We start from the raw sequence: 55,800 nt of genomic DNA on the forward strand, positions 1-55,800 counted from the left end.
CGCACCTTCTCGACCGCGGCGGGGTCGATGTCGAACACCCGCAGCTCCTCGATCCCGAGCACTCCGCGGAACGCGAGGGCCTGGAACTCGGACTGCGAGCCGGCACCGATCAGAGCGAGCACCCGCGCGTCCCGCCGTGCCAGCGCGCGGGCGGCGAGGGCGGAGGCGGCGGCGGTGCGCAGCGCGGTCAGCAGCGTCATCTCCGCGAGGAAGACCGGGTAGCCGTTGTCGACGTCGGCGAGCACGCCGAAGGCGGTGACCGTCTGGAAGCCGCGGGCGGGGTTCGAGGGGTGCCCGTTGACGTACTTGAAGGAGTAGAGCTCCCCGTCCGAGGTGGGCATCAGCTCGATGACGCCCAGCGGGGTGTGGCTCGCGATGCGCGGGGTCTTCTCGAAGCGCTCCCAGCGCCGGAAGTCCTCGTCGAGGACCTCCGTCATGCGCACCAGGATCCGCTCCGCGCCGTCGCGCCGGATCCACCGGGCCATGTTCTCCACATCGAGCAGCTGTGTCATCGTCCCGCCTCCTGTCTCCGTGCCGGTCACGGGCGCGCCGGCTCTCGTGCTGTTCAGCGTAGATTTCGCAGATGGCAGGCGGTAGAGCCAGAGAGCTGAAGTTCTGCGCATCTGATGAGCAGTCTGGGCGGGTGCATCTATCATCATGCGCATGGAGCGACTGACGGACCTGGACGAGCGGCTGCTGGCCGCGCTGCGCAAGGACGGCCGCGCCCCGATCGCGGCGCTCGCCGCGCGGCTGGGGGTCTCGCGCGCGACGGTCTCGAACCGCCTCGACCGTCTCACCGCCGCCGGGGTGATCGTCGGTTTCACGGTGCGGGTGAAGGACTACGCGGAGACCTCGACCGTGCGCGCCACCTCGTTCATCGAGGTCGAGGGGCGCAGCACCGACCGCGTGATCGTGCACCTTCGCGGCTTCCCGGAGATCCAGGCGCTGCACACCACCAACGGCGGCTGGGACCTGGTCGCGGAGATCGCCTGCCCGGACCTGCCCGCCTTCGACGACGTGCTGCGGCGGATCCGCTCGATCGACGGCGTGGTCAACAGCGAGACCAGCCTCCTGCTGAGCTCCGTTCTGCGCTGAGCGCGATGCCCTGCCCGGGGGCGTGCTGCGCTGAGCGCGATGCCCTGCCGGGGGGCCGTGCTGTGGGATGAGCGCGATGCCCTGCCTGGCGCGGTGCTGTGCGCTGAGCACCGCGGTGCCGCTGCAGGGCACGCCGCGAGCCCCGGGGGGCGACGGCATGGCGGGGCGGCACGCCGCCGCGTTCCCCCGAAATCACCCATGGGTGAACGGGATCGGGGGAACGGGCGCGCCGGGTCGGTGTGTCTCAGCCCTGACGGCGGGCCCGGGCCGTGAGGGCGATGCCGAGCCCGAGCGCGACGGCCACCGCGACCGCCCAGGGCAGAAGGTCCACGCCCGTCCTGGCCAGGGGGCCGGCCGCGCCGTCCGCGGCAGGGCTGGGGACGGCGGGCGCCGGACCGTCCGACGGCGCGGAGGATGTCGCCGGTCCGGAGTCGGAGTCGGAGCCGGTGCCCTCGCCGGGCTGCTGACCGCCGATTCCGGGCTCCTCGCCGCCGTGCCCATCCCCGGCTCCTTCACCGTCGCCCGGCCCGTCGTCGCCTCCGGGCTCCTCGCCTCCGGGCTCCTCGCCTCCGGGCTCCTCAACTCCGGGCTCCCCGCCGCCTCCGACCTGTGGGGCTACGAACACCGCGACGGTGTGGGCGGGGACGGTCACGGTGCCGGTCTCGGCCTCCCACGTCGCGCCCTTGACCACCTCGTCGGCGCCGTTCACCTGCACCTCGTGGAGCTCGTACCCGACCCCGGCCATGCCCTCGACCTGCTCGGTGATCGGTTCGGGCGAGGCGTTGAACACCGTCACGAGGCCGTCGAGCGCCGGGTCCGCGTCGGGGCCGACGGTGTCATCGATCCGCATCACCAGCAGGCCCGCCGTGGCCTCAGGTCCGGCGTTGGGGAAGGAGACCTTCTGACGGATCAGCTCGGCGTCGCCGAGGGTGATCAGCGGGGTCGAGGAGCGCAGTCGCAGCAGGTCCAGGGTCACCTCGCTGCTGAGCCCGATGTCCTCGGACGTCGGCGTCTTCTCGGGGTCCTCGAGCATCGGGGTCATCAGCTCCCAGGCCTCGGCGTTCTTCTCCGCCGGCGGCAGGCCGCCTCCGAACCCGCTGCTCTGCTGCGTCCAGTCGATCACGTTGAAGTGGTCGCCGGAGTTGTAGCTGTCGCGGTCCAGGGACTTCGACCGCATCAGGTCGGTGCCGCCCGCCCAGAACGAGGGCGACTGCCCCAGCGTCACGGTGGCCAGGGACAGCGTGTTCATCCGCACCCGCACGTCCATCGGGGCGTCCTGCGGCAGCTTCCACACGTTCATGTCGTACAGCGCCTCGTTGTCGTGCGCGTCGACGTAGTTCACGGTCTCCTCGGGGCGGGTGGCGTACCCGGCTGGGACCCCGTTGTAGTCGAGCTCGTCGCCGCGCACCACCTCGCCCGAGGATCCGAGCAGCTCGTAGTCGGAGAGGTTGCCGGCCATGCCGATCCGGATCAGGTCGGTGCGATGGCGCAGATCGGTCAGCTGCTCCTCCTCGCCCACCTCCGCGAAGCCGTTGGGCATGGTGGCCAGGCCGTTGCCGAAGCCCTGGGCGGTGCGTTTGTCGGTGTCGAAAGGGCTGCCTCCGTGGACCGCGTCCCGCAGTCGGTCGTTGAAGGTGCCGATGGAGGTCCCGCCCAGCTGCCCCTGCGTGGCCTGGGTGAAGCGGGCGTTGCCGGCGATCTCGCCGAAGTCCCAGCCCTCGCCGTAGAGGTAGATGCGCTTCCCGTCGACGCCGTCGTCCTCGAGGGTCAGCGCGTCCAGCGCCTCGCGCACCGCGAGCATGTTCTCGGCGCTGTGGTGGCCCATGAGGTCGAAGCGGAAGCCGTCGACCCCGTACTCGCGGGCCCACAGCACGGTGGAGTCCACCATGATCCTCTCGCCCATCGCGTGCTCGGTGGCGATGTTCGAGCAGCAGGTGGAGGTCTCCACCGCGCCCTCGAGGCTCAGCCGGTGGTAGTAGCCGGGCACGATCCGGTCCAGCACGGAGGTCGAGGCCTGACCGTGCGCGGCGGTGTGGTTGTACACCTGGTCGAGCACCACCTGCAGTCCCATCGCGTGCAGCTCGCCCACCATGGAGCGGAACTCGGCGGTGCGATCGCCGCCGACCTGGTGGCCGTCGGTCGCGTAGGAGCCCTCGGGGCTCAGGTAGTGCATCGGGTCGTAGCCCCAGTTGTAGGCGTCCTGGTCCGCGATCGCGGTGACCGCTTCCTGCTGCTCGGTCGAGGCGGGCCCGGCGTCCTCGGGGATCTGGGGATGCTGCTGCGCGGCGCGGTCCTCCTCGATCGTGGCGATGTCGAAGGTGGGCAGCAGATGCACCGTGGTCATGCCCGCCCCGGCGAGTTCCGCGAGGCGGTCCGTGCCGCGCGAGTCGGGATGGCCGACGGCGGCGTAGCTGCCCCGCACCTCTTCGGGCAGTGCCTCGTCCCCGGCGGAGAAGTCCCGCAGGTGCAGCTCGTAGATGGTCTGTTCTGCGAACTGGTCGACCACGGGGGCGGCCGTGTCGGTCCACACCTCCGGCGCCCAGCGCGGATCGGCCAGGTCCAGCATCACGGAGTGCTGCGAGTTCAGGGTGAGCCCCACCGAGTAGGGATCGGTGACGGTGTTGGTCAGCACTTCCCCGGCGGAGGGCACGAACACGTCCACGGCATATGTGTACGCCTGATCGGCCCAGTCCTCCTCGCCGGCGGCGGTCCACACGCCGCCCGGCCCGCGCTCCATGGCGACCTCGGCGACCGCGGCAGGGGCGGCACCAGCGCTGATCGGGTCGCCGCCCGCGCCGGTGCCGACCTCCTTCGCCGGGCCGTGCAGCTGCACCGTCACCGACCGCGCCGTGGGCGCCCACAGCGACAGGGTCGGCGTCCCGTCCTGCCAGCTGACTCCGAGCTGCTGCTCCGCGGCGTCCTCCGCGTACAGGTCGTCGAGCACGCCCGGGATCTGCAGCCCTGTGAAGACCTCGAGACCGTCCGGACCGCGCTGTGCGAGCGCCAGCTCACCGCGCAGCGCCTCCTCGAGGGCCGTGCGGTCGAGCTCCGGCAGATCCAGGGCCAGGAAGTCCGCCAGGTGGCGTCGCCCGTCGAGCTCGCCCTCCTCCAAGCCGCCCTCGCGCAGAGCGAGCTCGCCGAGGCTCTCGCCCCCGGTGACCTCGCCGTCCTCGATCCCGAGCCCGCCGCCCGGTGCCGTGAACAGCTCCCAGCGGCTCTGCGAGGCGTCCTCGACCAGCTCGGCGGGCCAGGCGACCGTGCCCGCGTCCACGAGGTGGCCCAGCTGCTTGCCCGAGCCCGCGGTCAGCGGGTCGGAGGCCTCGATGGTCAGCACGTGCGTCGCCAGGTCATAGCTGAAGTTCACGATCTCGCCCTCCTGGGTGGAGAAGGTGTAGTTCTCGCCGCCACGCTCTCCGCCGACGCCGTAGTTCTCGTCCCACGATCCCCCATGGGCAGGCTTGACCTCGTAGGACCCGCCGGGGAGGGAGTCGGTGGAGAAGGTGAGGACCCCGTCGCCGTCGGGATCCTGCATCCAGGTGCGCATGCACGGAGGCATCCAGTCCTCGGAGCAGCCCAGCGCCGCGTTGAACGACCCCGGCAGGGTGACGAAGGGTCCCTCGGCGCTGTTGCTCACCACGTGCGTTGACGGGTCGTACCAGAAGGTCAGCGGGCCGCCTTCGTGGGTGTAGGCGATGTCGTCGCCGCCGGGCACGCCGCCGACGCCGTAGTTCTCCTCCCAGCTGCCGCCGATCGCGACCTTGTAGGAGTGGTCCCCGGCCGGCACGTCGAAGGTGCCGGTGAACAGGCCCGACTCGGGGTCCTCGACCAGCTGGGCCTCGGCGCAGTCCGGCTGCCAGTCGCCGGGGCAGCCCATCGCCGCGTTGTGGGAGCCGGGCACGGTCACCGACTGCTCGTCGATGCCGCCTGCCCCCTCGCCGGGCCCCTCGGCGGAGAGGTCCGCGCCGACGACGGCGGTGGCCGAGGCCGCGACCCGCTCTCCGGCCGTGTCGGTGGAGACGGCGCGGTACTCGATCAGGGTGCCGGCGGGCAGGCCGGCGACATCGTGGAATACACGCGGGCTGTCGTCCTCCGCGGTGCCGAGGGCGGTCCAGGCCACCTCGCCCGCGAGCCGGTAGGCGAAGGAGGTCTCGGCCCAGCGGTCCGCGGCGACGTCGGCGATGATCGGGGCGAGACCCTCGACCTTCTCGCCGTCGGCGGAGGAGAGGCCGATCGTCTGTGCGTCCCCGGCCGGGGCCACCGGGGCGTCGGCCCGCAGCACCAGCGCGCCGAGCGAGGGCACCGTGACCTCGAGCGTCCCGTCGGCCGCGGCGGTCAGCGGGGCGTGGTCGCCGTACAGCGGGGTGAAGGTCGCGCCCGGGGTGAGGGCGGTGAGGGTGACCGTGCGCTCCTCGCTCGCGTTGTTGAGCGCCACCAGGTGCTCGATCCTTTCCTCGCGGTCCACCCGGGAGAAGGCGTAGACCCCGGCCCCCTCCTCGGCGTACCGCTCGATTTGGGCACCAGTGGCGAGCGCCGGCGTGCTGCTGCGCAGCCGCGCGAGCTCGCTGATCAGCAGGTACAGCGGCGCGTCGGTCGAGAAGTGCTCGCCGTCACCGTAGGGGGTGCCGTCGATCAGCGCATCGTCGAGGTAGGAGGGCACCTGGCTGGGGAACATCGACTGGCGGGCATCCTTGTCCGCGCCGTCGCCCACGAAGCCCTGTTCGTCGCCGTAGTAGATCACCGGCTGGCCCCGGGAGAGCAGCATCGTCTCGTGCGCGAGGCCGGCGCGCTCGGGCAGGCGGTCGGAGCCCTCCAGCAGGTGTCCGATGCGGCCCATGTCGTGGTTGCCCACGAAGGTGGGCAGGTCCGCGGAAGAGGAGTGCGACGTCGTGTAATGGTCATCCGTCGCGAACAGCCCGGCCATGCCCTGGGCGGTGCGGCCACGGGCCCAGTCGGTCGCTGCGGACTGGAAGGCGAAGTCGAGCACGGAGTCCATGTCGGTGTCGCGCACGTAGGGGGCGAGCAGGCGGGCGTCGGCGTCGTACACCTCGCCGAAGGTGAAGAACCCCTCGCCCGCCGGGGTCGCTGCCTGGTGCCCGACCAGAGTCGCGGTGAAGGACTGCCAGAAGGCGAGGTCCACGTGCTTGGCGGTGTCGATGCGGAAGCCGTCGATCCCGAAGTCCATCCAGGCGGTGTAGACCTCCTCCATCGCCGCCAGCACCCGCGGGTCCTCGGTCATGAGGTCGTCCAGCCCGTCGAAGTCGCCGAAGGTGACGGATTCGCCCTCCCACGTCGAGTTGCCGCGGTTGTGGTACATCGTCACGTCGTTCAGCACGTCCGGCACCATCTGCGGCCGGTCCTCGTCGCGCACAGGGGTGTACGGGAAGGAGGTCTCCGGATCGAAGGTCGGGAACTGCTCGGACTGGGCGAGCTTGGTGACGTCCACCGGGTCCCCGTCGGCGTCGAGATAGGGAGCGCTCGCCTGGTCGACGTAGTCGTACTCGCCCTCCTCGTAGTCGATGAGGTCCGCGGTGTGGTTGGTGATGATGTCGAAGTAGACCGTGATGCCGCGCGAGTGCGCGTCCTCGATCAGGGCCTTCAGCTCCTCGTTGGTGCCCAGGTGCGGGTCGATGGTGGTGAAGTCCGTGACCCAGTAGCCGTGGTACCCGGCGCTCGCGTCCTCCCCCTCGCCCTGGACGGGGTTGTTCGTGAAGGACGGCGTCAGCCAGATCGAGGTCATCCCCAGGTCCTCGACGTAGTCGAGCCGCTCGTGCAGGCCGGCGATGTCCCCGCCCTGGTAGAAGCCCTTGTCGGTGGGGTCGAAGCCGTGGTCGATCCGGTCGCCCTCGATCCCGCCGGTGTCATTGGAGGCGTCGCCGTTCTCGAAGCGGTCGGTGAGCACGAAGTAGAAGATCTCGCCGCCGCCGGGGTGGCGGTAGGGGACCGATGCGAGGGTGCCGTCGTCGGCGGAGTAGTCCCCGCCCTGGTCGGTGAGCACCACGGAGAGCCTCGAGGTGGCCTGGTCGAAGCGGAAGGTCACGCGCGCCGGGGCGGCGACGGCGAGCGGGATGTTCTCCTCCCCGCCGTCCAGCCCGTACGCCTCGTCCCAGGAGCCGCCGATCGCGGTCCTAGCCTCCCACTGCCCGGCGGGCAGCTCGAAGGTCGACTCCCAGACACCGGCCGTCGCGGTGGGGGCCAGCGCCGTCGCCGCGCAGGCAGGGTCCCAGTCCTCCGCGCAGCCCAGCTCTTCCTGGAAGGAGCCTGTCAGCACCGGCTGGTCCGGGCCGACGGCGTGCACGAGCGGGGCGGTGCCGAGCACCGTCGCGGTGGCGACCAGCAGCGCGGTGAGCGCTGCGAGCAGGCGTGGCGAGGTGCGGGGGATCGGGCGGCGGGCCGAGCGGGTGACCGTCATGCGGGGACTCCTCTGTCCGAGCACAGGGCGCCGGCCGGGGCCGACGGGGGAGGGACACGGAGGTCTGCAAGAACGTGGCGATTCTGCAAGAAGCTCTCCGGACGCCGACCGCAGCATCGCGGCCCGCGCGCGCCGTCGACCCTACGGCCTGCACTGGAAGGTCTCAATGGATTCGCGGGAACCTGCAAGAACTTTCAGATCAGCGGTCAACTCGCACGGCGTCCCGGGTCCCCGCCCCGGCCTGTACCGTCGAGTGCGTGATGAGCGCACCGACCTCCCTGTCCCTGTACCTCGACCGGCTCACCACCGCTCTGTCCACGGCGACGGCATCCACCGAACCGGACGCCGTGCTCCCGGACCGCGGGATCATCGGCGGCGCCGAGGCCGATGGCGAGGTCCCCTCCCTCTCCTTCCTCTCCGGCGCCCGGGAGGACCACCTCGGCGTGGCGGTCTGCACCGTCGACGGCGAGATCACCACGGCCGGCACCGACCACGCCTTCCCCGTGCAGTCCATCTCGAAGGCCTTCGCCTACGGCGCCGCGATCGACCTGCACGGCCTGGACTACGTGGTCTCGCTGGTGGACGAGGAGCCGACGGGGGAGCAGTTCAACGCCCTCAGCATCGACAGGGACACCAAGAAGCCGAAGAACCCCCTGGTGAACATCGGCGCGATCCGCACCCACGCGATGCTCGGCACCACGAAGCAGGAGCGCGTCCAGCGCCTGCGCACCGCGATGGACGACGCCGCCGGTCGTCGCCTCGAGCAGCACCGCGAGACCTGCGAGGAGGAGCTGACGACCGCTGATCGCAACCTGGCGCTGGCCTACATGCTGCGGGCCGCCGGCTCCATGGAGGAGGGGGCCGACGAGGTGGTGAGCGGGTACATCGAGGGCTGCGCCGTGCTCACCACCGTCACCGACCTCGCGGTGATGGCGGCGACCCTCGCCTCCGGCGGCCGCAATCCGCTCACCGGCAAGCGGGTGTTCTCCCGGGTCGCGGCCCGCCAGGTGCTCTCGGTGATGCTCACGTGCGGCATGTACGACAACGCGGGCGACTGGGTCAGCGACGTGGGACTGCCCGCGAAGTCCGGCGTGGGCGGCGGCATCATCGCGGCCCTGCCCTCCCGCTTCGGGGTCGCCAGCTACGCCCCGCAGCTTGACCTGCACGGCAACTCGGTGCGCGGCACCCTGTTCTTCGAACGGCTCAGCGAGGACTTCGCCCTGCACATGCTCGACGGCGCGGCGCCCCGCGACCTCGAGCGGGCCGCGCTCGAGCTGATGGACGTGGGAACGCACCCGTGAGCGGCGCGGGCGAGGTCGCGGAGCGGACCGTCGTGCGCCGCCTGGACCCCGAGGACTGGCGGGTCTGGCGCGGGCTGCGCCTGCGCGCCCTGGAGGAGTCGCCCGAGGCCTTCTCCAGCACGCTGGACGAGGTGCTCGCACGCGACACCGAGCAGTACTGGCGCGCGGGGGTCAGCGCGCCGATGGTCCCCTTCGTCGCCGAGGTCGACGGTGCGCCGGCCGGCATGGGACGACTGCTGCTCCCCGCACCGCCCGAGGAGCGGGCCGAGCTGCTCTCCGTCTGGGTCGCGCCCGAGGCGCGCGGGAGAGGCGCCGGACGCCTCCTGATCTCGACCGCCGTCGACCACCTCGCCGCCCACCACCTCGGCACCCGGCTGCTGCTCGCGGTCCTCGAGTCCAATGCCCCCGCCCGCCGTCTCTACGCGCGCTGCGGCTTCGGCGTCATCGGCCGCAATCCCGACGACGACGCCGAGCTGCTCATGGAGCACGGCGCGGATCGGTAGACTCCCGGCCATGAGTTCCCCTTCGAGCAACGAGCTGGTCCTCCGCCCCTTCGAGGGTCTGCCCAACGAGCAGGACCTGGTGGCGATGCGCCAGCTGATCCCGGCGGCGACGATGAGCGCGCGGACCACCGAGGAGTACGGCGGCCTCGAGGTCGAGCTGGCCACGATCCTGCCCATGGCCTGGCCCGCCGTGCGTCGCACCGACGGCTCCGTCACGGTCGGCATCCAGGCCGGCTACCCCGGCGGAGACCTCTCCCGCGGCATCGGCCAGGCGATCCGGCTGGCCGCCGCCCTCGAGCCCGGCAACCCGATCACCACCGTCACCCTCGACGAGGACGCCCCGCGCCTGCAGGACGTGCTCGACCTCTCCGGTGACTTCGCGATCCAGGTCCAGGACACCTTCGAGTTCTGGCTCGACCCCAGCGCCGAGCGCACCGGGGAGATCGAGCGCGCGATCTCGCAGGCGAACGACTCGATCATGCTCACCCGTCCCGTGCAGGGACTGCCCCACGCCTACTGGGTCGACGCCGGCGCCAAGGAGCACCTGCGCTGGGTGCTCGACGCCGACGAGGAGAAGGTGATCGACGCGGTCACCCGCCTCCACGCCCGCCGCGAGTCCGCGATCGGTGAGGGCACCAAGTACGTCGGCTCCTTCCGCGCCGAGGGCCTGACCATCCCCGTGTGGGACCTGCCCACGGGGTACGGCGCCGAGGGCGTCGAGGCCGAGGCGGAGGCGTTCCGCGCCCGCTTCGAGGAGGCGCTCGCCGCCGAGGAGCCGCTCACCGCGCTCGAACGGCGGGCGCGCGGCGGCATCGTGGCCCGCCAGGTGACCCTGCGATGAGCGCCGCGGGGCCGCTGACGGCGAATCGCCCCGAGCGGGTCGCCGTCGTGATCCCCGCCAAGAACGAGGCGGAGCGGATCGAGGCGACCATCGAGTCCGCGCACCGGATCGCGGGCGTGGACCTGGTGGTGGTCGTCGACGACGGCTCCACCGACGCCACCTCCGCCGTCGCGATGGGCGCCGACGCCCTGGTGGTGCGGCACAAGACCAACCGCGGCAAGGCCGCGGCGATGGCCACGGGCGCCCAGATGGTCGCGATCCGCGAGGACGCCGAACGGGCCGACGGCGGAGAGAGCTTCTCCGAGGAGCTGCACGCCGAGCCGCGTTCGCCCGGGCACACCGGCCCGCTGCCCGTCATCGACGCCGACGCCCCCGTGCCTCGGGCCCTGCTCTTCCTCGACGCCGACATGAGCGACTCCGCGCAGGCCGCGCAGCCGCTGGTCGACGCGGTGCTCGAGGAGGGCGTGGACATGGCGATCGCCCTGCTGCCGCCGCAGGACGGCGCGGCCGGGATGGGCGTCGTGGTGCGCACCGCCCGCCGGGGCATCCAGCGCGCCACCGGTTGGGAGCCCACCCAGCCGCTCTCCGGCACCCGCTGCATCACCCGCGAGACCTGGGAGGCGTGCCTCCCGCTCGCCCCGGGCTGGGGCGTGGAGACCTCGCTGACGATCGACGCCCTCACCTCCGGGTTCTGGGTGAAGGAGATCTCCGCCGACCTCCATCACCGCGCCACCGGCAAGGACCTGCGCGGGCAGCTGCATCGCGCCGCCCAGCTGCGGGACGTGGTGCGGGCGCTCGCCCGCAAGCGGCACCTGGCCTCGGACCTCGTCGACGGCTCCCTCGAGGACGGCTCGTCCGGGGATGTCTCGCTCCACGACGACGCCCCGGCCTCGGTCCCGGCCCCAGCCTCGACCTCGACCCCGGCCCCAGCCCCGACCTCGGCCCCGGCGGCCCCGGGCGCGACCCCGCTGCCCGCCGGGAACGGCGACCACGACGAGGCGAAGACCTGGACCGTCGTGCCCGAGCCCGACGAGTCCGCCGCCGAGGGCCGTGCCGAGGAGCGTCGGCTCTCCCTCGCGGACCTGCCGGTCTCCGGGGCGTTCTCCGACGACGACACCCGCGCCCTCGGCGACGTGGACGTGCAGGAGCTCGACATCCTGCTGCGGAACCTGCCGGTGGAGGGCGATTTCGCGCCCGACGACATCGTCTATCTCGCGGACACGGATCTCGAGGCGCTCGCGGTCCGGCTGAAGGGCGCTCCCGTCGAGGGCCTGTTCTCCCCGGACCACGCGGTGATCATCGCCTCCCACCTCGGTGCCGGTGAGCCCGAGATCCCGGACTCGCTGTCCTCCCCGCTGCGCCCCGACGAGTACACCTCGCTCGTGGTGCACTCGGCGGTCGACGAGGAGAACGCCTGATCAGCTCGCCCGCGGCTCGTGCTCCGGCGGCGCGGGCAGCAGCGCCGGCAGCAGACACAGCCAGACCCCGAGGATCGCGGCGACCAGCACCGGCCCGGTGTCGTTGACGGCGTAGCCCACCCAGGTGCCCACCACCAGCGCGACGCGCACGGCGTAGGACGCGGGATGCTCGGCGTCCAGGGCCTCGAGCCGCCGCCACCGCAGCCGCCCCGGGATCAGCAGGGCGACCGACGCCGCCACCGCGACCAGCATGACCACCGCGAGCGAGGGATATCCCGTGGTCATCGCGACGTTCTGGGCGAGCTTGCGGAGGATCACCGAGAACAGCTCGCCGCTGAGCAGCTCGTCGATGAAGCGTCCCAGGTGGGTGCGGTCCTCCGGTGGTCGCAGCCAGTCCAGGAACGACACGCCGAGCACCGCGACCGCTCCGCCGGCGCCGAGGGCGAGCAGGTGCCACAGCCGCGGCCGGATCCCGGAGACCAGCAGCGCGAGCAGCCCGAAGGCGGGGATGGTGGCGAGCATCGAGCCGAAGTCCGCACCCATCGACGGGCTCACGCACACGACGGCCACCAGGCCGCCGATCACCAGCGTCCACACCACCCGCGCCCGGGGGGTGCGCACCACGGCGAACAGGCACAGCAGAGCCATCAGCGAGGCGGCCAGCACCAGCCCGAACAGGTGGTTCGAGAGTCCGTAGAAGCGACCGCCCGAGATCGGCTGCGCCCCCAGCGGGGAGGAGAGCTGGAAGCGTGACCCGGTCGCGGACTCCCCGAGGATCAGCAGTGCGATCAGGCCCGCGGAGACCCCGGCGGGCCCGAGGCGGTGATGCCGCCAGGGGCCGCCCAGCACCACGAGCGAGAGCAGCGCGCCCCCGCCCCAGATCACCCCGGCCAGGGCGAGGGTCGGGTGCTCGGCCCGCCACCACGGCACCAGCGAGGCGAACATCCCGACCGGCAGCGCGAGCGGGGCGATCACCGCGAGGGCGCGGCCGACGGCGGCGAGCCGGGGGCGCCGGGCGAGTGGCGAGACCAGCAGGATCACGATCCCGATCACACCGAGCGCGAACCAGGAGCCGAGGGCGGGGACGGTCGCGCCGTCCACCAGGCGCGCCGCGTCGGAGCGGTCCAGGGCGAGCTGCTGCGGCTCCGCGTGCTCGGTGGCGCGGAACGGCTGGCCGGGGATCAGCCCGTCGGCCGTGGCGTCGTAGGAGTCCAGCACGGTGGCCAGCACGTCCGTCAGCATCACCACCCCGGACTGCTTCGTCGCTCCGCTGGTCAGCGCCTGCTCGGGGAAGGCGGTGTCGAGGGCGACCTGCAGTCCCACGGTGCGGGAGGCGACCGCGCCCTCGTCCTCCACCGTCCCGGGATCCTCGGGATCGGTGGCGGCGACCGAGACCAGCAGGGTGCGGGGCAGCTCCGCGGACCCGCAGCCGCCGGCGGCATCGAGCACCTCGCCGACCGCGGCGTCGAGCTCTCCGAGGGACTGCTGCCGGCTCGTGTCGTCGTGGTCGCGCACCGATCCGGCGTCGACCAGCACGATCTCGTCCCCGGCGAGGGCGTCGGCGACGGCGGCCGGGGCATCCGCCGGGCCATCCGCCGGGCCATCCGCCGGGACCGCGGACAGGTCGTCGATCTCCACCGTCCCCACCGGCAGCCGCTCCCACTGGTCCGTCGGCGGGGACGGGATGCCGGCGGTGCGCGGCGCCTCCTCGGCGAGCCCGCGGTAGCCCGTGCGCAGGGTCTCCATGCCCTGACGCTGCGTGGAGACGACGGTGGTGGAGGTCGTGTTCATGGCGCCGGCCCCGGCGCGGTCGGCGAGGCACTGCAGGGCCGGGGTGGTCTCCGGGTCGATGTCCTCCCAGCTCAGCCCTGCGGTCGCGATCACGAGGCGCACCGGATCGTCGTGACCGTCGGCCGAGGCGGCCGGTGCCCCCACCGCCGCACCCACGGCGGCCCCGAGGGAGACCAGCATGCCCAGCAGCACGGTGAGCAGCGCGCGACGAGCACGGGGGAGCAGTTCGAGGAGCACAGCCCGATGCTACGGGGCGAGCGTGCCCGGCACCCTCGCCTGCGCAGGCCCTCCACCCTTCCCTCACGCTCTATCGTGGTCCCCATGCCCTCTCCCCAGCCTCCGTACGAACAGGTCCGTCGCGAGATCGTCGAGCAGGTCCGCACCGGCGAGCTGAAGCCCGGCGACCGCCTCCCCGCGATCCGCGCCCATGCCGCGGACCTCGGCCTCTCCGCCGGCACCGTGGCCCGCGCCTACAGGCTCCTGGAGGAGGCGCGGATCATCGTCACCCGGCGCGGCGCCGGCACCACGATCGCGCCCGGCGCGGCGGCCGAGGCCCGGACGGCGGCCGCGGCCGTCGAGCGGGAGTCCGGCGGACCCGCCGAGGCGGCTCTCGTGGACCTGTTCTCGGTCCCGATCGCCCAGGCCCGCGCCCGCGGCGCCCGGGACGTCGAGATCCTCGCCTCGGTGCGGGCGGCGCTCGCGCGCATCGGCTCCGGGGGCACGTCGTGAGCGACGGACCGACGGTCGGCGAGAGCACGGCCGGCGCACGCATGGCCGGCGCACGCATGGCCGGCGCACGCTCGGACAGCGAGGCAGGGGTCGGTGACGTCCGCATCGGTCGCCATTCCGCCCCGGCCGCCGGAGCCTTCCGCGATCAGGTCCTCGCGCTGTGGCCGGAGGTCTTCGGGCCGGTGGCCGACGAGGGCGACTGGCGCGACAGGTTCTGGGAGCAGCATCGCTCTCGGGACGACTTCCGGCTGGTCACGGCGGTCTCCGCAGGTGAGCTGCTCGGCTTCGGCTGGGGGTACACGGGACAGCGGGGCCAGTGGTGGTCCGATGTGGTCGCCGAGGCCCTGGGGGCCGGGGACGCCGACTGGGTGGGCGGGCACTTCGAGCTCGTGGAGCTCGCGGTCCGCCCCGCTCAGCAGGGCCGGGGCCTGGGCGGCGCGCTCCACGACGCCCTGCTCGACGACCTCCCGCACTCCCGGACCCTGCTGCAGACGGACGCCGACGCGCGCGGGGCCGGGCACCGCCTCTACCGCAGGCGGGGCTGGAGCGTGCTCGGCGACCTCGCCCCGCAGAAGGTCGTGATGGGGAAGCACCTGAGGGCGTGATCCTCCTGGAGCGGCTCGGCCCGCGGCATGCCGCGGGGATCCTCGCCGGGCAGGACGAGGCGCTCGCCGCCGAGATCGTCGGGAAGCGCTGGACGGCGGAGGCGCTCGACGCCTTCCTGGCCCGCGCCGCTCGCTGGCGGGCCGACGGGCCGATCCGGGAGTACGCGGCGGTCGAGGAGGGGCCGACGGCACGCATCGACCAGGAGTCCGCCGAGCCCGAGCTGATCGGCGGCGGGGGACTGGCGCTCCTCGGTCCCGGCCTGGGGTGCGGGCAGGCCGCGCTGACCTACTGGATCCTCGCCCCGCATCGCCGCCGGGGCCACGGGCTCACGGTCGCCGAGGCGCTGGTCGGTGCCGCCCGGGCCGAGGTGCGCATCTCGCAGCTCGTGCTCCGCATCGCGCCGACCAACCTCGGCTCCCAGGCCGTGGCGGCGGGCCTCGGCGCCGTGCCGAGCGGGGAGGGCGAGCGCCATCCCGCCGACGCGAACCGCACCGTCGAACGCTGGGTGCTGGACCTGCGCGAGCACTGAGCGGCGCCGGCGGCGCATGACGAGGGACGCTCCCGACGTGCGTGCGGCCCTCCGTGTCAACCCCGCCCCGACATCGTGGAAGAAATGTGCACCGAGCGGTGGAAAAGAATGACGGTTCCTCCCCACCCGAAGTTTTCCACAGATTCATCCCCATGTGCGCGGAGGTCTTGTGGCACGTCGGGCCCCGTCGTAAAATGGAAGAATCAGAAGAGGGTGTGAAAAGAATGTTGCGACGGAGCGTTGCCGTGCTTTCGGCGCCGCTCACGAGCACCCCGTCGTGGGCGCCCGGGGCGTGAGTCGAGGCGGAGGGCCTCGAGGAGGAGGTGACGGACGGTGACCGCGACGCAGTCCCGCAGTGCCCGCGCTGCCGGCGACGCTCGTGGCGCCCACGGTGCCGGCACTGCCCGAGGCGCTGCGGACGGCGGGGGCCGCTCCCGCGACGTCGCACCGCCGCGCAGCGTGGTCCGGGCGCGCTCCGCACTGACCGAGGAGTCGCTGATCGTGCGCGGCCGGCTCGCGCCCGGCGCCGCGGAGACCGCGACGGTCACCCGTCTCATGGAGGCCGAGCGCGCCGAGTCGGTCCGCTACGGGCGGCGCCTGCTCGACCTCGCCCCGTTCTGGATCGACGACGAGGACCCTGATCTCGACCTCGACCGGGAGGAGCGGAGCCTCGCGATAGCCATCGCGCTGCGCACCACCACCACCGTCGCCTTCCGGATGATCCGGGACGCGAACATCGCCCTCGAGGAGATGCCGCGCACTCTCGAGCGCCTCCTCGCCGGAGAAATGCCCAAGGAATGGCATCAGCGCCTCCTGAGAGCCGTGCAGGACCTCACCCCTTTCCAGCGCTCGCAGGCGGACGAATACGTCGCCTCCTGGGATCTCGCGTCGATTCCCGCAGACCGATTCCGCGACGAGCTCCGCCAGCTGGTCTCCTGGTTCGAGGCCGAGCTGCCCCGACCCCGCCCGGAGGACTCCCGCGACGTCGCTCTCGAGAGCACCGCGCGCGACGACGGCACCGCCTGCCTGCGCATCACCGGGCCCGTCCCCGAGATCCTCGACCTGGCCCGTCGGATCGACGCCGCCGCGCGAGGCGTCCAGTCCCAGCAGCGCCATGCCCTCGAGGAGGGCATCCCGATTCCCTTCGATCTCGACGGCGACGTGCTCCGCGACGGCTCCGCGATGACCCTCGCCGCGCTGCGCTATGCGATCCTCCTGCGCACCCAGCTCGACACCGCGGGAGTGGAGATCCCGGCACCGCGCCATCGCGTGAACGTCGTCGTCCCCGTCCTCACCCTGATGGGCCTCGACGACACCCCCGCCACGTACGACGGCGTGACCCCGCTGCCCGCCGCGATGGCACGGCGGCTCGCCGAGACTGAGCCCGTCTGGCACCGCGTCTTCACCGACCCGATCTGCGGGCAGTTCCTGCCGCTGCCCGCCCAGAGGTACCGGCCCACTCCCGAGATGGTCGAGCACCTCCGACTGCAGGACCCCCGCTGCGCCGTCCCCGGCTGCAGTCGCAGCACCACGGACGACGCCGAGAACGACCACATCGAGGAGTTCGACCACGTCCACCCCGCCCGGGGAGGACCCACCAGCATCGACAACCTTCACCGTCTCCACTGGGGCCATCACGATCTCAAGACCGCCCGGCGGGTGGATCCGGTGCGAGAACCCGACGGGTCCACCACATGGACCGTCGGCTCCCCACCCCTGGTCAGCACGCGGGTGCCTCCGCGCACCGACCTGGCCACGCCTCGACTCGCCGCCGCCCTGATGGACTCATGGGAGCACCACGGATGGCTCGTGCAGATGGAGGAGATGGAGCGCTGCGGCGAGATCGATCGGATCCTGCAGGAGTGGGGGCCCGCCGACACCGCGATCGAGGGCGTGCTCGACCCCGATCAGCGTCCCGGGGACGTGCCCCGCGGATCGTGGTGGGACGAGGAGCCCTCGTTCTGACGTGTCTGTCGTCGCGTCGCCCCGATCGCCCTCATCGCCGAGCTCACCGAGGAGCGGCCCGGACGGCGGTGATCCGCTCCACGACGTCCGCGCCCGCCGGTGCGCCACCGGCGGCACGGATCTCGGCGCTCATCGCCGCCAGGCGGTGCGCGACCTCCGGGTCGCGGGCGAGACGATCGAGGGCGTTCCAGAGCATCGTGGGCGTGACGGCCCCGGGGTCGAGCACGTCACCGAGTCCGAGTTCGCGGAGCCGGTCGGCATTCGCCCGCTGCTCGGCCATCTGCGGCACGGCGACCATCGGCACCTCGAGTGCGAGCGCCTCGAGGATGCTGCCCATGCCGGCATGGGTCACGAAAGCCTGCGCCCGCTCGAGCACCTCGACCTGCGGCACACGCGAGTGCACCTCCACGTTCGGCGGGAGCGTCCCCAGCTCCTCGGCGCGCACCTGGCCTCCCACCGCCATCACCACGTGCCATGAGCGTCCCCGCGCGGACTCGGCGATCATGCGGAAGAAGTCAGGTCTGGCGTTGTAGGCGGTCCCGAGCGAGACCAGGAGCACCGGAACGTCCTCCGAAGGAGCCTCCCACTGTCCCTGGAAGGAGCGGTCCGCGATGATCGGACCGATGAAGTCGTGGTCCGGGAAGGTCTCACCCCGTGGCTGGAGGGAGCGCGGCAGCGTCACCACCCGGGCGGACGCGAGCCCACCTCGCATGAAGGCCCCGACATCCCTGATGCCCTCGGACCGCAGGTAGCGACCGATGCGCAGCATGGTCAGGAGGAAGCGTGGGCTGAACGGACTGATCCGCACGTACCGTCCCATGTTCCAGTGCTTGTTCCCGACGAGGTTCGGCCAGGTCTCGACCGAGGGCACTCCCCAGCGATGGGCCAGGATCCGACCCCACCAGGCGAGGGTGCCGTCGTGCACGACGACATCGGGACGCGGACAATCCGCGAGCTGCTCGACCATCGACGTCGTCTCCTCGAGCAGCAGTCCCATGGCGCGGACCATCTCGCGGCCGTGCATCTGAGGGATCGCGCCGGGGTCCATCGACTCCCACGTGGAGCGGACACGGAAGAAGGTCGCCCCACTCGCCGTGATGCCCTCCTCGTACTCACCCGGCGCCGCGAAGAGCACGTCATGACCACGGGAGACGAGCTCTGCGGCGATCCCGAGCATCGGTGTGACATGGCCGTGCCCGTGCGGACCCATGACGACGATGCGGCTCATGCACCCGCCGCCTTCCGGACATGCTCTGCGAGGGGCGTGGCATCACCCAGGAGCTCCATCAGCCGATCCGCGCTCATGAGAGCGATCCCCTCCGGGCTCCCGAGCGCGAGCAGCTTGTCGCCCGAGGAGATGCCGTGGTCGCGTCTGGCCTGTGCAGGAATCACCACCTGGCCGCGTTCGCCCACGGTCACCGCGCCGTAGAACATGCGCCCCTCCGGGCCGGCGAGCGGCGGAGCGGTCGTGGGGTCGTCGGGGTCCGAGGTGTGCTGCGACATGAAATACATGTTATGCATGCTTCGCGCGGGGCAACAGTCGCGCAGGGGCAACAGCCGGACGGGGGCAGCAGTCGCGCGTGCGGCGTGCGGCCCGAGGAGGCGCGCGTCGGGCGTCGGGCGTCGGTGGGGGGCGAGCCGGTCCGGCACCGGGCCCTCGCCGTCCTGCCGCTTCTGCCGCTCCCGCCGTCCTGCCCGTCCCGAGGTTCTGCGGCATCCTGGTCCGATGCACCCTGCGTTCCGTCTCGTGGCGCCCTCCGTCCACCGGTACCCCGCCTTCGTCGACTGCATCGCGGACTTCGCGGGCACACCGATGGACGGATCCGGCATCACCGACCCGGGCCGCGCCCCGCTGGCCGACGGCGACTTCATCGACTACGTGACCGAGCGCCTGGCCGAGGAGGACCCGACCACCGAGCTCGAGCCAGGGCGGGTGCACTGCAGCAGCCGATGGATCCTCGAGGAGGGCACCGAGGAGCTGCTCGGCTTCCTCGCCATCCGCCACCGCCTCACCCCTCACCTGCTGGACCAGGGCGGGCACATCGGCTTCTCGGTGCGCCCCTCGGCTCGTCGGCGCGGCGTCGCCTCGAGGGCCCTCGCCCTCGGGCTCGAGCAGGCGCGCGAGCGAGGCATCCACCCCGTGCTCATCACCTGCGACGACGAGAACCTCGGCTCGCAGCGCACCATCGAGCGCAACGGCGGCGCGCTCGAGGACGTCCGCGAGGGCACGCGCCGCTACTGGATCGACGGCGCGCCGCGACCCACGGCCTCAGCCTGACCCGGACCGCCGCCTGACCCGGACTGCCGCCTGACCCGGACCGCCGCCCGACCTGGACCGCCACACGACCTGGACCACCACCGCGTCGGCACCCTCCCGCCGAGTACCCTTCCCTGCATGCGGTACGGATTCCTCGGTCCCGAGACCACCTTCACCCATCAGGCCCTCCTGCAGGCCCTCGCGGAGATCCCCGAGGAGTTCGCCGCGGCGGACCCGGTGCTGGTGCCCTTCGCGTCGGTCGCGACCGCCGCCACCGACCTGCAGGCCGGGGACATCGACGCGCTGATGGCGCCGATCGAGAACTCCGTGGAGGGCGGCGTCTCCGGCACCCTCGACGTGCTCGCCGCGACCGACTCCATCACCATCGTCGCCGAGCAGACCGTCCGGATCGGCTTCGTCCTCGCCGCCCGCGAGGCCACCCCCCTCGACCAGCTCACCACCGTCGCCTCGCACCCTCACGCCCAGGCGCAGGTCCAGGACTGGCTGCGCAGCACGGTGCCCGGCGCGCACGTCGCCGCCGCGTCCTCGACCGCCGCCGCGGCGCGGGACCTCGCCTTCCTCACCGAGGACGAGGCCCGGGGGCGCGCCGCCGTCTGCTCGCCGCTGGCCGCCCAGCACTTCGGGCTCGAGGTCCTGGCCGAGGGCATCGAGGACCACGAGGGCGCGATCACCCGCTTCGTGCTCGTCACCCGGGAGGGCCGGATCCCCGCCCGCACCGGCGCGGACAAGACCACCCTGGTCCTCCAGCTGCCCCACAACCGCTCGGGCGCGCTGCTCGAGGCGCTCGAGGTCCTCAGCTCCAACGGCGTGAACATGTCCCGCATCGAGTCCCGTCCCCTCGGCGACTTCCTGGGCCGGTACTCCTTCTCGATCGACATCGAGGGACACCTCGAGGACCGGCGGGTCGCCGCCGCCCTGCGGTCCCTGCATCGACTGTGCCCGGTCGTCCACTACCTCGGCTCCTACCCCCGCGTGGACGGTCGGAGCGTCGAGGTGCGCGAGGACTACGCCGACGAGGCCTACGACGAGGCCCGCGAGTGGATCGAGCGGCTGAGCGCGATGACCACCCCTGCCCCGCACACCCCGGCGGAGCCTGTGCGCTCGCCGGGTGCACGGACCTCGGCGAACCCTCTGACCTCCGGGAGCTGACATGGCCGCGAAGACCGCCACCCCCGTCGTCGGCACCGCGCAGGTGCGCGCCATCGGCGAGCGCCTGATCATCCCTCTGCCCGAGGGGGCCGACGCCGCCCTGCCCTCCCGCGGGCAGGTCGCCGCCGAGGCCGTCCTGAACGGCCACGAGCTCCTCACCGTGATCGAGCCCGACGGTCGCAAGGGGCACTGGCTGCGAGTGGACGAGGAGCTGCGCGCGACCCTCGGACTGGAGGCGGGCGACGACGTCGAGTTCACCCTCACTCCCACGAGGTCCTGGCCGGAGCCCGAGGTCCCCGAGGACCTCGGGGCAGCCCTCGAGCGAGCCGACGACGTCACCGACACCTGGTCCTCGATCACGCCGATGGCTCGGTGGGAATGGGTGCGCTGGGTGGGTGCGACCCGCAGCGAGGACACCCGCGCCCGCCGCGTCGAGGTCTCGATCGACAAGCTCCGCAACGGCAAGCGCCGCCCCTGCTGCTTCGACCTGTCCTCCTGCACCGATCCGGAGCTCGCCCGCAGCGGCAAGCTCATGCACTGAGCCTCCGGCACCTTTCCGCGGGGCGACGGCCCCTCAGCGGGGGACCTCCGGCCCCAAGGGGACGGACGGGGGAGGAGTAGGGTCGGGACGACGAGGACGGACTCGACAGCGGGCCGCCATCATCGACCTCGTCGGCGGCCCCGCGAGGAAGGAGCTGCCATGAGCACAGAGGCCCAGCCGGAGCCCCCTGACATTCCCTTCGACCTCTCGCGGCGCGATCTGGGCGTCGTGGTCGGCTTCGACGGATCACCCCACGCCGAGGTGGCGCTGAGCTGGGCGGCGGGTGTCGCCGCCCGCCGCGACGCCGCGCTCACCGTCCTCAGCAGCTACCGGGTCGCGTTCCCGGTCTACTCCACCTACGCGGCGTTCCCGCCGGAGCCCGAGAGCGAAGCCCTCAAGCGCCATGCCGAGGCCCTGCTCGAAGCGGCCGCGGAGCAGCTGGCGGGGCATCCGGGGGAGGTCTCCTACGTGAGCGTCGAGGGCGACTCCGTCGGGGCGCTGATCGACGCGTCCCGGAACGCGCAGCTGATGGTCGTCGGCGCCCGCGGGCGCGGCGGGTTCCTCGGGCGGATCCTGGGATCGGTCGCCGATGCGCTCCCCGGCCACGCCGAGTGCCCGACCGTCGTCGTCCCCGCCGGGGCCGCCCTCTCGGACGGGCCGGTGGTGGTGGGCGTGGACGGCTCGCCCCACGGCCGTCGGGCGATGCTCCACGCGGCGGAGGAGGCGGCCGAGCGCGGTGCCGTGCTGTCGGTCGTGATCGCTCTGCCGCCGCCCGACAGCGGCGAGTTCTGGTACCCGGTGCTCTCGCAGAACCACTCCGAGCTCATCGAGAGCCGACGCGCAGAGCTGCGGGACGAGCTGGAGGGCGAGATCGCCTGGCTGACCGGCCACGTGCCGGATCTGGACGTGACCGGCGAGGTGAGGGTCGGGCAGGCCGCCGGCGTCCTGCAGGACGCCGCGCGCTCCGCGCAGCTCACCGTGGTCGGCACACGAGGCCGGGGCGCCCTCACCAGCGCCCTGCTCGGCTCGGTCTCCCGGGCCACCCTGCACGGCGCCGAGGGCCCGGTGATGGTGGTCCCGCCGCTGCAGGACGACCGGATGGAGGGACCCCTCTCAGGAGGAGCCGGGCTCCGCTGAACGATGCTCCGCTGAACGAGGCTCCGCCGAACGGGGCTCCGCCGAACGGGGCGTCGATTCCCGCGGGGCCCTCGTCGGGCTCGTGCCCTCGGGGTAGCGCAGACGCAGCACGCCGGGATCGACGGTGGCGATCAGATGGGTGGCCTCAACGTCCGTGTCGCCGTCGAGCTGCACGGGCTGGGGCTTGGTCGTGGTGACCCGGACGCCGGTGGTCAGGTAGCGGTGCATGGTCGAGAGCTTCGGCCCGTACCGCGGGATCAGTCTCGGGTTGACGACCTGCGCGGCGACCTGGCTGAACCCGGCCGCGCCGCGCCACCCCGCGACGACCACCTCGAGACGGCCGTTGTCGATCGTCGCGTCCGGCATCAGCACGAAGCCGCCGGGCAGCTTGCCGACGTTCCCCAGCAGCACCGTGCGCGCCTTGTGCGCGTGACGGGTCTCGTCGGGCAGCTGGACGACCACGTCGACCGAGCGGCCGAGCACCGTGCGGATCCCGCCGAAGACGTAGGCGATCCAGCCGATGCGCTTCTTCATCCCCGGATCGGTGTAGCCGATCATCTCCGCATCGGCCCCGAACCCGGCGATGACCAGGAAGACCTGCCGTTCCGCGGAGCGGGCGGCGCTGACCGAGTCGCCGACCCGCAGCCAGCCCACGTCGACCTGATGGTCCTGGCCGGTCAGCGCCGCGACCATCGCCGCCGCCGGGTCCTCGAGCGGGATCTCGATGTTGCGGGCCAGCAGGTTGCCGGTGCCGGCGGGGATGATGCCCATCCGGGTGTCCGTGCCCGCGAGCACCGAGGCGACCATCCGCACCGTCCCGTCGCCGCCCGCGGCCATCACCAGATCGGCGCCGTCCTCGACCGCCCGGGCGGCCTGCCCCGTGCCGGGATCGTCGATGGTGGTCTCGTAGAAGACCGTCTCCGCGCCCTCGATCCGGTCCACCACCTCGGTGATCCTCGTCCGGAACGCGTCCGTCCTCGCGAACTTCGAGGGGTTCAGCACCACGGCGACGCGGTGCAGCCGTCCGTCGTCGGTGGCGTCGTCGTCGGCGTCGTCGGCCTGGGCGTCGCCGGTGCTCGCGGAGCCCGCCCGGCCGCGCTCCTCCGACGACCCGCGGTAGCGGGTCGCGCGCTGCTCGGCGGCGGCGTGGAGGGCGGCGAGCTCCCGACGGTGGCGACCCAGCCGGCGCAGGACCACCACCAGCAGGATGATCGTGATGACGGTGGTGGCCACCGAGAGGATGCTCAGCAGCAGGGTCATGTCCATGGCGTCACACTAGTCGCACCTCTTGCGTGCCCAGGAGCGCAGGTACCCTGGAGCGATGATCGATCTGCGGCTCCTGCGCGAGAACCCCGACACCGTCCGCGACGCCCAGCGGGCGCGCCGTCGCGACCCTGCCACCGTCGACGCGGTGCTCGAGGCCGACGCCCGCTGGCGCGAGGCCACCGCGGCCTACGAGTCCTCGCGCGCCGAGCAGAAGGCCTTCGGCAAGAAGGTCGCCCAGGCGGCGGGGGAGGAGAAGCAGGCCCTGCTGGCCGAGGTCAAGCAGCTCAGCGCCGACGTGAAGCGCCTCGAGGCCGAGGCCGACGAGGCGCTCGCCCTCCGCGATGCCTCGCTGCGCGAGATCCCGAACCTCGCCGAGGGAGCGCCCGAGGGGCTCGAGGACGACTTCACCGTGCGCGAGCACGTCGGCGAGGTGCCGAGCTTCGACCACCCGGTCAAGGACCACCTCGAGATCGCCGAAGGGCTGCGGGCGATCGACATGGCCCGTGGCGCGAAGGTCTCCGGCGCCCGCTTCTACTTCCTCACCGGCATCGGCGCCCAGCTCGAGCTCGCGATCCTGAACTCCGCGATCGACCAGGCCACCCGGGCCGGCTTCACCCCGATGATCACCCCCACCCTGGTGCTGCCGGAGTCGATGGAGGGCACCGGCTTCCTCGGCGAGCACGCCGACGAGGTCTACCACCTCGACAAGGACGACGACCTCTACCTCGTGGGCACCAGCGAGGTCGCGCTCGCCGGCTACCATCGCGGCGAGGTCCTCGACCTCTCCGACGGCCCGCTGCGCTACGCGGGATGGAGCGCCTGCTACCGCCGCGAGGCCGGGAGCTACGGCAAGGACACCCGCGGCATCATCCGCGTGCACCAGTTCCACAAGGTCGAGATGTTCTCCTACTGCCGGATCGAGGACTCCTACGAGGAGCACGAGCGGCTGCTGGACTGGGAGCGGGAGATGATGGCCCGCATCGACGTGCCCTACCGGATCATCGACACCGCCGCCGGGGACCTCGGCACCTCCGCCGCCCGCAAGTTCGACTGCGAGGCATGGATGCCCTCGCAGTCGACCTACCGCGAGCTGACCTCCACCTCGAACACCACCCAGTTCCAGGCGCGTCGGCTGAACATCCGCGAGCGCACGGAGGACGGGCTGCGCCCGGTCGCCACCCTGAACGGCACCCTGGGGACCACCCGCTTCCTCGCGGCGATCCTCGAGAACCACCAGCAGCCCGACGGGTCGGTGGTGGTCCCGGAGGGGCTGCGCCCGTACCTCGGCGGCCGCGAGATCTTCGAGGTCAGCGCCTGAGATGCCGGCTCCCCGCACCCTGCGACGTCTTCTCCGGGCTCTTCGTCACCGCCGGTTCACCCGTTCGTCGGACGGCGATGCCACACTGCCCGACATGAGCACCTCCACCGCGACCACCGACCGGGAGGCGACCCGTGCGCGCCTGCGCGAGCACCTCGAGCGCCTGGCCGGCGAGAGCCTGCTCATCGGCCTCGACGTGGACGGCACCCTCGTCGACCACGACGGCGCCATGACGGCGGACATGCACCGCACCCTGCAGAGTGCGGCCGAGCAGCACACCGTCGTCATCGCGACCGGGCGCTCCCTGGGCGCGACGCTGCCGATCGTCGAGGCCGCCGGGATCACCCGCGGCTTCGCCGTCTGCTCCAACGGCGCCGTCACCGTGGAGATGGATCCCGATCTCGAGGGCGGCCACCGCATCATCGACACCCGCTCCTTCCAGCCGGGCCGTGCGCTGCGCACCCTGCGCGAGGTGGCGCCGGACGCGCACTACGCGGTCGAGCGGGCCGACGGCAGCTTCCACTCGACCGCCGGCTTCCAGGACGCGAGCTTCGGGGTGCAGGCCGTCGAGAGCGCGCTCGAGGACCTCATGGAGCTCGAGGCGGTGCGTGTGGTGGTCCACGTCCCGGATCTCTCCCCGCAGGAGTTCTCCGAGGTCATCGCCGAATCCGGGGTGCACGGCGTCGAGTACTCCATCGGCTGGACGGCCTGGCTGGACATGGCCGCGCCCGGCATCTCCAAGGCCAGCGCCCTCGAGGTGCTGCGCGAGCGGCTCGAGATCGACGCCGCCCGCACGGTCGCCGTCGGCGACGGCTTCAACGACACCGAGATGCTCGCCTGGGCGGAGGTCGGGGTGGCCATGGGCCAGGCCCCGCAGGGCGTGAAGGACGTGGCGGACACGGTCACCGAGTCGATCTACGAGGACGGCACCGTGCTCGTGCTCGAGTCGCTGCGGCACTGAGCTCCGGCTGAGCCCCGGCGTTCGCCGCCCGGGCTCTCGAATCAGGCACCCGACCCGCGCCGCCGTCGGCCCCGGCGCGGGCCGTCGGCCGGGGGCTCGACCTCGAGGATCACCTTTCCCAGGTGCCCGCCGGTGCGCAGGATGCGGTGCGCCTGCGCGGCCTGCTCGAGCGGCAGCCGGGTGTGGATCGGGATGCGCAGCTCACCGGATTCCAGCAGGGGCCAGACCAGGTACCTCGACGCCTCGAGGATCGCCCGCTTGTTCTCCACCGGCCGGGAGCGCAGCGTGGTGCCGACGACGCGGCCGCGCTTGCCCATCAGCACGCCGAGCGGCAGCTCGCCGCTCGCCCCGCCGAGGGTGCCGATGACGACCAGGCGGCCGCCCTCGCGCAGCATCCCCACATGGTCGGCGAGGGCGGAGCCTCCCACCACGTCGAGGATCACGTCCGCCCCGCCGCTCTCCCGCACCGCGGCGAGCAGGTCCGTGGTGCGCCGGTTCCAGGCGGCGTCGGCCCCCAGCTCGCGCACCGTCGCGATCGCCTCGTCGGAGCCGACGGTGGTGAGCACGCGGGCGCCCAGATGGCGCGCGATCTGGATCGCGACCGTGCCGACCCCGCCGGTGCCGCCGTGGACGAGGATCGTCTCCCCGTCGCGCAGCCCCGCCTCGAGCACCAGGTTGGAGACCACCGTGGCCACCGCCTCGACGACCCCCGCCGCCTCGACCAGGTCCATCCCCGCGGGGACGGGAAGCAGCTGCGCCTCGGGCACGGCGACGACGCCGGCGTAGCCGCCGCCCGCGAGCAGCGCCACCACCGGTTCTCCGGTGTCCCGACGGTGCCCCGAGACCTCGAGGCCGGGAAGCTCGGAGGCTCCGGCCGGGGGAGGGTACGTCCCGGCGGTCTGGGCGACGTCGGCGCGGTTCACCCCTGCGGCGACCACGTCCACCAGCACCTCTCCGGGGCCCGGGACCGGTTCGGGGAGCTCGGCGAGCTCGAGCCGATGGTCCTCGGTGATCGTCATCGCGCGCATGGTCACTGGGTCACCTCCACGACGGTGCGGCCGCGCACCTGCCCGGCGAGGATCCGCTCGGCATGGTCGATCACCTCGGACAGCCCGATGCTGGAGGTGAGGGAGTCCAGCTGCTCGACGTCGATCTCCCGGGCGAGGGCGTCCCAGGCGCGTTCGCGCAGCGGCAGCGGGCACGCGACCGAGTCCACCCCGGCGAGGGTCACCCCGCGCAGGATGAACGGCAGCACGGTGGCGGGGAGGTCCGGTCCCTGGGCCAGTCCGAAGGCGGCGACCGTGCCGCCCCGGGCGGTCTGCGCGAGGACGTTGGCGAGGGTCGTGCTGCCCACGGCGTCGATCGCGCCGGCGAAGCGCTGGGACTGCAGCGGCCGCCCGACCTCCTCGGACAGCGACCGGCGGTCCAGCACCTCCGCCGCACCCAGCTCCCGCAGGTAGTCGCCGTTCTCCTCCACCCGGCCGGTGCTGGCCGCGACCCGGTGCCCGCGACCGGCCAGCAGGGCCACCGCGATCGAGCCGGCTCCTCCGGAGGCGCCGGTGACCAGCACCTCCCCGGAATCGGGGGTGAGGCCCGCGTCCTCGAGCCGGAGCACGGCGAGCATCGCCGTGAAGCCGGCGGTGCCGATGGCGGCGGCCCGTTCGGGGGACAGCTCGGCGGGAAGGCGCACCAGGGCGTCGGGGCGCACCCGGGCGCGGGTGGCGAAGCCGCCGTGGGCCGTCTCGCCGAGGCCGTCGCCGGTGAGGACCACGAGGTCTCCGGCCGAGAAGCGCTCGTCGGCCGAACCCGTCACCCGGCCCACCAGGTCGATGCCGGGGATCAGCGGATGGGTGCGGGCGATGCCCGTGCCGGCCAGCGCCATGCCGTCCTTGTAGTTCAGGCCGGAGGCCAGGACGTCCAGCTCGACCTCGCCGCTGAGCAGCGACTCGTCGGCGTCCTCCAGCAGGCGCGGGTCAGCGCCCTCGGACTCGATCACTACGGCGCGCATGCGCACGCTCCTCTCCCTCGGGGGCGGGTGGGACCAGCGTATGCCCGCCGCGGCGGAGGTGCTGCCGGCCGACGGCGGTGCCCGCGCCCCGCCTCCCCGCGGGCCGGAGCGCCTCGCCTCGCGACCCCCGTGCCTTGACGCCCGCCCGGTTCCATGGTTCATTAGTGGAGTAATGAACCGATGAGCCGCAGTCGCGGCGCCGACGCAGGAGGTCTCGTGCTCGACGAGTCGAAGCCCCTCTACATCTCCGTGGCGGAGCAGATCGAGGACGGCGTCCTCGACGGGACCTATCCGGAGGAGACCCCCGTGCCCTCGACCAACGAGCTCGCCGCCTTCCTGCGGATCAACCCCGCCACCGCGGGCAAGGGGCTGAACCGGCTCGCCGATGCGGGAGTCCTGGTCAAGCGGCGCGGAGTGGGCATGTTCGTCGCCCTCGGTGCCGCCGACCTGGTGCGTCGCCGGCGCCGCGAGGCCTTCCGCCAGGCCTACATCACCCCGTTGCTGTGGGAGGCGGAGCGCCTCGGCCTCACCCCCCGGGAGCTCACCGACATGATCCTGAAGGAGGACCCCCGATGACCGCCGTCGAGACCCATGCCCTGTCCAAGCACTTCCGCGAGGTCGCAGCGGTCGACGGCGTCGACCTCCGCCTCGCCGAGGGCCGCATCCACGGTCTGCTCGGCCGCAACGGCGCCGGCAAGACCACCCTGATGAAGCTGCTGACCGCGCAGGTCTTCGCCACCTCGGGGCGGATGCGCGTGCTCGGCGAGAACCCGGTCGAGAACCCCCGTGTGCTCGCACGGACCTGCTTCATCCAGGAGAGCCAGAAGTACCCCGACGGCTTCCGCCCCCGGGACGTGCTGAGCATCGCCGAGGGGCTCTACCCCAGCTGGGACCGGGACCTCGCCCGCGATCTGGTCGGCGAGTTCCGGCTCCCCGAGAAGCGGGCGATCTCCAAGCTCTCCCGCGGTCAGCTCTCCGCCGTCGGCATCATCCTCGGGCTCGCCTCCCGGGCGCCGCTGACCTTCTTCGACGAGCCCTACCTGGGACTCGACGCGGTGGCGCGGCGACTGTTCTTCGACCGCCTGCTGGCCGACTTCGCGGAGCACCCCCGCACCGTGGTCCTGTCCACCCACCACATCGACGAGGTCTCCAACCTCCTCGAGCACGTGGTGCTGCTGGACGAGGGGCGGGTCGCGATCGACGAGGAGGCCGAGGTGCTGCAGTCCGCGGCGATCGAGATCTCCGGCCGCGCCGACGAGGTCCGGGAGTCGGTGGCCGATGCCGACGTGCTCCACCTCCAGGAGATCGGAGCGCTCGCGACCGCCACGGTCCACGCGGATCCGGGGCGCGCCGACCGCGCCCGCGCCGCCGGCCTCCAGGTCGCCCCCGTCACCTTGCAGAACTACATCGTCCACCGCACCAACACCGCGGCGCGCAGCGCCGCGAGATCCTGAGAGGGGCACCCATGCGCTACCGCAGCGTCATCGACATGCACGTCGTCAACCGGATGCAGGCCTTCGGCTGGCAGCCGATCGTCGGCGCCATCGCCCTCGTCATCGTCCTGGCCGTCGGCGCGATCGTCGGCTCCCAGGGGCCCGAGGCACGGGCGGGGATGTATCTCGGCATGACCTGGAACGGAGCGATCTTCGCCGTGCTCGGCCCCATGATCGGCTACGGCTTCACGTCGATGGGGCAGTACTTCCCGCTCGCCCTGGGCATGGGCCTGACCCGTCGGGAGTTCGCCGCCGGGGTGTCCCTCGTGTTCCTCGCCAACGCGGTCGTCTACGCGGTGCTGATCACGATCGGCAAGATGATCGAGGTGGCCACCGGAGGATTCGGGCTGCAGATCCGCTTCTTCGACGTCTTCTACACCGGCACCGGTCCGGCGTGGCAGACCCTGATCCAGACCTTCCTGCTGATCCTGGCAGTGCTCTTCCTGGGCGCCGCCATCACGGCGGCCTACCTGCGCTTCGGCCAGGCCCTCCTGTGGATCGGGGGCGCCGTGCTCGCCGTCCTCGCGGTGGCGCTCCTGGCCGCCCTGATCCTGATCGACGGCTTCGGTCGGGGCCTGCTGGAGCTGCTGACCCTCGACTGGGGGTCGTGGATGGCGGTGATCGCCGCGATCGGTGTGGCGTCGGGCGCGGTCTGGCTGCTGCTGGTGCGCCGCACCCAGGCGCGCTGAGCGCTCGGCTAGACTCCCGCAGGTGCCTCCGGGCACGAGGAGGGTTGTCAGAGCGGCCGAATGAGTTGGTCTTGAAAACCAATGTGCAGCGATCCTGCACCGCGGGTTCGAATCCCGCACCCTCCGCCGTCGTCGGTCGTCGGTCAGGCCGGTGCGCTCTCGTCGGCGCCCGCCGGCCACGTCGCCATGAAGGTCGCGATCGCGGACTCGAGGTCCTCGCGCCCCGCGCCGTCGCGCGCCTGCATCGCCATCCCGTTCCAGATGGCCAGGATGTGCATGGCCAGGCCGCGGAGGTCGAGCGAGGCGGGCAGCCGGCCGCTGTCGACGTCCTCCTGGAGCTTCGCCTGCACCCGCTCGCCGATCGTGCCGCGGATCGTGCGCAGGGTGGCCGCGACCTCCTCGGAGGAGCCGGCGAAGTTCGCCGAGTTGTTCATGATCAGGCACCCCGCGGGGCATCCCGGCCGCGTGTACTGGTGCGCCGCCCCGGTCAGCAGACGCTCCGTCGCACCTCGGGCGTCGGGCTCATCGACGAACGCGGCCTCGACGAACCCGGTGTAGCGCTCGGCGTAGCACCTGATCACCTCCTCGAACAGCACCTGCTTGCTGGTGAAGGCGTTGTACAGGCTGGGCGCCGAGATCCCCATCGCGGCGCAGAGCTCGCGCGTGCCGACCGTCTCGTAGCCGCGCTCCCAGAACAGGAGCATCGCCTTCTCCAGCGCCTCGTCACGGTCGAAGCTCCGGGGGCGTCCTCGTCTCGCGCTCATGGCCAGCATTTTATAGCGCGCGATCGCTTTATGGCGGGGACCCGCTGTCCAGCCCTACCTCGGACCGTGCCCACGCCGTGACCTCCCGGGCCAGGTCCCGGTCCATCGCCTGCCGGGAACGGCGCAGGAGCGTCGGTCGCCCGCGGAGCGCACCGCGCCCGTCGGGGCCGACGTAGGAGGCGGGCGGCAGCGGCTGGGTCGCGGCGAACAGCACCGGCGCCGCCCCCTGCGGTGCGGTCATCGCGAAGGGACGGGTCACGGCGGTGACGATCGCGTCGAGCCGATCCGACCCGGTCGCGTTCTGCAGGTTCGTGAGCACCCAGCCCGGATGCACGAGCTGGAGGTCCACGGCGGACCCGCCGGCCCGCAGGCGATCGGCGAGGTCGAGGCTCCACAGCATCGCCAGCAGCTTGGAGCGGCCGTAGGCGGCGCGCAGCGACCAGCCGCCGTGACGGAACGGCGGGTCCTCGAGGTCGACCCTGCCGAAGCGGTGCGCCTCGGAGGCGACCACCACGATCCGCTCGTGCACCAGCGGCAGCAGCAGGTCGGTCAGCAGCAGAGGGGACAGGGCGTTGACCCCCGTCATCAGCTCGAACCCGTCGCGCGTCTCCTCACGGCGGCGGCTGACCACCCCGGCGACGTGGACCAGCAGGTCGATGCCGCGCTCGCCGACGGCTCGGGAGATCTCCGCGGCCCCCTCGCGCACGGAGTCGAGCGAGGCGAGATCCAGGGTGGTCAGCCGCACCGCCTCCGGGCGACCGGTCTCGCGGCGGATCCTGCCGGCGACGACCTCTCCCTTGGGCCGGGAGCGCACCGGGAGCACCAGATCCGCTCCCCACCGAGCCAGCTGCAGCGCCGCCTCGCGCCCCAGCCCGTCGCTGGCCCCGGTCATCACGACCGTGCGACCACGCAGGTCGGGCGCGGTCAGGTGCTCCCATCCCATGGCGTCCATCGGCCCATCGTAGGGGCCGGACCCGCGTAGCATGGGCCTGACCTCCGGCCCGTCGCTCCCTCGGCGGCGCCCCCGGATCCTGCAGAGGAGAGATCAGCGATGGCCCAGTACACAGGTGTTGCAGTGAGCCCCGGCCGCGTGGTCGGCACGATCCGGGCGATGGCGCCGCCGGTCGCGGAGCCGCCCGCGAGCGAGAAGCTCGCCGAGGGGGCGGATGCCGCGGCCGAGGCCGAGCGCATCCCCGCCGCGGCCGCGGCGGTGCAGGCCTCGCTGACCCGTCTCGCCGAGCGCGCGAACGGGGAGGGGAAGAAGATCCTCGAGGCGACCGCGCAGATGGCCGCGGACCCGTCCCTCACCCAGACCGCCCAGGGCTTCGTGCTCTCCGGCGGCAAGTCCCCGGCCCGCGCCGTCTGGGAGGCCGGCGACCAGGTCGCGACGATGCTCGAGGGCCTCGGCGGGTACATGGCCGAGCGCGCGACCGACGTGCGCGACGTGCGCGCGCGCATCGTCGCCGAGCTGCGCGGCGAGCAGGCGCCCGGCATCCCCGAGGTCGAGGAGCCCTTCGTGCTCACCGCGATCGACCTCGCCCCGGCGGACACCGCGACCCTCGACCCCACGCGCGTGCTGGCCCTGGTCACCTCCGACGGCGGCCCACAGTCGCACACCGCGATCCTGGCTCGTCAGCTCGGGCTGCCGGCGATCGTCGCCGCCCGGGACATCCACGAGTTCGCCGATGGCACCGAGGTCTTCGTCGACGCCGGCTTCGGCACCGTGACCGACGAGGTCACCGAGGAGCATCACCGCTTCGCCGAGGCCTGGACCGAGCTGCAGAAGAACCCGCTGACCTACGAGGGCGGCGGCGGGGTCCTCGCCGACGGCACCCGGGTGCAGCTGCTGGCCAACATCGGCGGCGCCCAGGACGCGCAGAAGGCCGCCGCGGCGAACGCCGACGGGGTGGGTCTGTTCCGCACCGAGTTCCTGTTCCTGGACCGCGAGGACGAGCCCACCGTCGAGGAGCAGACCGCCGCCTACGTCGAGACCTTCGCGCACCTGCCCGGCAAGAAGGTCGTGGTGCGCACGATCGACGCCGGCGCGGACAAGCCGCTGCCCTTCCTCACCGACGCCGACGAGCCCAACCCGGCGCTCGGCGTGCGCGCCTACCGCACCTCCTGGGAGAAGCGCTCGGTGCTCACCAACCAGCTCGACGCGATCGCCGCGGCCGCCGAGCAGTCGCAGGCCACGCCCTGGGTGATGGCGCCGATGATCTCCACCGTCCCCGAGACCGAGGACTTCGTGGCCCTGTGCGCCGAGCGCGGGCTCGAGCCCGCCGGCATCATGGTCGAGACGCCCTCGGCCGCGGTCACCGCGGATCGCCAGCTCGCGGCCTGCGACTTCGCCTCGATCGGCACCAACGACCTCACCCAGTACACGATGGCGGCGGACCGGCAGCTGGGTTCCCTGGCCCATCTGAACAACCCGTGGCAGCCCGCCGTGCTCACCCTGGTCAAGGCCACCTGCGACGGTGCCCGCGCCGCGGGCGGCGACCCCGAGGCCTTCGGCGAGAGCGCGAACAAGCCCGTGGGCGTGTGCGGCGAGGCGGCGGGCGATCCCGGTCTCGCGGTCGTGCTCGTGGGCCTGGGGGTGAACAGCCTGTCGATGACCCCGCGCTCGCTGCCCGCGGTCGCGAAGGTGCTCTCCACGGTGACCCTCGAGCAGGCTCGGGACCTCGCGGCCCAGGCCGTCGCGGCCCGCACCGCGGAGGACGCCAACAGCGCCGTCCGCGCGGGGCTGCCGATCCTCGGCGAGCTGGGGCTGTGACCCGCTGACCCCTGCGCGGCGCGTGCGCCCGGCGTCCGTCCCGACGCGACACGTGCGCCGAGACCCCCGATATCGCCCGTTGGTGGGTGATATCGGGGGTCTCGATGCTTGCGTCAGGTGTGTCGCCGGGTCCGGCGCGACGATCCTGGCGCCGGGGCGGGCGCAGCGGTCGCGTCACCGCACGACGCGCCTCACTCCTCGGCGTCGAGGTCCTTCTCCAGGAGGTCGGCGAGGGCGTTCACCGACTCCTCGGCGCCCTCGCCCTCGGCGCGCAAGGTGACCTCGTCGCCCTTGCCGGCCCCGAGGGTCATCAGCATCAGCATGCTCGAGGCCTGCACGGCGTTCCCGCCGGCCTTCTCGATGGTGACGGTCGCGGGCTGCTCCGCCGCGGCCTGGGCGAAGATGCCCGCCGGCCGTGCGTGGAGCCCGGAGGCGCTGGCGATCTTGACGGTCCGCTCTGCCATGGTGTGTCTGCCTTTCGCTGGCGTCAGTTCTGGTGACCGGAGGATACCCCGGCGATGCGGTCCCGCACCTGAGAGGACAGGGGATGATCGGGGTCGAGTCCTGTGATCTCGGCCGTCGCCGCGTCGGCGTCCTCCTCACGGAGGATCTCCTGGAGGCGGTCGACCTCCTCATCCCCGTCGGGCGTGAAGGACAGCGCCGCGGAGAGCGCCGAGAGCAGGGCGTCGTGCCCGAGGCCGCGCTCGGCCAGCTCCGCGGCCGGGCCGATGATCCGCTCGTGGCGGGAGAGCTTGCGCAGCGGCGCCCGCCCCACCCGCTCGACCGGATCCGGCAGGGCGGTGTTGGCGAAGCGACCCAGCACCTTCGTGCGGTAGGAGGCCATCTCCTCCTCGGCGAAGCCGTGCTTGGCGACCAGCAGCGCCGAGGTCTCGGCGAGCACGCCCTCGACCTCGCGGGCGACTGCCGGATCCGCGATCGCCTCGGCGATCCGCTCGTGACCGGCCGCCCAGCCGTGCCAGGCGGTGGTCGCGTGGCCGGTGTTCACCGTGAACAGCTTGCGCTCGATGTACGGGCCGAGGTCCTCGACCCAGGTGATCCCCGGGATGTCGGGCTCGTGGCCCTCGAAGGGCCCGCGCTCGACCGCCCACTCGTAGAAGTCCTCGACGGTGACGTCGAGGCCCGCACCCTCCGCCTGGACCGGCACGATCCGGTCCACGGCGGTGTTGGCGAACAGCGCCTTCTCCTCGAGGTCCTCGCCCTGGTAGTTCGCGCGGATCTCCTGCTCGAGGAGGTCCGTCGCGTTGATCGCGTTCTCGCAGGCCAGCACCGCGAGGCGGGGCGCCCCGTCCGGACGGGCCGCGATCCCGGCGGCGATGTTCGGCGCGACGAAGCGCAGGATGTGCGCCCCGACCGCCGTGGTGACCAGATCGGCCGAGGCGATCTGGGCGGTCAGCCCCTCGGGGTCCTGGGCGGAGTTGATCGCCGAGAACCCGTCGACCACCGTGGTGGTGGGGTCCTGGCCGACGGTGCTGACCGTGTAGGAGTCCGCCTGCTGCAGCTGGGACACGAGGGCCTCGGCGACGTCCGAGAACACCACCTCGCAGCCGGCCTCGTGGAGCAGCAGCCCCACGAAGCCGCGGCCGATGTTCCCGGCCCCGAAATGCACTGCCTTCATCGGATGCTCACTCCTTCGTGTCGCCGAGGATCTCGAGGATCTCCTCGGAGGTGGTCGCGTTCTCGAGCCGCTGGACCTGCGCCGGGTCCGAGAAGGTCATGGCGACCTTCTGCAGCAGCTCGAGATGCTCGTTGCCGACGCCCGCGATGCCGATCACGAAGGTGGTCGGGTTGCCGTTCCAGTCGATGCCGTCGGGATAGCGCACGAAGCTCATCGCCGAGCGCTTGATGGTCGACTTGGCATCGTTGGTGCCGTGCGGGATCGCGAGCCCGTTGCCCATGAAGGTCGAGACGGTGGCCTCGCGGTCGTGCATGGCGGTCACATAGCCCTCGTCCACGGCGCCGGCGGCGACCAGCAGGGCGCCGGCCTCCTCGATGCCCGTGCCGGAATCGGTCGCGCTGCCGTCGAGGACGATGCTCTCGGGGGAGAGGATCGGCGCCTGCTCCGGCGGCCGCTCGGCGGCGTGGCGGCCCCGCGGGGCGTCGTCGGCCCCGGCGGTCGCCTCCGCACCGGCGGCACCGGCCCCGGCACCCGCGACGGCCCCGGCACCCGCGCCTGCCCCGGTCGTGCCCGCCGGCACCGGCTCCTCCGCCGCGTCGGGGTCGTTGCGCTGCTGGACCAGGTCCACCACCTCGTCGTAGCGCGGCGAGTTCATGAACTGGTCCACGCTCACGTGCACGGCCGAGCCGGTGCGCTGGCGAGCGCGGTCGGTGAGCTCCTTCTGCGTCACCACCACGTCCCACTCGTCGTTCAGGCTCGAGATGGCCTTGTTGGTGACCTCGACGTCGTCGAAGCCGGCGGCGCGCACCTTCTTGCGCAGCACCGTCGCGCCCATCGCCGAGGAGCCCATGCCCGCGTCGCAGGCGAAGACGATCTTCGAGATCGGGCCGGTGTGGCCGGAGTCGTCGGCGGCCGCGACGGCGCCGGCTCCTGCTCCGGCACCCGTGAGGGCACCGGAGACGGAGGACTTCTTGCCCTTCATCTGCTCCATCTTCGCGGTGGCGGCGGCGATGTCGCCGTCGTCGTCCTTGCCGATCTTGAGGAACAGGGCGGAGAGCGCGAAGCTGACCGCGGCGGCCGCGATCACTGCGAGCGCGATCCCGAGATAGGAGTCACGGGCGGCCACGCCGAAGATCGCGATGATCGAGCCGGGCGCGGCCGGGGCGATCAGACCAGTGCCGAACAGGGTGTTGACCGCCACGCCCGTCATGCCGCCGGCGATGGCGGCGAGGATGAGGATCGGCTTCATGAGCACGTAGGGGAAGTAGATCTCGTGGATGCCGCCGAAGAACTGGATGACCGCGGCGCCGGGGGCGGAGGCGCGGGCGGCGCCCTTGCCGAAGATCGTGTACGCGAGCAGGATGCCGACGCCCGGGCCGGGATTGGCCTCGAGCAGGAAGAGCACCGACTTGCCGTCGACCGCGGCCTGGGAGATCCCCAGCGGGGTGAGCACGCCGTGGTTGATGGCGTTGTTGAGGAAGAAGACCTTCGCCGGCTCGATGAGCAGCGAGACCAGGGGCAGCAGTCCGGCGTTGACCAGTCCGGCGACGCCGTTGGCCAGCAGGGTCATCAGGCCGTTGACCAGCGGGGCGAGGCCGAAGAAGCCGGCCACCAGCATCACGAAGCCGAAGATGCCCGCGGAGAACATGTTCACGAGCATCTCGAAGCCGGCCGGGATGTGGTCCTCCCACAGCCGGTCCAGCTTCTTCATCAGCCAGGCGGCGAGCGGCGCGATGATCATCGCGCCGATGAACATGTGCACCTCGGGCAGGGCCTCGAAGGCCTCCTCCGCATTGCCGGCGGCGAGCCACCTCTCGAGCTCGGCGGCGTTCTCCTGCGCGACCAGCCAGTCCGAGCCCGCGATCACGCCCATGGTGGCGATGACGCCCACCACGGCGCCGCGCGCCTCGTAGATCATCCGGCCGCCGGTGTTCGCGATGAGCAGCGGCAGCAGGTAGTGGATCATCGGGCCGACGGCGCTCTCCAGCGGCGCGTTCGGCGTCCAGCCGTCCTCGATGAAGAAGGCGGTGAGGATGCCCCAGGCGATCAGGGCGGGGATGTTCGGCATCACCATGTTCGACAGTGAGGTGCCGACCTTCTGCAGCGCCACGCGCGGACTGAACCCGCTCTTGGCCTCGGTCGTTGTGGTCATGACACGTCCTCGTGGAGTTCCGGGGGCACGGGCCGAGCGCCCCGGTGGGCGACGACGCGCGCCGGCTGGCGCGCTGTGACCGGTCGGGGCCTACCCCGGGCGTGGTGCAGAGGGGTGCTCCGGCGGCGTGGGAGCAGTCTAGACCGGATTCAGGCGCTGCCAGCGGAGGAGTCGGGAAGGGCCCCGCCGTTCTCCGGGCGCTCCTCCTCCGGACGTTCGGCGGTGCGGGTCGCCCTCCAGCGGCGGTATGACAGCAGCGTCAGCGTGAGGACCACGATCCAGGAGATCACCACAGCGGCACCGGAGGCGATCCCCGGCTCGACGAAGAACGCGCCGATGGCGATGAGGGAGACCTGTCCCGGCAGGGCGGAGAGCGCGGTCGCGACGAGGAAGTCCCGGCTGGTGATGCCCAGGGCGCCGCTGCCGTAGTTCACCGGCCAGTAGGGGATGCCGGGCATCAGGCGCAGCGTGCACACGGCATAGAACCCGCCGTTCTCGAGGCGGTCCTCGACCATGTCGGCGTGCGATCCGAGGGCCCGCATCACGGTGTCACGGCCCAGGCCCCGTGCCACCCAGTAGCCGCCCCAGCAGCCGAGCGTCACCCCGATCATCGAGAGCACGGTGCCGCCGGCCAGCCCGAACAGCGTCCCGCCCACCACCGCCATGATCGTGACCGGGATCGGGGTGAGCGCGACCACCGCGTAGACGGCGACGAAGGCGAGCGGCCCCCAGGCGCCCAGATCGGCGAAGCCCGACCGCAGCTCGTCGGGGGAGGGAAGGCGCACGTTCAGCGCCAGCCAGACCATCACCAGCACGGTGACCACGAGGGTCGCGTTGCGCAGCAGGGAGCCCCAGGGCAGGCCCCCGCGGCGGAGGCGTGAGGCGAGCGCGGCCGGGGACGCGCTCTCGGCGGGATCGGGGGCGTGGTTCTCGGGCATCCCGCGATCCTAGGTGCCGTCGGCCCGATGGGCCGATGGGCCGATGGGCCGACGAGCCGATGGGCCAATGGGCCGATGGGCCGACGAGCCGGCCGGAGCCGCTCAGCGCTCGGTGGGTTCGACCCGCGCCTCCCCGGCGCGCACGGGGAAGGGCAGGTAGTTGTCCTGCGGCGGGCGCGGGCAGGTGCCCCAGACGCTGAAGGCGGAGGGGAAGTTCAGCGCGTCGTTGAGGTCCACCCGCACCCGGTCGCCGTCGAGCTGCGCGCTCACCTGGCGCCACTCGGCGCTCTCGGTCCCGGATGTCTCGTCGGTGAACAGCAGGCTCGACTCGCTGGTGAGCACGAGATCGACCTCCGTGCCCGCGATCTCGAGCGTGGCCACGCCGGGGGAGGGCAGCTCCTGCGCGAGCCACGGCAGCGCCGAGCCGACCCTCACCGTGCTCGGGGCGGACCGGAACCTCCCGGTGAGCACGAGAGCGGGGTCGTAGGGGAAGGTCGGCACCCCGTCGAAGCCGGTCAGGCGGGGTGCGGCCGGGTCCAGCAGGCGCAGGCCGATCCGCCCGCCCCGGCGGATCGCGTCGATGTGCACGTCCTCGCCGAAGCTCGCCAGGCGCACGTCGCCCTCGCCGTTCACGCTCGCGATGGTGACCTCGCCGTCGCGGCGGACCTCGATCTCGGGGGCGCCGGCGAGCAGGGTGAGCTCCGCTCCCGCGAACGTCACGACCAGCGTCCCGTCGATGATCTCCCAGCTGCCGGGGACCTGATCGGGGCGCACCGTCCCGGCGTCCGGATCGATCCAGTGCAGTCCCACCTGGGCGAGGATTCCGTGGGGTGCGGCCAGGGACTCGTCCCGGCGGCGGCGCAGGGCGAGCCAGGACTCGGGGGCGTCGGTCTGCTCGGTGGTGGTCTGCGCGGTGGTGGTCTGCTCGGTCTCGGCGGCGGTCGTCGCGTGCTGGGTCATCGGGCTCTCCTCGGTCAGGTCGGGCCCTCGCAGTCTGCACGGCGGCCGGCGGCCGGGGCGAGCCCGGCGTGATCTGCGTTCACGATCTGCCCTCACGGTCAGCGCCCGGGATCGTGGTCCACGGTCCGGCGCACGGGGCCGTGGTCACCACACGGCGCGCAGCACCCGGATGACGTCCTCGAGGTCCCGGCCGTCCTCGCGCCCCGTGGAGGCCAGCCGCCGGGCGGCGCGGGCGAGCGCGGGGGAGACGGAGGAGGCCTGATCGCTCACGCGGGTCCCGGACCCGGGACGGGAGACGACCAGCCCGTCGGCCTCCAGGGAGCGATAGGCCTTCGCGACCGTCCCGGGCGCGACCTGCAGATCAGCGGCCAGCTGGCGGACCGAGGGCAGGCGCTCGCCGCGGGCGAGGGCCCCGGTGGTGATCAGCCCGGTGACCCGGTCCCGGATCTGCTCGGACGGACTCCCGGCGCCCGCCGAGATCTCGATGATCATGCCGACTCCGCGGAGGGGGCGCCGTCGTGACGCACCCCGCCCCGGGGGCGGGTGCCGCGGAGCGCGCTGAGCGTGGTGAAGACCCACAGGCCCAGGCCGATCGCTCCGGCCAGCAGCGCACCGAGCTCCATCAAGGGCGCCAGCGACGCGAAGGGCGGGACCGAGCGGAAGTGCTCACCGGAGCCGGCGCTCGCGGTGAGGCTCGAGGCGGCGGTCCCGGCCAGGTCGCCGAGGACCGTGGCGAGGTGGAGCAGCATCGCCCCGGTGGCGATCCGGGCGACGTTCGTGCTGCGCAGCCGACGACGGTCCACGTCCTCCTCCAGGTCCGCGCGCTCCGCGGGATGCGGCGGGCGGGCGATCACCGTCCATGCCGCGACGGTCACCGCGAGCAGGAGCACCAGGCAGAGCAGCGGTCCGGAGGAATGGTGCCATCCGTAGAAGTCCGTCGACATGCTCGAGCTGTCGAACCCGAAGTCGTACCGCGTGTAGCGCCCCTCCTCGTCGGGCCGGGAGGCGAGGCCCGCGGCCACGGTCACGGCGAGCACCACGCCCAGCACGCCCAGCACCACCGCTGTCCAGGCCCGGGGGACGAACGAGGACCAGGTGCGGCGGGCCAGGGAGGCGCCGACGGATCCCTCCTGCGGCGCGGGGACGGCGAGGGCGAGGACCACGAGGACCCCGAGGGCGAGCGGGAGGAGGTAGCGGACCGTCGCGAGGAGCTCGAAGGGGTAGGCGGAGAAGGCGGGGGAGTGCATCGCCCCCACCGCGCCACCCCGGATCGCGATCACCGCCAGCGATGCCACGCCCGCAGCCGTGACAGTCAGGAGCGCGCTGCGGCGGTCGAGCCCGACGGTCGGCCCGCGGCCGAGGAGCCGCAGGCCCACCGCGCCGGCGACGCCGAACAGGACCCCGAGCAGGACGGGTGCGAGCAGGTACCACATAAGATCCCCCGATCTGTATCAGCTGGGTGATACACACCGTACCATCCCAATGGTACGGCTGGGGTTCGTGGTGCTGCGGGTGCGGCGCTGCGGAGCCGCTGCGTCGGCGCGACGGCTCAGATCCTGCCCTGGGCCTCCGTGCCGGCGGGGATCGGGGTCATGCGGGTGACCAGGGCCGGCTTCTCGATCAGGTCCGCGACGTCCTCGCGGAGGATGGCGACCTGGTCGCTGTCGCCATGGGTGTCGAGGGCCTCGGCCGAGGACCACTTCTCGATCATGGTGATCGTGCCGTCCTCGGCGTCGTGGATCGAGTACAGCTCGCAGCCCTCCTCCGTGTGGACGGCCTCGATGCCGCGGCGCATGGCCTCGGCCAGCTCCTGCTTCCGGCCGGGCTTGGGGAAGAACACTGCGGTGACGACGACGGCGGTCATACGGGCTCCTGGTGCTGATCGGGGTGGTGCGGAGACTCCATCCTGCCCGGCGGCGGCGCACGGATCCAGCGCGTCCCAGCCCCGGCTCCTCATCGGGCCGTCCACGCCTCCCACAGCCGCGCGTAGATCCCCTCGCCGCGGCTCAGATCGGCATGGGTCCCGGAGTCGACGATGCGCCCGTGCTCCATCACCAGCACCCTGTCGGCGGTGACGGCCTGGGAGAGGCGGTGGGCGACCACCAGCCCGCCGCGCTCCGTGAGCACCGCCTGCGCCGCGGTCTCCAGCTCCTGTGCGCCGGAGGACCCGGCCTCGGCGGTCGCCTCGTCGAGGACCACGAACTCGGGATCGGCCAGCACGATCCGTGCCAGGGCGAGCATCTGCTCCTGCATGGCGGTCAGGGCGTGGCCGCCGTCGCCGACGACGGTGTCGGGGCCCTCGGGGAGGGTGTCGACCCAGCGATGGGCCCCCACGACCTCGAGCGCCGCGAGCACGTCCTCGGGCGAGGCGTCAGGCCGCGGCACGCGCACGTTCTCGGCGAGGGTGTCGCCGAAGACGTGCACCTCCTGGCTGATCATCGAGATGCGGGCGCGCAGCGCGGCGGGCGGCAGCTCGCGCACCGGGTCCGGCCCCAGGCGCACGGTGCCGGTCGTGGGCGCCACCGTGCCGGCGACGATCTGCGCGAGCGTGGACTTCCCGGCGCCGGTCGCCCCGACCACCGCGACCACCTCGCCCGGAGCGAGGTGCAGGTCCACTCCCGAGAGCACCGGGCGGTCCCGCTCGTAGGCGTGGCCGACGCCGCGGAGGACCAGGGCGTCGCCGTCGGCCGCGGGGGACAGGAGGGTAGTCGGCGGCGAAGGGGATGTCGCCGGCGGCGAAGGGAAGGGCGCCGACTCGGGCGGGGCGGGCACGGCCGCGGGCGGCACCGGCAGATCGATCACGCCCACCATCCGCGAGAGCGAGGCGCCGGCGGACTGGATCTCGTCGAACATGCCCACCAGGGCGCCGATGGGGTTGAAGAGGCGATGGAACAGCAGCGCCGCGGTCGCGACTCCGCCCGCCGTCAGCGAGCCGGCGTCCACCAGCAGGAAGCCGGCCAGGAGCAGCGCCGAGAGCACCACCGCCTCGGCACGGTTGTTGCGGGAGAAGGCCCGGGTGAGGAAGCGGAACACGTCGATCGACAGGTCCCGGGCGTGCGCCGAGGCGGCATCGATCCGCTCGAGCTCGACCCGCTCCGCCTCGAAGGCGCGCAGGGTCGCGGCCCCGCCGATGCCGCCGAGCACCCGCTGCGAGCGCACCCCGAAGGCGGTCCGCTCCTGGGCGTAGATCGGCCCGGAGCGCGGCAGGTACCAGCGCAGGGTGAGGGCGTACATCGGCACCGCGAGGAGCCCCACCAGTCCCAGCCTCCAGTCCACCGCCGTCATGCCCGCGGCGGAGACGGTGACGACGAACAGGGACTGCAGGAACATCGGCAGGATCACCGAGGCCGCCTCCGTGACCACGCGGGAGTCCTCCGCGACGCGGGAGACCAGGTCGCCGCGGCCCCCGCCCTCGACCACGGAGGAGTCCACCGCCAGCGCCGCATCGAGCACGTCCTCGCGCAGGGAGGCGACGGCCGGCTCGGCCAGCGCCCCCATCCATCGCCGACCCAGCCAGGTGCCGAGGGCGCCCACCGGCCCCGCGGCGAGGAGCAGGCCGGCGCCGACCAGCACGGGGCGCATCGAGGCCTGTGCGCGCAGCTCGTCGACGAGGGAGCCGACGACCCAGGGGCCCGCGAGTCCGGCGAGCGCCGTGACGAGGCCGGAGACGGCGATCAGGAGCAGCAGGATCCGCCGGCCCGCGAGCAGGGGGCGGAGGGCGGCGAGGACGCGACGTCGGGACGCCAGGGGCAGGATCATCGGGCGCCTCCTGCGAGGGAGGGGATCTCCACGACCTGGTCCGCGAGGGCGCGGAACGCCGGGGAGGAGGTCAGCACGACCGTGGTGCGCCCGGCGCGCTCGCGCTGCACCCCCCGTGCGACCTCCCACTCGGTGACGGAGTCGACGGCGCTGGTCGGGTCCTCGAGCACGAGCACCTCCGGGGCGGCGTACAGGGCGCGGGCCAGGGCGATCCGCTGGCGCTGCCCGCCGGAGAGGTTGCTGCCCGCCTCCCGGACCTCGTGGTCGAGGCCGCCGGAGACGACGCCGAGCACCTCCTCGGTGCCGGAGGCGGCGAGCACCGTCGCGGGCACCGGGGTGTCGCCGTCGTGGAGCATGGTGATGTTCGAGCGGAGGGTCCCGGCGAAGAGGTCCGCCGCATGCGGAGCGCTGATGACGGTCCCGGCCAGAGGGCGGGCGATGGCGTCGCGGCGCGCCCCGCCCACCAGGACGTGCTCGGCGCCCGCACCTCCGGCGAGGGCGCGCGCCAGGCGGCCGGCCGCGGCGGGGTCGGCGACGTCCAGGACGCACAGGGCCCCGTCGTCGATCCGCAGGTCCAGGGGGCGGACGAGTCCGATGTCGAGTCCCTCGACGGCGACCTCGGCGCTCGCGGGCGGGGGTCCCGACGGCTCCTCGCCGTCGCCTCCGCGCAGGAACTCCGCGATCCGGACGGCCGCCCCGTGGGAGCGGGCGAAGACCGTCATCGCCATGGTCAGGCTCTGGATCGGCTCGGCGAAGAACAGCGCGACGCCGACCACCGAGACCAGCTGCCCCACGCTGAGGTCACCGGTGCTCACGCGCCACCCGGCCACCAGCACCACCGCGGCGAGGATGACGCCGACGCCGAGCACTCCCAGGCCCGCGACCCTCCCCGAGACGTCGGCGGTGCGGATGCCGGCTCCGGCCGCAGCGGCGGAGGCCGTGCGGTACCGGCGGGAGGCCCACCGCTCGCCGCCGATCGCCTTGAGGATCCGCAGCCCGGCCATGGTGTCGCTCGCGACCGCCCCGGCCTCCGCCACGGCGGCCTGCTGTGCGCCGCTGCGTCGCGAGATCGCGCGGGAGGGGCCCGCGACCAGCAGGAGCGCGAGCGGGACGCCGAGGATCACCACCAGGCCGACCACCGCGTCGGCCCACAGCAGGTAGGCGGACGCGCCGAGGAGACCCAGCAGGGCGGAGCCGCCGAGGGCGATCTGTCGGAAGAGGAGCGCGGTGACGTCGGCGTCCGCGGAGGAGAGCGACAGCACCGCCCCGGGGCGACGGCCGGTCAGCGCCCCACGCGCCAGCAGCGCGTGCCGGGCCACCTCGACCCGCAGGTCGTGGGCCTCGAGATGCAGTGCGGTGTTCATCCGTCGCGCACCGAAGCGATAGGCGAAGGAGAGCACCGTGAACAGCAGCAGGATCCCGAGGACCGAGATCAGCAGCGCGGTGCGGTCCCGGGGGACGATTGCGTGATCGACCACCAGACCGATCGCGATCGGCACCAGCGCCTCGCAGAGCTGCCACACCGCCATCAGCAGCAGGCCGGGCACGATCAGCCGCAGACGGCGGCGGACCGCCCGACGCAGCAGGGAGCCGCCGGTGGGGGAAGGGGGCATCGGATGCTCTCGACGACGAACGGGCGCCTCGCTCGATGTCAGCGCCAGGGAAGGTCACCCTAACCCACGCCGGCCCGGTCGGGGTGACGAGGAGGGTCCCGACCCGCGGATCCGCGGGCTGCGGCGCCGGTCCCGGACGGGCTCGGAGTCCGGTGGGTCACACCGTGGACCGAGGACTGCCGCGGATGCCGTAGGCTTATCGCAGTCGTCCGCACTCGCCCCGCCCTCCGGCGCGGCAGCGGAGGGCACGCACGGCGCAGGATGCCTCCCTCGGAGGCGACCGACGACGGTCGCGCACCACATCCGACGGAATTGGATCTCCATCACCACCCTCGCTCCGCACCCTCTCGACGACGCTCCCGCGTCACCCCTCACCACAGCGCCGACGGCCCCGCAGGCCGTTGCAGCGCTCCCCTCCCTGCCCCGGCTCCGAGCCGACGGCGACGTCCTCGTCGCCGTGCTCGCCGGACGGGACCCCTCGGCCTCCGGGCCCCAGATCGACTGCACCGGCGACGACCTGTCGTCGGCCGCGGTCCCCGCGGTCCTCGCGACCGCAACCATTCCGCGGCGGAACACTCGCCACGGATCTACGGGTCACGACCGTGACTCACGACAACGAAGGAATATCGCCATGGCTACTGGCATCGTCACCTGGTTCAACTCCGACAAGGGCTACGGCTTCATCGCCCCCGAGGACGGCTCCGCCGATGTGTTCGCGCACTTCAGCGCCATCGCCGGCTCCGGTCGTCGCGACCTCGAGGAGAACCAGCGCGTGGAGTTCGACGTCGAGCAGGGCCCCAAGGGTCTGCAGGCCACGAACATCCGCGGCATCTGAGCGCTCCGGCCGATCCTCGGATCGGCCGACTGATCTCGACGCCCGTCGGGTCCGGCTTCGGCCGGGCACGGCGGGCGTCGTCGCGTCCGGGCCCGTGCGGCGACGGCTACCAGTCCACGACGTGCCGCCCGGCGGGAAGGTGCCGCGCGATCCCCGGCAGCTCGACCCGCGCCCGGGAGCCGGTCGGCACCTCGAGCTCGAGCCGGCGCCGCTCGCGATCCACCGCCAGCACGATCTCGCCCAGTTCGGTGGTGCGCGCGATGGAGATGCGGCCGACGGGGACGTCCGGGTCCGGGGCGACGAGGAACTCGCCCCAGCCGTCCGGGCCGCGGCGCAGTCCTGCCGCGTTCTCGTGGATCCAGGTCACCGGGGTGCCCATGAAGTAGTGGGAGCAGGAGCGCGGGTCCTCCCACATCTCCATGAAGGTGGAGTTCCCCGCCTCGAGCCATGCCTTCCAGCCCGGGGCGTCGGGAGCGGTCAGCACCCTCCAGGCGAGCGCGCCGTGGCCGTGCGCCGAGAGCACCGGCAGCAGGAAGCGCACCCCGATGTGGCCGCAGTCGTGATGGTCGCCGCGCGCCCCGATGTCCGCCACCAGGTTCCCCACCACCGCCTCGACCTGTGCCGGTGGCACGATCCCGGCGGCCAGCGGCAGCAGGTTGCTGGTCTGGCGGTAGGACGCGGAGCCCGGCTCTCCGATGGTGCCCGGGTCGCGGTAGACCCCCCGAGCCCGGTCGAGGAAGACGGTGTTCACCGCCCGCTCGAGGGCGGCCGCCTCCCCGCGCAGCGCCTCGGGGGCGGGGACGCCCTCGACGCGCTCCCCGCTCGAGGTCCACGGATCGGCGCAGGCCGCGCCGTCCGCGCACGTCGCGAGGTCCACCGCATGGGCGAGGCTCCGCAGCGCGCGGGCCACGAACAGGGAGCCCGTCAGGCGCCTGTCCTCGGGGGCGGGGCCGGGGCTGCCGGGGGTGAGGTAGTCGCCGAGCACCCCGGGGACCAGCCCGTCCCCGTCCCGCCGCCCGAGCTCGTGGTCGAGGTATCGCGCCGCCGCCCCGCCGTGCTCCCGCACCGGGGCGATCATGGCGTACTCGGTGGCGAGCTCGTCCAGCAGGGTCGGCAGCAGGCAGGTCCACTCCGGGGCGGGGGACAGCTCCTCGTAGCCCCAGCCGGGGTTCGGCGCGATCACCGAGAGGGAGCCGTCCTCGCGCTGTCCGTCGACCTGGTCGTCGAGCCACTTGCGCAGCATCCGGCGCATGTCGAAGCTCGCGGTCATCGCTGCCAGGGCGGTCAGCGCGTCACCGGTCCAGCCGTTCTTCTCGTGCATCGGGGTGTCGGTGGGGACGTGGTGCATGTTGTTGAGCAGGGAGGCGCGCATCGCCGCGTCGAACCGTTCGAGGAAGGTGTCCGAGGAGCGCAGCTCGCTCACCTCCCGCAGATCCGCGTGGGCGAGGATGCCGGTGACTGCCAGCGAGGAGAGGCTCCCCGAGACGGGGTCCAGCTGGACGTAGCGGAAGCCCTTGTAGCTGTGCCGGGGCGCGAAGCTGCGTGCGAGGCGGGGGTCCAGCCGGATGCGGTCCTGCTGGAAGCGGCCGGTGGGGACGTGCTCGTTGGCGTCGTCGACGCTCCCGTCGGCCCGCAGCTTCTCCCCGTGCCGTGCCACGAACTCGACCGGGGCGCCGGCGCCGGCCGCTCCCGTCGCGCCGTCGGGGAGGAGATCGTAGCGGCACCAGCCGGCGATCACCCGCCCCATGTCGAGCACGATCCGCTCGGGGGAGGAGGAGACGACGGACGGGGTGATCTCGGCCCGCTCCACCACCGGCTCCTGCCCCTGCAGCTGCATCAGCGGCTCCGGGACCGGCGCCCGGCGCCGTGCCCCGCCGCCGGGGCGGGCCACGAGCACCGGTGCCCAGTCCGCGTCGTCGTAGCCCGGCAGCAGCCAGGCCGTCGGGTCCTCGGTGGGGGAGAAGGTCTCGCCCTCGTACATCGAGTCGAAGGTCACCGGGCCGGGCCGGGTGCGCCAGTCCGCGCCCGTGGTGAGGGCGCGGGTGGTGCCGTCGGCGAGCTCCAGGCGCAGGCGGGCCCAGGCCCGCACCGGTCCCCGCCACGGCGCCTCGTGCCACCGCCAGACGTTCGGGCTCGTCATCGCGTGGAAGCCGCGCCCCAGCTCGATGGCCAGCACGTTCTCGCCCCGCAGGAGCAGCGGGGAGATCTCCGCCTCGCACACCTGCACCCGGCGGCGCGGGTCCGTCAGGCCCGGGTCGAGCCGGGAGCTGCTCACGGGGTCGCCGTTGACGTGGGCGCGGAAGGTGCCCAGCCCCGTCACCAGCAGCCGCGCGGAGACCGGCGGGGAGCCCAGGCCGAAGCGCAGGCGCAGCAGAGGATTCTGCGGGTCCTCGCCGGGGGCCGTGATCCAGCGTGCGAGGGACGGGTCGAGGAGGGTGGGGCCGAGGTCCGGCATGCGATGCCACCAGGTCTTCCGAGTCGTCGTCGACGGTCGGCGCCAGTCTGGCACGGTGCTCCCGCGGCGAGGGCGAGCCACGCCCCGAGGGCGGACAGCACTCTCCCAGCCGCGGCCGGGCCGGTGGTGCCACCATGGCCCGATGGACCTCGGAACCCTCGGCCGTGAGATCGCGGAGCGGATCGCGCCCGACGCCGTCCCGGCCCCGGGCTGGTGGATCCCGGCCGCGCTCGGGATCGCGCTCGTGGCCGTCGCGCTGCCGCCGCTGTGGCGCCTCGCCCGGCTCGCGGTGACCATCGTCCACGAGCTCGGCCACGCGCTGACGGGCATCCTGGTGGGTCGTCGCTTCACCGGCTTCGTGGTCAGCGCCGACATGTCCGGCCACGCCGTCACCGTCGGCGCCCGCCGCGGACCGGGCCGCGCCCTGTCCACGTGGGCCGGGTACCCGGCCCCGGCGGTGCTCGGTGCGCTGCTGGTGCAGATCGCGCTGCACGGCTGGGCCGCCACGGCGCTGTTCGCCGCGCTCGTGGTGCTGGTGGTCTCGCTCGTGTTCACCCGCTCGCTGCACACCCTCGCGGCGGTGCTCGGCACGGCGGCCGCGGTCGGTGCGCTGTGGTGGTGGGGGAGCCCGGCGCTGACCGCTCTGCTCACCCTCGCCGCCGGGGTGTTCCTGCTGCTCGGGGCCTGGCGCCACCTGGGCGCCGTGGTCAGCGCCGGCGGCCGCGGTGACGATCCGGCGCAGCTGGCCCAGCTCACGCCGCTGCCGGGCTGGCTGTGGAGTGCGAGCTTCGCGCTGGTGATCGGCGCCTGCAGCTGGTGGGCCGGGGCGACGCTGGTGCCGCACGCCCTCGGCCTCCTCTGACCCGTGCCGACCTGACCCGCGCCGACCTGACCCGCGCCGGTCTCCCCGGGGCCCCGGCCCCAGGATATCCGGTTGTCCCGTGCCGTGCGGGGCCCGTACCGTGCCCGCCATGGGCATCATGAACGCACCGATGATGGTTCGGATCCGCCGCCGCTGACGGCGCGGACCCCGACCCTCTCCCGAGACTCCGCGCCGCCCCCGGTCCACCGCCGGGCGGCGCCTCATGCTGCCCGGCTCCTGCCGTCCCCGAGGAGCCTCCCGTGCCCCGCCACCATCCCGGAGCCCATGAGCTGGGCCAGAACTTCCTGCGCGATCCGCGCACCATCGAACGCATCGTCGACCTCGCCGCCCGCCGCCCGGGGCCCCTGGTCGAATGGGGCGCCGGCGACGGCGCGCTGACCCTGCCGCTGGCCGCGCTCGGCCGACCGCTCGAGGCGGTGGAGATCGATCCGCGCGCCGCGTCGGAGCTGTCCCGCCGCGTCGGCCCCCGCGTCACCGTCCGTCGCGGCGACATCCTGCACCACGCCCCGCCGCCCGGCGCGGTGCTGGTCAGCAACCTGCCCTACCACCTGACCACGCCGGCGCTGCGGCACCTGCTGCGCACCGAGGGGTGGACCCGCGCCGTGCTCGTCACCCAGTGGGAGGTCGCCCGCAAGCGCGCCGCGGTGGGCGGGGCGACGATGCTGACCGCGCAGTGGTGGCCGTGGGTCGCCGCGCGCCTCGAGGGCCGCATCCCCGCCTCCGCCTTCCGCCCCCGGCCGAGCGTCGACTCCGGGCTGCTGGTGCTCGACCGGCGCCGGGAGCCGCTCCTGTCCCGCCGTGACCGGAACGACTACCAGCAGTTCGTCCGGCGAGTGTTCACGGGGCCCGGCCGGGGGACCGAGCAGGTCCTGCGGCGCAGCGGCCTCTCCGCCGACGGGTCGCGGCGCTTCCTGGACCGTCACGGGTACTCGCCGCGCGTGCTCCCGCGCGACGTCGATCCCGCTCACTGGGCCGATGCCTTCGCACGCACCGCACGATGAGCGCGCAGAATCCGACCCACCGCGAGGAAGCCGGCGGCCGCCAGCACGGCAGGGGCCACGGCCAGGACGGGGACCCGGTCCAGGCCCCACCGGTCCACGGCGCCGCTGCCCGCAGCCGCCCCGACCGCGATCCCGAGGTTCATGGCCACCGGCATCGTGGTCCCCGCGAGGCGACGATGCTCGGGCCCCGCCGTGCGCATCAGGTACGTCTGCACCGAGGGACCGACCGCACCGACCACGAGCCCCCACAGCAGCACGATCATCAGATCGCGCAGGAGGGAGGAGCCGAGGGCCGGGAGCAGGGCCAGGCTCGCCGCCATCATCGCGGCCAGCAGCACCGCCAGCCGACCGGGGCTGCGATCCCCGACCGCGGCCACGGCCGCCACCCCGGCCACCCCGACCGCACCGAAGGCCACCAGCAGCAGCGGCGCGGGAAGCGCACTGGGCGCGAGGATCTCGGCGACGAAGGTGAACGGCATGAAGTGGGCCGCGAGCAGCAGGCCGCCGAGCGCACCGATCACCGGCACCGGCCAGAGCGGGCGGCGCACGTCGGTCTCGACCGTGCCGGCCCCGTCCTCCGTCACCACGGGGGTCGCGCGCAGGACGACCAACGCCACCGCGGCCACCAGCAGCGCCATGACCCCCAGCACGACGAAGGGGATGCGCCAGCCCGCCAGGTCGGCCAGTGCGTTCCCCACGGGGATGGAGACGACCGTCGCGATCGTCCCGCCGAACAGCACCACGGCCGTGGCCCGCGCCATCGAGCCCTCCCGGACGATCGAGACCGCGTGGACGTTGATGGTGGCCCACAGCAGCCCTGTGGCGGCGGCAGCGACCAGACGCGATCCCATGGCGACGGCGTAGGTCGGGGCGGAGGCCGTGACCAGCGTGGCCAGAGCCACCACCGCGAGCGCCCCGGCGATGACGGCCGGACGGTCGAGGCGGGCCATCAGTCGCGTCAGCGGGAAGCTCGAGACCACCACGGTGGCCGCCCAGGCGGAGACCAGGAGCCCGGCGGTGGCCAGCTCGACGCCGAGGTCCGCGGTGAGCATCGGAAGCACGGCGGTGGGCATCATCTCGGCGCTGACCACGATGAACACCGTTGCCGACATGGTGACGAGGGCGGTCCGGGGAGTCCTGGACAGTGGGGTCGTGGCGCGAGGGGGCCCGAGGGCGGGGGAGGGTCGTGCCGATCGTGTGCTCTTCATGCCGGGCACGCTAGAGTCTCACACCGATGTCAATGTCAAGCGGGTGTGTTCCGACGCCGTGATCCGACGCGGGCGACGGGACGGGAGGAGCGGGACGATGAGGATAGGCGAGCTCTCCCGGCGCACCGGTGTGGCCCCGCGCCTGCTCCGCTACTACGAGGAGCAGGGGCTGATCGCCTCGCACCGCGCGTCCAACGGATACCGGACCTACGACGAGGAGCACGTCGAGCGGGTCCGGCAGGTGGCCGTGATGATCCGCTCCGGTCTGACCACGCGCCTGGCCCGGGCCCTGCTCGAGCTCGAGGAGATCGAATCGCGGGAGCGGGCGGAGACGTGCAGCCGTGGCGTCGCCGAGCTGCTCGCGGAGTCCCTGCACGACATCGAGGGCAGGATCGAATGCCTCAGCAGGAGCCGTGACACGATCCGCGGGTTCCTGGCGCGCACGGAGCATCGCGACCTGCTCGAGACGGAGCACGGATCCCGGGGGTGATCTGAGTGGAATGGTCCGTGGTCCTCTCGCTGCTCGAGGCGCACGACCTCCTCATCGCCCGCGAGGTGATCCAGCGCGGCGTCGCGGCGGTGTTCGTCCTCGCCTTCCTGTCCACCTTCCACCAGTTCCCGGTGCTGCTGGGCGAGCGCGGCCTGCTGCCGGTCCCCGAGCACCTCGAGCGCCTCGAGCGCCTGGGGCGTCGCGGCGGCCCGACGCTGTTCCACCATGTCCCCTACAGCGACGCCCTGCTGCGCGGGATGTGCGCGACGGGCATGCTGCTGGGGATCTCGGTGGTCCTCGGGCTGCCCCAGCAGGGGCCGGCCTGGAGCATGATCGCGGTGTTCGGTGCGATGTGGGCCCTGTACCTCTCGATCCACTCCGTCGGCCAGGTCTTCTACGGCTACGGCTGGGAATCGATGCTGCTGGAGTGCGGGTTCCTGGTCGGCTTCCTCGGCTCGCACGCGGTCGCCCCGCCGCTGCTGATGCTGCTGTTCCTGCGCTGGATGCTGGTGCGGCTCGAGTTCGGGGCCGGGATGATCAAGATGCGCGGCGACTCCTCCTGGCGCGATCTCACGGCGATGGACCATCACCATCAGACCCAGCCGATGCCCGGCCCGCTCAGCCGGCTCGCCCACCTCGCCCCGCGCTGGTGGCACCGTCTCGAGGTCCTCGGCAGCCACGCCGTGCAGCTCGGGGTGATCTGGCTGGTCCTGCTGCCCCAGCCGATCGCCTCGATCGCCGCCTGCCTGGTGATCCTCACCCAGCTGTTCCTCGTCGCGACCGGGAACTACGCGTGGCTGAACTGGTTGACGATCCTGGTCGCCTTCTCGGCGATCAGCGATTCCTTCCTGCGCTGGGTCGTCGGCGGGCCCTGGCCGGGCTGGGGCTGGCAGCACTGGCCGGTGATCGGCGCACCGGTCCCGGGGGACCCCTCGCCCCTGTGGTGGCAGCTGCTGGTGCTCGCCGTGGTCGCGGGCCTGCTGGTGCTCTCCTGGAGGCCGCTGCTGAACCTCTTCTCCTCCTCCCAGCTGATGAACGCGAGCTTCAACCGCTTCCACCTGGTCAACGCCTACGGCGCGTTCGGCTCCATGACCGAGAAGCGCTTCGAGGTGATCATCGAGGGCACCCTCGAGAAGGATCCGGACACCGCCGGGGACGAGGCCTGGTTCCCCTACGAGTTCGCGGGCAAGCCCGGCGACGTCCGCCGCCGCTCGCGCCAGTTCGCCCCGTACCACCTGCGCCTGGACTGGCAGATGTGGTTCCTCGCCCTGCGCCCCGGGGCGCAGGCCTGGTTCGTGGCCCTGCTGGAGAGGCTGGGCGAGGGCGATCCGGGAGTGCGGCGCCTGCTGCGGCGCGACCCCTTCGACGGCCGCCCGCCGACAGGGATCCGGGTGCGGTACTTCGAGTACCGCTACGCGGATCGGCGCGAGCGACGGGAGAGCGGTGCCTGGTGGGTGCGCACCGACCGCGGCGTGATCGCGCGGCTCTGAGCGGGCTGCGGAATGCGTAGGCTGTAGCCCTCCGTCCCGTCCCCGCCCCCGAGGAGACCCATGTCCGCGATCGCCGTCCCGGCCCGCCGTCCCGTCCTGGCCGATGTCCTGGCCCCGCACCGCACGCGCGTGCAGGACGCCGGCCTCGTGCTCGCCGGAGCGGGCGTCGTGGCCCTGCTCGCCCAGCTCACCATCCCGCTGCCGCTGGTGCCGATCACCGGCCAGACCCTCGGCGTGATCCTCGTCGGCGCCGCCCTCGGGTCCCGCCGCGGCGCGGCCGCGCTGCTGACCTACCTGCTCGTGGGCCTCGCCGGCGCTCCCGTCTTCGCCGAGTTCACCGGCGGCCCCGCCTCGGTGCTCTCCCCGAGCTTCGGCTTCATCCTCGGCTTCGTGCCGGCCGCCTTCGTGGCGGGCTGGTTCGCCGAGCGCGCCTGGGACCGCCGCCCGGTGCTGGCCATGGTCGGCTTCGTCGCCGCGAGCGCGGTGCCCTTCCTGGTGGGCGTGCCCTACCTCGCGATGATCCTCAACGCCGTGCTGGGCGCGCAGCTGGGCCTCGGCGCCGTGCTCGCCGCAGGGCTGTGGCCCTTCATCCCCGGTGGCCTGATCAAGGCCGCGCTCGCGGCGGCACTGATCCCCGCCGCGTGGCGCGGCGTGCGCGCTCTCGACGAGCGCGGCTGAGGAGCTGCGGCTGAGGTGCTGCGGCTGAGGTGCTGCGGCTGAGGTGCTGCGGCTGAGTCTCAGGGGGCCGAGCCTCAGAGGGCCGTCGGCGCCCGCAGCAGCAGGACCACGAGCGCGAGCGTGGGCAGCGCCGCCGCGGTGAACCAGCGCTTGCGGTAGGACAGCAGGATGACGACCTCGCGCAGCACGGCGCTGGGCACGTCGCGCAGCGCCGTCGGGGAGCCGATCACCTCGTCGTCATGGCCGAGCTGCCGCGCGAGCAGCGCGGCGCGGAAGGCGTGGTAGCGGCTGGTGCACACGGTGAACGGGCCCTGGTGTCCCGCCGCCTCGAGCAGCGGGCGGGACAGCAGCAGGTTCTCCTCCGTGGTGCGCGACGCCGTCTCGGCGAGCACGTCGGACGCCGGCACCCCTGCGACCTCGCGCAGGTACCGGGCCATCACCTCGCCCTCGGCCCGCGGCTCGCAGGGCCCCTGCCCGCCGGAGGGCACCAGCAGCGGTATGATGCCCAGAGCCAGCAGCCGCTCCCGCTCCCGCGCGGCCCAGTCCAGCCGGCTGCGCAGCAGCGGGGGCAGCTCTCCGTCGACGAGGGCGGAGCCGAGGACGATCACCCCGCCGCTGTCCAGCCGCCGAGGGAGCAGCTGGTAGGGCAGCGCGGCGCCCAGGATCGCGAGGAACGTCAGCCCCGCGTGCAGGGCGAGAAGGAGCAGCAGCGCCCCGAGGCCGACCGCGACGGGAGCCCCCGAGCGCACCAGTCCGGCGGCCGCGAGCGGGGCGGCGAGCAGGGACAGGCCGCCGAGGCCGATGCACAGCGATCCACGGGTGTCGTAGTCCTCCTGCACCGCCATCAGCCCGTTCCAGAGCATCGAGAGCCCGGCGACCAGCACGCCGAGCATCCCCAGGCCCGTGGCGGCGGTGAGCAGCGCGAGCCCTGTGCCGAAGCCCGGCGCGAGCGCTGCGACCACGGCGCCGACGCTCGCGACCAGGGCGATCAGCAGCAGCACCCCGGTGCGCAGCCGACGCCGGTCCCGGCGGAACACCAGCACGTAGACCGTCCAGCCGAGGACGGCCCCGCTCAGAGAACCCAGCACGACCGACTCCTCTCCCCGCGCGAGCGCTCATCGTGCCATGGCGGAGCGCTCCGGGAGCGTCCCGGGATCATCGCAGCGGGAGCACCCCGATATCCGCACCCAGCTCGGGAGCGCAGTGCAGGGCGAAGGCCGGCCAGATGCTTCCGGTGCGGGCGCGGATCCAGGCGAGGGCCAGCCCCATCACGAGAGCGAACACCCCGCCCCCGATGCTGAGCGACCAGGCGCCGTCGGCCCCCAGCAGCACCATGTGGCCCACGCCGAACAGGACCGCCGTGATCACGGTGCCCCATCCCAGCCCGGCCCCGAGCACGCGGCGACGCGCGGGCAGGGCGCGGTCCAGCACCGCGAGCATCGCCCCGCGCCAGATCAGCTCCTCCGTGAGGTTGGGCACGGTGGCGTCCCACAGCACCTGTTCGAGATCCACCGGCCGCGCTGCGGACTCCCCGGAGAGCACGGCGACCGCGCCGAGGGCGACGAACACGGTGAGGACGCCCAGCACGACGAGGAGAGCGGGGCGCGCGGATCCCGGCACGATCCTCCACCGCAGACCGGCCTCCTCCCGGGCCCAGCGCCGCAGCACCAGGACCAGGATCCCCACCCACAGCAGGTCCAGGAGCTTCCCCTGCCAGTTCCGCTCCAGACCGTCCCAGAACGGCAGCGGCGGCAGGCGGGTGCTGAGGGAGGTGAGCAGGAGGAACAGCGCCACCACAGCGGTCGCCGCCGTGGGTCGGACACGCGGCAGGCCCCGCAGCCGGTGCACCAGCAGCACGGCTCCGGTGACCACGACCAGCGAGCCCACGAGCACCAGGCCCCACAGCGCCGCCGCACCCAGGCCGGACAGGACACCGGACGGGACGGCCGCCCGCGAGCCGGGAGCGAGCACCGCGTGCGCCGCGATCGCCGCCCCCAGCGGGAGCAGGGCCGGCGGCAGCCAGCGCAGCGTGTCGGCGGGGGAGAGCGGGCGGGCCGGCTCCGAGGACGGGTGCATGCGCAGAGTCTTCCGGACCGGCCGCGTCGTGTCGACGAGGCGACGTCGACGGCGCCCGGGTCTCA

Annotated in this window: 48 protein-coding genes, 1 tRNA gene and 1 pseudogene; 26 read left to right on the forward strand and 24 right to left on the reverse strand. The window is 73.1% G+C overall.

Translation table 11 applies throughout. From position 1 onward, the window contains the following. A pseudogene (locus tag ACT3SP_RS11085) lies at nt 1-512 on the reverse strand (ornithine cyclodeaminase); the annotation flags it as partial. Nucleotides 513-663: 151 nt separating this feature from the next. Between ACT3SP_RS11085 and ACT3SP_RS11090 the strand changes: the two are divergent. Next, a complete protein-coding gene (locus ACT3SP_RS11090) occupies nt 664-1,095 on the forward strand; it encodes an Lrp/AsnC family transcriptional regulator (RefSeq protein WP_444587349.1) in 432 nt (143 codons plus the stop codon). A gap of 244 nt (nt 1,096-1,339) precedes the next feature. Here the strand turns inward: ACT3SP_RS11090 and pulA are convergent, their stop codons facing one another. Further along, a complete protein-coding gene (gene pulA / locus ACT3SP_RS11095; RefSeq protein WP_444587350.1) occupies nt 1,340-7,504 on the reverse strand; it encodes a pullulanase-type alpha-1,6-glucosidase in 6,165 nt (2,054 codons plus the stop codon). Nucleotides 7,505-7,764: 260 nt separating this feature from the next. Between pulA and glsA the strand changes: the two genes are divergently transcribed. From glsA to ACT3SP_RS11115, 4 genes are read left to right on the forward strand one after another with little or no spacing between them, the layout of a single operon-like run. After that, nucleotides 7,765-8,805: a glutaminase A gene (gene glsA / locus ACT3SP_RS11100; RefSeq protein ID WP_444587351.1), complete on the forward strand. Its 1,041-nt coding sequence runs from the start codon at nt 7,765-7,767 to the stop codon at nt 8,803-8,805. Next, nucleotides 8,802-9,308: a GNAT family N-acetyltransferase gene (locus ACT3SP_RS11105; protein WP_444587352.1), complete on the forward strand. Its 507-nt coding sequence runs from the start codon at nt 8,802-8,804 to the stop codon at nt 9,306-9,308. The genes glsA and ACT3SP_RS11105 overlap by 4 nt, the downstream gene beginning before the upstream one ends. A 10-nt stretch (nt 9,309-9,318) precedes the next feature. Continuing rightward, nucleotides 9,319-10,149, forward strand: a complete 831-nt coding sequence (locus ACT3SP_RS11110; protein WP_444587353.1) for a DUF5926 family protein — start codon at nt 9,319-9,321, stop codon at nt 10,147-10,149. Then, entirely contained in the window at nt 10,146-11,567 is a 1,422-nt protein-coding gene (locus ACT3SP_RS11115) for a glycosyltransferase (protein WP_444587354.1), read from the forward strand. The genes ACT3SP_RS11110 and ACT3SP_RS11115 overlap by 4 nt, the downstream gene beginning before the upstream one ends. Here ACT3SP_RS11115 and ACT3SP_RS11120 read toward each other — a convergent pair whose 3' ends face one another. Further along, nucleotides 11,568-13,595, reverse strand: coding sequence for a hypothetical protein (locus tag ACT3SP_RS11120; RefSeq protein ID WP_444587355.1), 2,028 nt, complete (start codon nt 13,593-13,595; stop codon nt 11,568-11,570). Nucleotides 13,596-13,679: 84 nt separating this feature from the next. Here ACT3SP_RS11120 and ACT3SP_RS11125 point away from each other — a divergent pair, with 84 nt between their 5' ends. The 4 genes from ACT3SP_RS11125 (at nt 13,680) to ACT3SP_RS11140 (ending at nt 17,187) form a co-directional block, all read left to right on the forward strand. Then, nucleotides 13,680-14,087: a GntR family transcriptional regulator gene (locus ACT3SP_RS11125; protein WP_444587356.1), complete on the forward strand. Its 408-nt coding sequence runs from the start codon at nt 13,680-13,682 to the stop codon at nt 14,085-14,087. Then, on the forward strand, nt 14,084-14,692 hold the full coding sequence (locus ACT3SP_RS11130; protein WP_444587357.1) for a GNAT family N-acetyltransferase: 609 nt from the start codon (nt 14,084-14,086) through the stop codon (nt 14,690-14,692). The genes ACT3SP_RS11125 and ACT3SP_RS11130 overlap by 4 nt, the downstream gene beginning before the upstream one ends. After that, nucleotides 14,689-15,222 (forward strand): GNAT family N-acetyltransferase, encoded by a 534-nt coding sequence (locus ACT3SP_RS11135; protein ID WP_444587358.1) that lies wholly within the window; start codon nt 14,689-14,691, stop codon nt 15,220-15,222. The genes ACT3SP_RS11130 and ACT3SP_RS11135 overlap by 4 nt, the downstream gene beginning before the upstream one ends. A 333-nt stretch (nt 15,223-15,555) precedes the next feature. After that, a complete protein-coding gene (locus tag ACT3SP_RS11140; RefSeq protein WP_444587359.1) occupies nt 15,556-17,187 on the forward strand; it encodes an HNH endonuclease in 1,632 nt (543 codons plus the stop codon). A gap of 43 nt (nt 17,188-17,230) precedes the next feature. On the opposite strand, the gene ACT3SP_RS11145 is transcribed toward ACT3SP_RS11140, so the two are convergent. Both ACT3SP_RS11145 and ACT3SP_RS11150 read right to left on the reverse strand, forming a co-directional pair. After that, entirely contained in the window at nt 17,231-18,415 is a 1,185-nt protein-coding gene (locus ACT3SP_RS11145) for a macrolide family glycosyltransferase (protein WP_444587360.1), read from the reverse strand. Continuing rightward, a complete protein-coding gene (locus ACT3SP_RS11150; RefSeq protein WP_444587361.1) occupies nt 18,412-18,690 on the reverse strand; it encodes an AbrB/MazE/SpoVT family DNA-binding domain-containing protein in 279 nt (92 codons plus the stop codon). Before ACT3SP_RS11150 ends, ACT3SP_RS11145 begins: the two co-directional genes overlap by 4 nt. Before the next feature lie 223 nt (nt 18,691-18,913). Here ACT3SP_RS11150 and ACT3SP_RS11155 point away from each other — a divergent pair, with 223 nt between their 5' ends. The 4 genes from ACT3SP_RS11155 (at nt 18,914) to ACT3SP_RS11170 (ending at nt 22,292) form a co-directional block, all read left to right on the forward strand. After that, nucleotides 18,914-19,465: a GNAT family N-acetyltransferase gene (locus ACT3SP_RS11155; protein ID WP_444587362.1), complete on the forward strand. Its 552-nt coding sequence runs from the start codon at nt 18,914-18,916 to the stop codon at nt 19,463-19,465. Between the two features lie 117 nt (nt 19,466-19,582). After that, nucleotides 19,583-20,614 (forward strand): prephenate dehydratase, encoded by a 1,032-nt coding sequence (gene pheA / locus ACT3SP_RS11160; protein WP_444587363.1) that lies wholly within the window; start codon nt 19,583-19,585, stop codon nt 20,612-20,614. Between the two features lies 1 nt (nt 20,615). Continuing rightward, nucleotides 20,616-21,155, forward strand: a complete 540-nt coding sequence (locus tag ACT3SP_RS11165; protein WP_444587364.1) for a YdeI/OmpD-associated family protein — start codon at nt 20,616-20,618, stop codon at nt 21,153-21,155. 159 nt (nt 21,156-21,314) lie between these two features. Further along, entirely contained in the window at nt 21,315-22,292 is a 978-nt protein-coding gene (locus ACT3SP_RS11170) for a universal stress protein (RefSeq protein WP_444587365.1), read from the forward strand. Here the strand turns inward: ACT3SP_RS11170 and ACT3SP_RS11175 are convergent. Next, nucleotides 22,269-23,558 carry a diacylglycerol/lipid kinase family protein gene (locus ACT3SP_RS11175; RefSeq protein WP_444587366.1) on the reverse strand — a complete coding sequence of 430 codons (1,290 nt, stop codon included), beginning with the start codon at nt 23,556-23,558 and terminating at the stop codon, nt 22,269-22,271. The genes ACT3SP_RS11170 and ACT3SP_RS11175 overlap by 24 nt on opposite strands. A 55-nt stretch (nt 23,559-23,613) precedes the next feature. On the opposite strand from ACT3SP_RS11175, the gene serS reads away from it, so the two are divergent. Continuing rightward, nucleotides 23,614-24,876 carry a serine--tRNA ligase gene (gene serS / locus ACT3SP_RS11180; RefSeq protein ID WP_444587367.1) on the forward strand — a complete coding sequence of 421 codons (1,263 nt, stop codon included), beginning with the start codon at nt 23,614-23,616 and terminating at the stop codon, nt 24,874-24,876. 94 nt (nt 24,877-24,970) lie between these two features. Further along, nucleotides 24,971-25,837, forward strand: a complete 867-nt coding sequence (locus ACT3SP_RS11185) for an HAD family hydrolase (RefSeq protein WP_444587368.1) — start codon at nt 24,971-24,973, stop codon at nt 25,835-25,837. Nucleotides 25,838-25,878: 41 nt separating this feature from the next. Here the strand turns inward: ACT3SP_RS11185 and ACT3SP_RS11190 are convergent, their stop codons facing one another. Both ACT3SP_RS11190 and ACT3SP_RS11195 read right to left on the reverse strand, forming a co-directional pair. Then, nucleotides 25,879-26,865 (reverse strand): NAD(P)H-quinone oxidoreductase, encoded by a 987-nt coding sequence (locus ACT3SP_RS11190; RefSeq protein WP_444587545.1) that lies wholly within the window; start codon nt 26,863-26,865, stop codon nt 25,879-25,881. Nucleotides 26,866-26,867: 2 nt separating this feature from the next. Beyond that, a complete protein-coding gene (locus ACT3SP_RS11195) occupies nt 26,868-27,845 on the reverse strand; it encodes an MDR family oxidoreductase (RefSeq protein WP_444587369.1) in 978 nt (325 codons plus the stop codon). Between the two features lie 180 nt (nt 27,846-28,025). Here ACT3SP_RS11195 and ACT3SP_RS11200 point away from each other — a divergent pair, with 180 nt between their 5' ends. The 4 genes from ACT3SP_RS11200 (at nt 28,026) to ACT3SP_RS11215 (ending at nt 30,153) form a co-directional block, all read left to right on the forward strand. Beyond that, the gene (locus ACT3SP_RS11200; RefSeq protein WP_444587370.1) at nt 28,026-28,421 is read left to right on the forward strand and encodes a GntR family transcriptional regulator; all 396 of its coding nucleotides are present in this window, start codon (nt 28,026-28,028) and stop codon (nt 28,419-28,421) included. After that, nucleotides 28,418-29,299, forward strand: coding sequence for an ABC transporter ATP-binding protein (locus ACT3SP_RS11205; protein ID WP_444587371.1), 882 nt, complete (start codon nt 28,418-28,420; stop codon nt 29,297-29,299). Before ACT3SP_RS11200 ends, ACT3SP_RS11205 begins: the two co-directional genes overlap by 4 nt. Nucleotides 29,300-29,310: 11 nt before the next feature. Further along, nucleotides 29,311-30,027: a hypothetical protein gene (locus ACT3SP_RS11210; protein WP_444587372.1), complete on the forward strand. Its 717-nt coding sequence runs from the start codon at nt 29,311-29,313 to the stop codon at nt 30,025-30,027. A gap of 38 nt (nt 30,028-30,065) precedes the next feature. After that, nucleotides 30,066-30,153: transfer RNA gene (locus tag ACT3SP_RS11215), tRNA-Ser, on the forward strand. A 17-nt stretch (nt 30,154-30,170) separates the two neighbouring features. Here the strand turns inward: ACT3SP_RS11215 and ACT3SP_RS11220 are convergent. Then, nucleotides 30,171-30,791 carry a TetR/AcrR family transcriptional regulator gene (locus tag ACT3SP_RS11220; protein WP_444587373.1) on the reverse strand — a complete coding sequence of 207 codons (621 nt, stop codon included), beginning with the start codon at nt 30,789-30,791 and terminating at the stop codon, nt 30,171-30,173. 28 nt (nt 30,792-30,819) lie between these two features. Next, the gene (locus tag ACT3SP_RS11225) at nt 30,820-31,743 is read right to left on the reverse strand and encodes an SDR family NAD(P)-dependent oxidoreductase (protein ID WP_444587374.1); all 924 of its coding nucleotides are present in this window, start codon (nt 31,741-31,743) and stop codon (nt 30,820-30,822) included. A gap of 99 nt (nt 31,744-31,842) precedes the next feature. Between ACT3SP_RS11225 and ptsP the strand changes: the two genes are divergently transcribed. Continuing rightward, nucleotides 31,843-33,561: a phosphoenolpyruvate--protein phosphotransferase gene (gene ptsP, locus ACT3SP_RS11230; protein WP_444587375.1), complete on the forward strand. Its 1,719-nt coding sequence runs from the start codon at nt 31,843-31,845 to the stop codon at nt 33,559-33,561. A 191-nt stretch (nt 33,562-33,752) separates the two neighbouring features. Here ptsP and ACT3SP_RS11235 read toward each other — a convergent pair whose 3' ends face one another. The 10 genes from ACT3SP_RS11235 to ACT3SP_RS11280 form a co-directional block, all read right to left on the reverse strand. Continuing rightward, the gene (locus ACT3SP_RS11235; RefSeq protein ID WP_444587376.1) at nt 33,753-34,025 is read right to left on the reverse strand and encodes an HPr family phosphocarrier protein; all 273 of its coding nucleotides are present in this window, start codon (nt 34,023-34,025) and stop codon (nt 33,753-33,755) included. Nucleotides 34,026-34,048: 23 nt separating this feature from the next. Further along, nucleotides 34,049-35,197: a mannitol-1-phosphate 5-dehydrogenase gene (locus ACT3SP_RS11240; RefSeq protein ID WP_444587377.1), complete on the reverse strand. Its 1,149-nt coding sequence runs from the start codon at nt 35,195-35,197 to the stop codon at nt 34,049-34,051. Between the two features lie 7 nt (nt 35,198-35,204). Next, the gene (locus ACT3SP_RS11245; RefSeq protein ID WP_444587378.1) at nt 35,205-37,349 is read right to left on the reverse strand and encodes a PTS sugar transporter subunit IIA; all 2,145 of its coding nucleotides are present in this window, start codon (nt 37,347-37,349) and stop codon (nt 35,205-35,207) included. A gap of 149 nt (nt 37,350-37,498) precedes the next feature. After that, the gene (locus ACT3SP_RS11250; protein WP_444587379.1) at nt 37,499-38,287 is read right to left on the reverse strand and encodes a TVP38/TMEM64 family protein; all 789 of its coding nucleotides are present in this window, start codon (nt 38,285-38,287) and stop codon (nt 37,499-37,501) included. Between the two features lie 102 nt (nt 38,288-38,389). Further along, on the reverse strand, nt 38,390-39,247 hold the full coding sequence (locus ACT3SP_RS11255; protein WP_444587380.1) for a DUF1684 domain-containing protein: 858 nt from the start codon (nt 39,245-39,247) through the stop codon (nt 38,390-38,392). Between the two features lie 144 nt (nt 39,248-39,391). Further along, nucleotides 39,392-39,739: a GntR family transcriptional regulator gene (locus ACT3SP_RS11260; RefSeq protein WP_444587381.1), complete on the reverse strand. Its 348-nt coding sequence runs from the start codon at nt 39,737-39,739 to the stop codon at nt 39,392-39,394. Further along, nucleotides 39,736-40,680, reverse strand: a complete 945-nt coding sequence (locus ACT3SP_RS11265) for a hypothetical protein (protein ID WP_444587382.1) — start codon at nt 40,678-40,680, stop codon at nt 39,736-39,738. The genes ACT3SP_RS11260 and ACT3SP_RS11265 overlap by 4 nt, the downstream gene beginning before the upstream one ends. Before the next feature lie 116 nt (nt 40,681-40,796). Then, entirely contained in the window at nt 40,797-41,111 is a 315-nt protein-coding gene (locus tag ACT3SP_RS11270; protein WP_444587383.1) for a putative quinol monooxygenase, read from the reverse strand. A gap of 89 nt (nt 41,112-41,200) precedes the next feature. Further along, nucleotides 41,201-43,006: an ABC transporter ATP-binding protein gene (locus ACT3SP_RS11275; RefSeq protein ID WP_444587384.1), complete on the reverse strand. Its 1,806-nt coding sequence runs from the start codon at nt 43,004-43,006 to the stop codon at nt 41,201-41,203. Next, a complete protein-coding gene (locus tag ACT3SP_RS11280) occupies nt 43,003-44,619 on the reverse strand; it encodes an ABC transporter transmembrane domain-containing protein (RefSeq protein WP_444587385.1) in 1,617 nt (538 codons plus the stop codon). The genes ACT3SP_RS11275 and ACT3SP_RS11280 overlap by 4 nt, the downstream gene beginning before the upstream one ends. 631 nt (nt 44,620-45,250) lie before the next feature. On the opposite strand from ACT3SP_RS11280, the gene ACT3SP_RS11285 reads away from it, so the two are divergent. Further along, nucleotides 45,251-45,454 carry a cold-shock protein gene (locus tag ACT3SP_RS11285; RefSeq protein ID WP_444587386.1) on the forward strand — a complete coding sequence of 68 codons (204 nt, stop codon included), beginning with the start codon at nt 45,251-45,253 and terminating at the stop codon, nt 45,452-45,454. A gap of 106 nt (nt 45,455-45,560) precedes the next feature. Here the strand turns inward: ACT3SP_RS11285 and ACT3SP_RS11290 are convergent, their stop codons facing one another. Continuing rightward, complete coding sequence (locus tag ACT3SP_RS11290; RefSeq protein WP_444587387.1) at nt 45,561-47,909, reverse strand: family 78 glycoside hydrolase catalytic domain; 2,349 nt, start codon at nt 47,907-47,909, stop codon at nt 45,561-45,563. A gap of 142 nt (nt 47,910-48,051) precedes the next feature. Here ACT3SP_RS11290 and ACT3SP_RS11295 point away from each other — a divergent pair, with 142 nt between their 5' ends. Both ACT3SP_RS11295 and erm read left to right on the forward strand, forming a co-directional pair. Continuing rightward, the gene (locus ACT3SP_RS11295) at nt 48,052-48,771 is read left to right on the forward strand and encodes a M50 family metallopeptidase (RefSeq protein ID WP_444587388.1); all 720 of its coding nucleotides are present in this window, start codon (nt 48,052-48,054) and stop codon (nt 48,769-48,771) included. 260 nt (nt 48,772-49,031) lie between these two features. After that, the gene (erm, locus tag ACT3SP_RS11300; protein ID WP_444587389.1) at nt 49,032-49,793 is read left to right on the forward strand and encodes a 23S ribosomal RNA methyltransferase Erm; all 762 of its coding nucleotides are present in this window, start codon (nt 49,032-49,034) and stop codon (nt 49,791-49,793) included. On the opposite strand, the gene ACT3SP_RS11305 is transcribed toward erm, so the two are convergent. Continuing rightward, nucleotides 49,757-51,001 carry an MFS transporter gene (locus ACT3SP_RS11305; protein ID WP_444587390.1) on the reverse strand — a complete coding sequence of 415 codons (1,245 nt, stop codon included), beginning with the start codon at nt 50,999-51,001 and terminating at the stop codon, nt 49,757-49,759. The genes erm and ACT3SP_RS11305 overlap by 37 nt on opposite strands. 97 nt (nt 51,002-51,098) lie before the next feature. Between ACT3SP_RS11305 and ACT3SP_RS11310 the strand changes: the two genes are divergently transcribed. Genes ACT3SP_RS11310 through ACT3SP_RS11320 form a run of 3 tightly spaced genes read left to right on the forward strand, consistent with a single transcriptional unit; the run spans nt 51,099 to nt 53,659 of the window. Beyond that, nucleotides 51,099-51,491 carry a MerR family transcriptional regulator gene (locus tag ACT3SP_RS11310; RefSeq protein WP_444587391.1) on the forward strand — a complete coding sequence of 131 codons (393 nt, stop codon included), beginning with the start codon at nt 51,099-51,101 and terminating at the stop codon, nt 51,489-51,491. A 5-nt stretch (nt 51,492-51,496) separates the two neighbouring features. Then, the gene (locus tag ACT3SP_RS11315) at nt 51,497-52,981 is read left to right on the forward strand and encodes a lipase maturation factor family protein (RefSeq protein WP_444587392.1); all 1,485 of its coding nucleotides are present in this window, start codon (nt 51,497-51,499) and stop codon (nt 52,979-52,981) included. A gap of 60 nt (nt 52,982-53,041) precedes the next feature. Further along, complete coding sequence (locus ACT3SP_RS11320) at nt 53,042-53,659, forward strand: biotin transporter BioY (protein WP_444587393.1); 618 nt, start codon at nt 53,042-53,044, stop codon at nt 53,657-53,659. Nucleotides 53,660-53,733: 74 nt separating this feature from the next. On the opposite strand, the gene ACT3SP_RS11325 is transcribed toward ACT3SP_RS11320, so the two are convergent. Together ACT3SP_RS11325 and ACT3SP_RS11330 are read right to left on the reverse strand one after the other, a co-directional pair. Next, the gene (locus ACT3SP_RS11325; RefSeq protein ID WP_444587394.1) at nt 53,734-54,747 is read right to left on the reverse strand and encodes a YdcF family protein; all 1,014 of its coding nucleotides are present in this window, start codon (nt 54,745-54,747) and stop codon (nt 53,734-53,736) included. Between the two features lie 67 nt (nt 54,748-54,814). Then, nucleotides 54,815-55,735 (reverse strand): lysostaphin resistance A-like protein, encoded by a 921-nt coding sequence (locus ACT3SP_RS11330; RefSeq protein WP_444587395.1) that lies wholly within the window; start codon nt 55,733-55,735, stop codon nt 54,815-54,817. Nucleotides 55,736-55,800 lie beyond the last annotated feature (65 nt).

It is taken from the genome of Brachybacterium sp. AOP43-C2-M15, assembly GCF_052446295.1.
In the GTDB taxonomy this organism is placed as follows: domain Bacteria; phylum Actinomycetota; class Actinomycetes; order Actinomycetales; family Dermabacteraceae; genus Brachybacterium.

Excerpts from the sequence above, each read along its gene's own strand:
- ACT3SP_RS11090 (WP_444587349.1), top strand. The coding sequence starts at position 664 with ATGGAGCGACTGACGGACCTGGACGAGCGGCTGCTGGCCGCGCTGCGC.
- pulA (WP_444587350.1), bottom strand. The coding sequence starts at position 7,504 with ATGACGGTCACCCGCTCGGCCCGCCGCCCGATCCCCCGCACCTCGCCA.
- glsA (WP_444587351.1), top strand. The coding sequence starts at position 7,765 with ATGAGCGCACCGACCTCCCTGTCCCTGTACCTCGACCGGCTCACCACC.
- ACT3SP_RS11110 (WP_444587353.1), top strand. The coding sequence starts at position 9,319 with ATGAGTTCCCCTTCGAGCAACGAGCTGGTCCTCCGCCCCTTCGAGGGT.
- ACT3SP_RS11115 (WP_444587354.1), top strand. The coding sequence starts at position 10,146 with ATGAGCGCCGCGGGGCCGCTGACGGCGAATCGCCCCGAGCGGGTCGCC.
- ACT3SP_RS11125 (WP_444587356.1), top strand. The coding sequence starts at position 13,680 with ATGCCCTCTCCCCAGCCTCCGTACGAACAGGTCCGTCGCGAGATCGTC.
- ACT3SP_RS11145 (WP_444587360.1), bottom strand. The coding sequence starts at position 18,415 with ATGAGCCGCATCGTCGTCATGGGTCCGCACGGGCACGGCCATGTCACA.
- ACT3SP_RS11150 (WP_444587361.1), bottom strand. The coding sequence starts at position 18,690 with ATGTCGCAGCACACCTCGGACCCCGACGACCCCACGACCGCTCCGCCG.
- ACT3SP_RS11155 (WP_444587362.1), top strand. The coding sequence starts at position 18,914 with ATGCACCCTGCGTTCCGTCTCGTGGCGCCCTCCGTCCACCGGTACCCC.
- pheA (WP_444587363.1), top strand. The coding sequence starts at position 19,583 with ATGCGGTACGGATTCCTCGGTCCCGAGACCACCTTCACCCATCAGGCC.
- ACT3SP_RS11165 (WP_444587364.1), top strand. The coding sequence starts at position 20,616 with ATGGCCGCGAAGACCGCCACCCCCGTCGTCGGCACCGCGCAGGTGCGC.
- ACT3SP_RS11170 (WP_444587365.1), top strand. The coding sequence starts at position 21,315 with ATGAGCACAGAGGCCCAGCCGGAGCCCCCTGACATTCCCTTCGACCTC.
- ACT3SP_RS11175 (WP_444587366.1), bottom strand. The coding sequence starts at position 23,558 with ATGGACATGACCCTGCTGCTGAGCATCCTCTCGGTGGCCACCACCGTC.
- serS (WP_444587367.1), top strand. The coding sequence starts at position 23,614 with ATGATCGATCTGCGGCTCCTGCGCGAGAACCCCGACACCGTCCGCGAC.
- ACT3SP_RS11185 (WP_444587368.1), top strand. The coding sequence starts at position 24,971 with ATGAGCACCTCCACCGCGACCACCGACCGGGAGGCGACCCGTGCGCGC.
- ACT3SP_RS11190 (WP_444587545.1), bottom strand. The coding sequence starts at position 26,865 with ATGCGCGCGATGACGATCACCGAGGACCATCGGCTCGAGCTCGCCGAG.
- ACT3SP_RS11195 (WP_444587369.1), bottom strand. The coding sequence starts at position 27,845 with ATGCGCGCCGTAGTGATCGAGTCCGAGGGCGCTGACCCGCGCCTGCTG.
- ACT3SP_RS11200 (WP_444587370.1), top strand. The coding sequence starts at position 28,026 with ATGAGCCGCAGTCGCGGCGCCGACGCAGGAGGTCTCGTGCTCGACGAG.
- ACT3SP_RS11205 (WP_444587371.1), top strand. The coding sequence starts at position 28,418 with ATGACCGCCGTCGAGACCCATGCCCTGTCCAAGCACTTCCGCGAGGTC.
- ACT3SP_RS11210 (WP_444587372.1), top strand. The coding sequence starts at position 29,311 with ATGCGCTACCGCAGCGTCATCGACATGCACGTCGTCAACCGGATGCAG.
- ACT3SP_RS11220 (WP_444587373.1), bottom strand. The coding sequence starts at position 30,791 with ATGAGCGCGAGACGAGGACGCCCCCGGAGCTTCGACCGTGACGAGGCG.
- ACT3SP_RS11225 (WP_444587374.1), bottom strand. The coding sequence starts at position 31,743 with ATGGACGCCATGGGATGGGAGCACCTGACCGCGCCCGACCTGCGTGGT.
- ptsP (WP_444587375.1), top strand. The coding sequence starts at position 31,843 with ATGGCCCAGTACACAGGTGTTGCAGTGAGCCCCGGCCGCGTGGTCGGC.
- ACT3SP_RS11235 (WP_444587376.1), bottom strand. The coding sequence starts at position 34,025 with ATGGCAGAGCGGACCGTCAAGATCGCCAGCGCCTCCGGGCTCCACGCA.
- ACT3SP_RS11240 (WP_444587377.1), bottom strand. The coding sequence starts at position 35,197 with ATGAAGGCAGTGCATTTCGGGGCCGGGAACATCGGCCGCGGCTTCGTG.
- ACT3SP_RS11245 (WP_444587378.1), bottom strand. The coding sequence starts at position 37,349 with ATGACCACAACGACCGAGGCCAAGAGCGGGTTCAGTCCGCGCGTGGCG.
- ACT3SP_RS11250 (WP_444587379.1), bottom strand. The coding sequence starts at position 38,287 with ATGCCCGAGAACCACGCCCCCGATCCCGCCGAGAGCGCGTCCCCGGCC.
- ACT3SP_RS11255 (WP_444587380.1), bottom strand. The coding sequence starts at position 39,247 with ATGACCCAGCACGCGACGACCGCCGCCGAGACCGAGCAGACCACCACC.
- ACT3SP_RS11260 (WP_444587381.1), bottom strand. The coding sequence starts at position 39,739 with ATGATCATCGAGATCTCGGCGGGCGCCGGGAGTCCGTCCGAGCAGATC.
- ACT3SP_RS11265 (WP_444587382.1), bottom strand. The coding sequence starts at position 40,680 with ATGTGGTACCTGCTCGCACCCGTCCTGCTCGGGGTCCTGTTCGGCGTC.
- ACT3SP_RS11270 (WP_444587383.1), bottom strand. The coding sequence starts at position 41,111 with ATGACCGCCGTCGTCGTCACCGCAGTGTTCTTCCCCAAGCCCGGCCGG.
- ACT3SP_RS11275 (WP_444587384.1), bottom strand. The coding sequence starts at position 43,006 with ATGATCCTGCCCCTGGCGTCCCGACGTCGCGTCCTCGCCGCCCTCCGC.
- ACT3SP_RS11280 (WP_444587385.1), bottom strand. The coding sequence starts at position 44,619 with ATGCCCCCTTCCCCCACCGGCGGCTCCCTGCTGCGTCGGGCGGTCCGC.
- ACT3SP_RS11285 (WP_444587386.1), top strand. The coding sequence starts at position 45,251 with ATGGCTACTGGCATCGTCACCTGGTTCAACTCCGACAAGGGCTACGGC.
- ACT3SP_RS11290 (WP_444587387.1), bottom strand. The coding sequence starts at position 47,909 with ATGCCGGACCTCGGCCCCACCCTCCTCGACCCGTCCCTCGCACGCTGG.
- ACT3SP_RS11295 (WP_444587388.1), top strand. The coding sequence starts at position 48,052 with ATGGACCTCGGAACCCTCGGCCGTGAGATCGCGGAGCGGATCGCGCCC.
- ACT3SP_RS11305 (WP_444587390.1), bottom strand. The coding sequence starts at position 51,001 with ATGAAGAGCACACGATCGGCACGACCCTCCCCCGCCCTCGGGCCCCCT.
- ACT3SP_RS11310 (WP_444587391.1), top strand. The coding sequence starts at position 51,099 with ATGAGGATAGGCGAGCTCTCCCGGCGCACCGGTGTGGCCCCGCGCCTG.
- ACT3SP_RS11320 (WP_444587393.1), top strand. The coding sequence starts at position 53,042 with ATGTCCGCGATCGCCGTCCCGGCCCGCCGTCCCGTCCTGGCCGATGTC.
- ACT3SP_RS11330 (WP_444587395.1), bottom strand. The coding sequence starts at position 55,735 with ATGCACCCGTCCTCGGAGCCGGCCCGCCCGCTCTCCCCCGCCGACACG.